Here is a 57,157-nt window from a genome sequence, read left to right as displayed (position 1 = left end):
CTCAAGCTGCGCAACCTGCGCCGCGATCCGCGCTGCACACTGTCGTTCCCGGCGCCGGGCTCCGATCACGGCTATCTGGAACGCAACGCGGTGCTCAAGGCCACCGCCACCGTCACCGAAGGCGGCGCCCCCGAGCTGCTCACCAAGCTTGGAAACGTTACGTCGGGCCAGATTTCGAGTTCCCGGCGCCCAACCCAGCACCCGACCCGAACTTCCCAGACGGACTACTGGTGCACTACCGGATCGAGCGGATCGGCGGCGTCGGTCCCTGGTCGCCGCGTCATGGGTGATCGGCATGGGTGATCGGCATGGGTGACCGGGAGAACTCGACGCCGGACGGGGAATCCGAGAAGAGGCCGGAGACCGCAGCATCGGCGCCGCGGCCGTCGGACCCGGCGCGGCGGGCGTTGCAGGCGGCAATGGAACGGGCGGCCGCGCGCGGGCCGCGGGCCAGGTCGCCACGCGGCGACGGCACCTCGGCCGGGCTGCAGGCCCGGCTGCGGCGCAAACGCTGGGCTGCGGCCGGCCCCGATCGCCGCGATCCGCAACCGCTCGGGCTTGCGCTGCGCGGATTCGTCAAGAACTCAGGCGCCGCAACGGATCTCACCAAAGCCAACCTGCTGGGCCGCTGGGCCGACATTGTCGGGCCGGGCATTGCCGAGCACGCCACCCCGGTCAACCTGGTCGACGGTGAACTCACCGTCAGCTGCGAATCCACGGCATGGGCCGCCCAGCTGCGCATGCTGTCGCCACAGCTGCTGGGCACCATCAACGACGCTGTCGGCCGCGGCGCCGTCAAGCGCATCAAGGCCACCGGCCCGGCCGCCCCGTCGTGGCGTTTCGGGCCGCGGCACATTCCCGGGCGAGGCCCACGCGACACCTACGGCTGAGCCGCGGCTGCCGTCTTGCCGCCGCGGCTACTTTGTCGCCGCTGCCGCCGAGAAGCGTTACCTCCCAGCGGGTGCGCGCGCGGCCCGGTACTCGGCAGCGATGGCGTCCGAAGCCTTCTCGCTGATCAGGTACACCGCCGAGGCGATGAAGAAACCGGGAATGTCGGGGAACACCGAGGCGTCAACCACCCGCAGGTTCTGCACCCCACGGACGCGGAAGTCACCGTCCAGCACGGCCATCGGGTCGTCGTCCCGGCCGATCTTCGCGGTGCCGCAGGCGTGGTGCCCCCACGCCTGTTGCCGTACAAAGGTTTTCAGCTTGTCCCTGGTGTCGACCTGCGCGCCCGGGATGAGTTCCGTCGTGCTCATCTCGGTGAGATGCCCGATCACGTCGCGGGCGATCTCGATTCCGTCGACCACGCCCTCAAGGTCGTCCTGCCAGCCGTCTGAGCCCTCCGAGAAGTAGCGGAATCGGATCACCGGGACGTCGCGCGGGTCGGCGGACGCCAGCGTCACCGTCCCTGCGCGATTGTTGGTGTGTCCCTTGAGGACCAGCACCGACAGCCGGTTGTGTTCGCGCACCGCGTCGTGGGAGTAGCCGGGGTAGTAGCCGTGAAAGTCGATCGGCAGCGAGAAGATGATCAGGTCGGAGGCGGTGGGCCCAGAGTTGTCCGCCGCACCTGCTTTGTCGGCTCCGGCCACCGACGACCGGGCGATGATCGCGGCGAGCGAGCCGTTGTGCTGTACGGGCCGCCGGCGTCGTCCTGCCATTCGGCGAACAGCGGATCCGAGCTGTTCGGGTCGGACGGCACATCAAGCGCCGAGCCGGCGAAAATCGGGTAGTCCCGGTCGGTTTCGGCCACGACGGCCATTTCGTAGCGGTCGTGCAGGTTGGTGCCGACCCCGGGAGCGTCGACCAGGGTGTCGATGCCGAGGCGGTCAAGTTCGTCGCGCGGGCCGATGCCGGACAACATCAGCAGCTGCGGCGTGTTGTAGGCGCCGCCTGCCAGAATCACCTCCTTGTCGGCATAGGCCTGCCGTGCAGCGGGATGCCCGGAAGACGTTGCGGCGTCGCCGGAATGGGGCGCGTCCGCCGCGGTGGCGCGGTACAGCCCGGCGCCGGTGAGGTACTCGACACCGATCGCTCTGGCGCCGTCGAACAACACCCTGGTGACCAGGGCGTCCAGCTGAACCTGCAGCCGATCCGGGTGCTGCGCCGCCACCTGCTGCAGCCGTTCCCGGCTGCCGTTGCGGTGCCCGTCGCGCACCGCCACCGGGATGAACGCCATGCCCTGGTAGTCCTGCGGAGTGTCGGCCGCGTTCGGGTCGCGCGGCAGCGACACCTGTTCCGGGATGCCGAAGCGGTCCCTGCTGGTCCGCTCCATCGCACCGATGATGTCCAGAAACATCGGTTCCCGCCCACCGACTTTCGGGTTGGCGCGGGTGGTGCCGAGCCAGCCGTCGCGCCCGTGGGCGGCCTTGCGGTCACGAGTCGCGGCATCGTCACCGGGCAGCGGTTCGGCGTCCACCCCGCGCCAGGCCTCGAGCCGGTGGAACAGCGTGCGCATGTGCTCGGCGTTCCACGACGGGTCGCCGGTCAGCTCGGCCAGATCGTCCCAATCCCTGGCATGCGGGTAGATGATGACCATCGCGCTGATCGCGGTGCTGCCACCGAGAGTGCTGCCGCGCGGGTACCAAACCCCGTCGTGATCGGGCTGGAACTTGCTGTCGGCCCGCTGGGTGGGCTCGTCGTCGCTGTGCCGGACGAAGAAGTCCCACCGCATGTCGGCGTCCTCGCTGGCATACGCCTGCATGATCGGGATCTCGTAGTACGGGCAGCTGTGGTCGCCGCCGGCCTCGAGCACCAGCACGCTGAACCCCGCCAGCGCCAGGTTCGCGGCCAGCGGGCCACCACCGGCGCCCGACCCGACCACCACAAAGTCGTAGCGAGCCGGATCGTTCTGGCTCACAGTGCTGGATTGTTCGCCTCCGCGCTCGCTGCGGGCCTCGATCCTGCGCTCGTTCCTCGCTCCGGACCTCGTTTTGCCTCCGCTCGCTGTCGGCTCACAGGGCTGGATTGTTCGCCTCCGCGCTCGCTGCGGGCCTCGATCCTGCGCTCGTTCCTCGCTCCGGACCTCGTTGCCTCCGCTCGCTGTCGGCTCACAGGGCTGGATTGTTCGCCTCCGCGCTCGCTGCGGGCCTCGATCCTGCGCTCGTTCCTCGCTCCGGACCTCGTTGCCTCCGCTCGCTGTCGGCTCACAGGTAGTCGCGCCAGTTGGGCGGCACTCGGTCGGCGGGGCCGGGAACCGACTGGTCCTCCGGGTGGCTCTCCGGCGGGGCGAGTGGCACGCCCTCGGTGAGTTCCTCGGTGCGGTAGTCGTAGAACCAGTCTTCGCCGGGCTCGTAGCTGGCGATCACCGGGTGCCCGGTTTCGCGGTAGTGGGCGGTGGCGTGCTTGTTCGGTGAACTGTCGCAGCAGCCGACGTGTCCGCACGCCGCGCACCGACGCAGGTGCACCCACCAGCTGCCGGACTCGTCGCACTCGACACAGCCGGGGCCGCTGGGCGGCACGCTCGGGTTGATCGCCTGAGTGTCGGCGTCTGAACTCGTTGAGGTATCCCGCTGATCGGCCATGACCTGGACGCTACTGCCGACCCGAAGGCCCGGCAACAAGTCGGTGGCCGGCCACCACCAGCGGTGTGCGCACCGAGCCGGGTACGTCGGCGTTGGTGCCAGGGGCCGGGCAGTACCAGTGACGCGCCGTGCCAGTGACCCGCCGTGCCAGTGACCCGCAGTGCCGGTGGGGTGCTGTGCCAGGGAGGTGAAGCGCCAGCGAGGTGGAGCTCAGCGGAAAAATCGGCGCCTCGAATGATGTTGCCGCAGGTCAGTTTTCGCAACATCGCGTCGAGCTGCACATTTTTCCGTTGTTGGTTCGGTGCCGGTCCTCGGTGCGTCGGTCTTGCGGTGCGTGAGGGTGCCGATCGGTGCCCGCCGTCAGTGGAAAAATCGGCGCCTCGATGTCTCGCCCCGGAATCCCACCAGCGCAAACGCATTTCCAGCCGCCGATTTTTCCCCTGCCCTCTTTCCTCCCTCCTCCCGGTGACCGCAGCGCGAGGCTCAGGCAATGCTCCGCCACACGGAGCATTGCCGGAGCCACCTCGGGTTCCGCCAGCTCTTCATGAGTTCAGCAACTCACTCGGCGCCGGCGGGAGGCCCCGGATCGGGTCGGGAACCTCGTTGGCCCGCTGCTGGGATGCCGCATGATGGCCGGTGTGACTCGCTTTTGCATCGTGATCGCGCTGGAGCGCACCGCACCACGGGCGGCGGTCGAGTTGGCGACGGCCGCTGCACGCAACGGCTTCGATGGTGTGGTGCTGTCTGACCGGTTTGCGCCGTGGACGGCTGCGCAGGGCCAGGCCCCCTTCGTCTGGGCCGTCGCGGCGGCAGCCGCCCAAGCCACAGCGCCAGCAGCCGCGCAAGCCACAGCGCCAGCCGGCCAAGCCACCCAACTCCCAGCGGCCGGGCAAGCCGCGCAAGCGACAGCGGCGCCGGCGGAACCGTTGGCGGTGCACCCCGGCGTCATTGGGGTGTCCCACCGGATGCATCCCGCGGTGGTGGCGCAGGCGTCGGCGACGCTGGCCGACCTGTACCCGGGCGGGCACCGGCTGGTGCTCGGCGCCGGTGAGTTGATCAACGAGCATCTGGCCGGCAGCTACTGGCCGGAGCCGCCGCAGCGCATCGCCAGGATGTTCGAGGCGTTGGAGATCATCCGGAAACTGTTCTCCGGCAAGGAGATCCGGCACAGCGGCGAGCATTTCACGCTGGAGCAGAGTCGGCTATGGACGCTGTCGGGGCAGCGGCCCGCGGTGCTGGTGGCGACGTCGGGGCCGGTCACCGCCCGGCGCGCGGGGGCGGTCGCCGACGGCATTCTCACCGAGTCGTCCGATCCCGCGCAGGTGCGGTTGCTGGGCGAGCGGATGCGCGCCGGTGCGGAGGCGGCCGGCCGGGATCCGGCGTCGCTGCAACTGGTGGTCCGCTCGCACCACGCGCTGGTGCGCCCGACGGACGAAGCGGGCGCTGCCGCGGCGCTGGCCGACGCACCGAATCTTGCGGTGCGGTATCCCAGCGCCGAGGTGCGCACCACCCGCGATTTCGAGCAGCTGCTGCGCGCCACCGATCCGGCCGAGTTGGCGCCCAAGGTGGTGGTCGGGGACACGCCGGAACCGCATGTGGCCCGCATCCGGCAGCTGTTGGACGCCGGCGCCGACGAGCTGGAGCTGCGGTTCCTCGGCCCGGATCAGCTTGGCTACCAACAGTTTTTCTCGGGTCGGCTGCTTCCTGCGCTGGCCGACCCTGCTCATTGACGGCCAGCAAGCACACCAAGCACACCGAGCTCACCTGCTGAGCGGCACCTCGTCGGCGAGTGCGGTGAGCTTCTCCGGGTTGCGCACGGCATACAGCCCGGTCACGGCGCCGTCGACGATCTCGGCGGTGACGATGGAGTCCACCGCGCCGTCGATATCGATCCGCAGTGCCGGCTCACCGTTCACCGTCAGCGTGCTTGCCCTGATCGCCGGCCCGGTCGGCGTCACGGCGAGCAGGAACCGCAGCACCTTGTCGACGCCGACAATCGGGCGGAGCGCGGACTTCTTCAGCCCGCCACCGTCGGTGGTCAGCACCACGTCGGGGGCCAGCGCGTCGACCAGGCCGGCCAGGTCGCCGCTGTTGACCGCCTGCACGAAGCTCTGCATGACGGCTCGTTGTTGCGCCGCGCTGACCCGCTGCCGCGGTCGCCGCGCCGCCACGTGCTCGCGGGCCCGGTGCGCGAGTTGCCGGACGGCGGCCGGCTGCTTGTCGATGGCAGCGGCGATGTCGTCGTAGGACTCGCCGAACACCTCGTGCAGGACGAACACCGCCCGCTCCGTGGGGGTGAGCGTCTCCAGCACCGTCAACATTGCCAGCGAAACGCTTTCGGCGAGTTCGACGTCGTCGGCGAGGTCGGGGCTGGTGAGCAGCGGTTCCGGCAGCCAGTCGCCCACGTAGTCCTCGCGGCGGCGGGCCAGGGTGCGGAGCCGGTTGAGCGCCTGCCTGGTGACGATCCGCACCAGGTAGGCACGCGGCTCGCGGACCTCGTCCCGCGCGGCGGCGGACCAGCGTAACCAGGTCTCCTGCACCACGTCCTCGGCGTCGGCGGCGGAACCCAGCAGCTCATACGCAACGGTGAACAGCAGGCTGCGGTGGGTGACGAACACGTCGGTGCCGGTGCCGGCACCCGGTGGGTCGCCGGCACGCTCGTCCGGAGAACTCCCGAAACTGTTGCGGCGATTCATGATCACGACGGCACGCCGGCAGCCTGCGGCGCGGCGGCGAGCGGACGCAGTTGGCAGGCGTCGGCGTAACCCTCCGATTCGATGCCGAACGCGACGTTGGATCGTGCATAGAAGTTGGCCAGCGCGATCAACGCGGTGAGTTCCACCAGGGCGGGCGCACCGAGCGCACCGAGGAGCCGGGCCGACAACGCCTCGTCCACCTGCGGCGGCGACAGCGTCATCGCTTCGGCATAGCTGAGCACGTCCCGCTCCAGTTCGGTGAACACCGTGGATTCGCGCCAACGCGGCACTTCCCGCGCCTTGTCCAGGTTCAGATTCTTATTGAAGGCCTCGAAGTAGCCGAAGTCCAGACACCAGCTGCAACCCAGTTGGGCGGCCACCGCCATGTGCGCGTACGACTTCAAGCCGGCGTCGCAGGCGTTCCAGCGCTGGGACTTCTGGCTGATAGACAGGTAGCTGCCGAGCACCTTGCGGTTGTGGAAGTAGATGCCCAACGGCTCGGGAACGCGGCCGAGCAGCCGCCGGGAAACGATGCTGACCACCCTTCCGTACAGTCCGGTGACTTTCGCGGCGGGAATGCGAGGATTGCTCATGGTTGCTCCTGGACGGCTCGGGGTGATCGGTCTGATCGGGATACGGCATCAGGACACCGGCCGGCGCCCTGGTGTGACATCGACAGGTCGCAGCGTGAGCCGGCTCATACTGATCGGATGATCCGCTTTACCACGACGCTGGAACTGCACGGCAAGACGGCCACCGGGTTTCAGGTTCCGCCCGAGGTGGTCGCCGAGCTGGGCTCGGGAAAGAAGCCGAAGGTGACGGTGCACATCGGCCGGCACCGCTACCGCAGTACGGTTGCCGTGTACGGCGGGGTGTTCATGCTGCCGCTGAGCGCCGAGAACCGCACCGCCGCAGGTGTTTCCGCCGGCGACACCATCACCGTCGGGTTGGCGCTGGACACCGCCGAACGCACCGTCAACGTTCCGGACGATCTGGCCGATGCGCTGAACACCGCGGGGTTGCAAGCCGCCTTCGACGCGCTGTCCTTCAGCAAGCAGCGCGGGCATGTCGAGCTGGTGACCGGCGCGAAGGCGGCGGAGACCCGGCGACGCCGGGTGGACAGGGTGCTCGCCGCCCTGCGCTGAACTCTGCACCGGTCAGCGCGTCTTGCCGACGCCGGGTCAGCCGCGGCGGCGTGGTCGCGGCGGCTCTTCGCGGACGGTGAGCCGCATGCTGACGGTGTCGCCCTGGTCGATCGACTCGGCCCGGCGCACCGCATCCTTGATCGGGACGATGTAACCGCCGTTCTTCGGCCACAGCGCGGTGGAGTAGTCGGTGCCGCCGATCCGCACCTCGGCGGGGATCATCCCCCAGCCGTAACTGACCAGTGGCGACAGCGATTCCAGTTGTGCGGCAACGTCGTCCGGCACGGTGACGAAGTGGAACGGCGATGGCCCGCGCCAGTACCAGATCTCGCCGGAGAAGCTGCGCTGCACCTCGCCAGCCTAGGTGACCCGGCCGCTTGCCACCATCGGCCCCGCAGCGCCGAAGGGTCTGGGGACGGCCGGGCACAGCATCGTCGAGGTGCGCAACATCTGGCTCGCCCGGGCCGAGCGGCCGCCGAGGGAACCACAGGCTCAGCTCCGGCAACGCACAGCCGTCCGACAGCAACGGCGAACACCATCGGGGACAACGTTTTTCCCCACGGATGCTTCTCCGACCCAAGGATTCGACGATGACCGAACCGACGCCAGGACCAGGCCAAGACCAGTTCCCAGCAGGGCCTTCGTATCAGGGCCGGCCACTGCCCCGCCCGGACGAGGAGGTGGTGGACCAGGGACTGCAATTCGACATCGGCACGGTGCTGAACCGGCGGCGCGTGCTGCGCGCTCGGCCTCGGCGCCGGGGCTGCCGCCCTGGCGGCCTGTGGCGCCGTCCAGGCCGGCAGCACCGGTAGGTCGGGCAGCACTGTTACGTCGGGCAGCACTGGTACGTCGAGCAGTACCGGCACGGGCAGCAGCGCATCGGCCGGCAGCGGATCCAGCAGCGCGGCAAGCGGTTCGGCCGGTCTCACCGAGATCCCGGACGAGACGGCCGGCCCGTACCCGGGAGACGGCTCGAACGGGCCGGACGTGCTGACCGAGTCCGGCATCGTCCGCAGCGACATCCGCTCCAGCTTCGGCACCGGGTCGGCGACGGCACCGGGCGTCCCGTTCGTCTTTGCGTTCACCATTCTTGACCTGGCCAACGGCGGTGCACCGTTCGCCGACGCGGCGGTGTATGCCTGGCACTGCAACCGGGACGGGGCATACTCGCTGTACGGCACCGGGATCGAGAACGAGAACTACCTGCGCGGGGTGCAGCTCACCGACCAGACCGGAACGGTGAGCTTCACCAGCATCTTCCCGGCCTGCTACTCAGGGCGGTGGCCGCACGTGCATTTCGAGGTCTATCCAAACCGCGCCTCGATCAGCGATGCCGGTAACGCGATCGCGACGTCGCAAATGGCGCTGCCGCAGCACATCTGCGAGCAGGTGTACGCCACCGACGGCTACCAGCAGTCGGTCGGTAACCTCGCCGGGCTCAGCCTCGGCAGCGACAACGTCTTCGGTGACGACGGCGGCGCGCACCAGCTCGCCACCGTCACCGGAAATCTCACCGCCGGCTTCCGGGCCAGCCTGGTCGCCGGGGTGGACACCGGCACCACACCGACCGGCGGCGGTGCGCCGGCCGGCGCACCCGGGCAGGGCGCCCCAGGAGGGTGAGACAGCACAGCATGGTGGGGCAGCGCAGCAGAGTGAGGCAGGGCAGCAGGGTGAGGCGGCGCAGCAGGGTGAGGCGGCGCAGCAGGGTGAGGCGGCCGACCTACTCCCTGGCGTGGTCGGCGTACCCGGTGAGGTCGTCCGCGTACTCCGGAACCGGTTGTCCCGCAGCGGGTTCCGGCAGCCTGCGCTCCGGGTCCAGCACGGTCACAGCGATGTTGTCGGCCTGCACCCGGCGGACGGCTTCGGCCAGCATGCGCTGGGCGACGTCGTTGAGCGAAGCCACCCTGCGCAGGTCGAGCACCAGCCGGTCGACACCGTCCAGCCCGTCCTGCAGGGTGTGCAGGGCCAGCTCGGCGCCGCTGAACTGGATCGCGCCCTGCAGGCTGAGTACCCGCACCCGGCGACCGGTCGGGCCGCGCAACACCCGGTCGCGCCGCACCACCGCCCTGGCCGGCTCCGGCGGCTCCATGATGTGCATGCCCATGTCGCTGGACATCCGCGAACACAGCTGCACCCCGCGCACGCTGTTGCCGTGGTCATCCAGCCGCGGCGACAGCGTCGCGATGCCCACCTGGCCGGGAAGAACGCCGAGAATCCCGCCGGAGACACCACTTTTCGCCGGGAAACCGATGGTGGACATCCAGTCGCCGGCGGCGTCGTACATGCCGCAGGTCATCATCACGCTCAACACCTGCCGCACCACCGACCGTTCGACCACCTGCTCGCCGGTGCTCGGCTGCACCCCTCCGTTGGCCAGCGTCGCGGCCATCGCGGCAAGGTCACGGCTGGTGACCAGCACCGAGCACTGCCGGGTGTAGCCCGCCACCACATCCATCGGCTCATGGTCGATGACGCCGTAGCTGCGCAGCATGTTGGCGATGGCGATGTTCCGGTAGGCGGTGTCCAGCTCCGAGGAGTAGACGGCCTCGTCCACCTCCAGCTCTCGGCCGGCGAAGGCCGAAAGCCCTTGCCGCACCAGCTCAAAGCGCTGTTCGGCGTCGGCGTCCGGTGGCCCGATCAACGCGTGGGTGGTGAGCGCGCCGGCGTTGATCATCGGATTCAGCGGCCGGCCGGAGTCCCGTTCCAGCGACAGTTCGTTGAACGCCTCGCCGCTGGGTTCAACACCGACCCGCTGCAATACGTGATCCAGTCCGTGCTCGGCGATCGCCAGCGCATAGGCGAACGGCTTCGAGATCGACTGGATCGACACCGCGACCTCGGCATCGCCGGCCTCGTACCTGGTGCCGTCGATGGTGGACAGGCACACCCCGAGCAGGTCGGGATCGGCCGCGGCCAGCTCGGGAATGTAGTCGGCGGTGGCACCCGAGGTGTCGCCGCCGCACTCGTCGAGGATCTGCTGCAGGTAATCGGGCACCGGGCTGCGCATACTGCCCATCCTGCCAAGCGTTGTCCAGGACCGCGCCGCGCCCACCCGCTGTGCTCTCCCGTACCCAGGACGCAGGGCCCAGGACGCCGGGCCGGTCCCGCCGGGCCGGGTCAGCCGGCCAGGTCAGGTGGCCAGGGCGCGGCCGGTGGGGGTGTCGGCGCCGCGATAGCCGGCGACCGGGCCGGAGTACAGCACGGTTCCACCGTGCCGGCCCGGACCGGGCCCGAGGTCGATGAGGTGATCGGCCTGTCGGATCACGTCGAGGTTGTGCTCGATCACCACAACGGTGTGACCGCCGTCCACCAGCGCCGACAGCAGCCCGACCAGCGTGTCGATGTCGCTCAGATGCAGCCCGGTGGTCGGCTCGTCCAGCAGATACAGGTTGCCGGGCCGGGCTTCTCGCAGCTCCTTGGCGATCTTCACCCGCTGCGCCTCGCCACCGGACAGTGTCGACAGTGACTGTCCCAACCGCAGGTAGCCGAGCCCAACGTCGTGCAGTTGCCGCAATCCGTGCTGAATCTGCTTGTCCGGCAACGCTTTCAGCGCCTGGGTGACGGTCAGCTCGTCGACGTCGGCGATCGAGAGCCCGTCCACCGTGTAGCCCAGCACCTCGGGGGTGAAGCGCCGGCCATTGCAGGTCTCGCAGACCACCTCCTGGCCGTCCATGAAGGCCAGGTCGGTGTAGATCACGCCGAGGCCCTTGCAGTCCGGGCAGGCGCCGGCGGAGTTGGCGCTGAACAACCCGGCGCCAACCCCGTTGCGGGCGGCGAACAATCGCCGGATCGCCGGGCCGATCCCGGTGTAGCTGATCGGCGTCGAGCGGCGGTTGGCGCTGACCGGGCGCTGGGAGATCACCGTGGCCGCGTGCTGCGCCGCCAACTCGGCAGCCAGCGACGACTTCCCCGATCCGGCGACCCCGGTGAACACCGTGAGCACGCCGGTGGGTATGTCGACGGTGACGTCCCGCAGGTTGTTCCGCTTCGCCCCGGCGATGGTGAGCGTTCCGGTCGATGTCCGCGGGGTGCTGGTGACGGCCGGCTGCGCACGCAGCGCCGTTCCGGTCGGGCCGGACGAGCGCTGCAGCTGCCGGAAACTGCCCTGGAACACCAGCCGCCCGCCGTCGGCGCCGGCACCTGGACCGATCTCGACGATCTGATCGGCCTGTGCCATCACGGCCGGGTCGTGCTCCACCACCAAGACGCTGTTGCCGTTGTCCCGCAACTGTTTCAGCAGCGTCACCATCCGGTCGACGTCGGCCGGGTGCAGCCCAACCGTCGGCTCGTCGATCACGTACAGCATCTCGGTGAGGCTGGATCCCAGGTGCCGCACCGTTTTGATGCGCTGCGACTCACCTCCGGAGAGGCTGGTGGTGGGGCGGGACAGCGTCACGTAGCCGAGGCCGATCGTCACCAGCGCCCGCAGCAACTCCAGCAGCGCCTCGATCGCCGGTCGCACCCCGGCGACCCGCTGGGTCTTGGTGTTCTCCAGCTTTTCGACGAACCGAATCAGCTCGGCCAACTCCAGCCTGGCCAGCTCACCGATGGTGCGCCCGTCGACGGTGGCGGTGCGTGCCGGCTCGGCCAGCCGGTCGCCGTGGCAGTCACCGCAGACACCGGTGCGGGTGAACTCGTTGATGGTGCGCTGTTTGCGCTCGGAGAGCTGATCGGAGGTGTGCAGGTAGATGCGGTCGAAGCGCTCAACGACGCCTTCGAAATTCTTGGGCAGCTTGACCTTCGGCGTGGCCGGTGACCCTTGCGGTGCGCTGTGGCCGTACAGCAGCGCCTGCACCAGCTGGGCCGGCCATTCCCGCAGCGGCACCTCGAGCGGGAACGCCCCGGTGTCGGCGTAGTAGCGCATCCAGTACTGGCCGTTGCCGAAGCCGGGCAGCAGCACCGCGCGGTCGGCCAGCGACTTGTCGCAGTCCAGCATCCTGTCGACAGCGCTCACCAGCACCTCGCCCAATCCGGAGCAGGCGGGGCACATCCCGGCCGGATCGTTGAACGAGAAGTGGTTCGACTCGCCGACGTGCGGGCTGCTGAGGCGGGAGAAGATCAGCCGCAGGTAGCTCCAGGTGTCGGTGATGGTGCCGACCGTCGAGCGGGCATTGCCGCCGAGCCGGCGCTGGTCGACGACGATCACCGGCGACAGCCCACCGATCCGGTCCACCTGCGGCCGTGTCCATTTCGGGAGCCGGTTCCGAGCGAACGGCGGGAACGTCTCGTTCAGCTGGAAGCCCGCCTCGGCGGCGATGGTGTCGAAGACCAGCGACGACTTGCCCGACCCGGAGACACCGACCACCACCACCAAAGCGTTGCGGGGCAGGTCGACGTCCAGGCCGGCCAGGTTGTTGGTGCTGGCGCCACGGATCACGATCGAACGGTGCGGACGGCTCGGAGTTGGCATGCCGGCACCGTATGAGCAGTTGCGGCCGGATTCTGGCCGCAATGTGCGGCACCATCGGGCCATGGCCGATGTCACCGAGCGCATGCTGGCCCTGCTGTCCGCGCTGCAGACCGGTCGCGCATTCGCCGGCGACGAGCTCGCCGACCGGCTCGGGGTGAGCGGGCGGACCCTGCGCCGGGACGTGCAGCGGTTGCGCGGCTACGGGTATCTGGTCGACACCCAGCCGGGTCCGGGCGGGCACTACCGGTTGGTGGCGGGCCGCAGCATGCCGCCGCTGGTGCTGGACGACGACGAGGCGGTGGCAACGCTGCTGGGACTGGCGTCACTGGCGAGCACTGCGCCGCTGGCCGACGGCGCTGAGGGGTTGCGCGGCAACGGTTCCGAGCCGGCCCCCGGCCGGGTGGACGCCGCGGCTACCAGGGCGTACGGCAAGCTCGATCAGCTGCTGCCGACCCGGCTGCGGCAGCAGGTGGCGGCGATCAGGGCCAGTCTGGAGACCAGCCGGGCCGCCGCCCCTGCGGTGTCGGCGGCCACCCTCAGCACGCTGGCCCAGGCGATCGCGGCCGGCGAGATCGTCACCTTCGAATACCGCTCGGGGCGGGCCGGGCCCGGCGCGGCGAGCAGCCACCGCCGGGTGGAACCGCACCGGCAGGTACACCACCTGCTGCGCTGGTACCTGGTCGGCTGGGACGTCGGCCGCGGCGACTGGCGGCTGTTCCGATTGGACCGGATGACGGACCTGCTGCGTACCGGTGCACCGGCCGCGGCCCGGGAGCTGCCGGCCGAGTCGGCGCTGGAGTACCTGCGGTCCGGCATCAACCGCCGCAAACGCCCGGTGTCGGTCGACGTGGCCGCTGCGGCGGACACCGTCGCCGACGTGGTGCGCTACCACGACGCCGAGTTGGTCCCGCTGGGCCGCGACCGCACCAGGGTGGTGCTGCAGGTGGACAGCTGGCCGTGGCTGGCATTGTTGTTGGCCCAGTTGCAGTCTCAAGCGGGAACGGTGACCCTCGACTGGGCGCCGGCAGAGCTGCGCGGCTCACTCATCAGCTTCGGCCGGCAGTTGGCCGCGCTGGCCGAGTTCTGAGAGTCCGGCTTCGCGCGCCTTGCGCGGGACGCTGTCGCCAACCGGTGCGGCGTGCATGACGCTAAGCCCACTTGTGCTCTAAGTGGGCGTATGGCTCTCGACTATGCCCAGTTGTCAGCGGTGCCGAGGCGGCACGTGCGCATGATGAGGCGCCCGCTGCGACTCGCACCCGGCCGCTGGTGGCTGCGTACTGTGACCGGCGTGGCCGACACCCAGTTCCTGCACGAGTCCGAACGTGCCGCACTCACCGGCTTTTTGGGCTGGCAGCGGGAAGGGTTGATTCGCACAGTGGTCGGTCTCACCGACGCCGAGGCCGCGACGGCGCCAACGGCGAGCACATTGTCGCTGCTCGGTCTGCTCAAACATGCCGCCACGTGGGAACACCGCTGGTTCGCGGTGGTGATGGCCGGGTTGCCGGCCGCGGACGGCTGGCCCGAGGTCCGCCCGGAACCACCCGATGTTGACCTCATCGTCGACCAGACTGACACCGTCCAGTTCTGGGTCGGTAGATACCGCGAGGCGATCACCGAATCCGATGCCATCGTCGCCGAGCGCGAACTCGGCAGCCGCTGCGCCCGCGCCGACATCATCGAGTGCAACGTGCGCTACGTGATGTTCCACATGATCGAAGAGACCGCAAGGCACGCCGGCCATGCCGACATCATCCGCGAGTCGATCGACGGCGCGACCGGGTTGTGACTCCGGGTCGGTGCGGAATGCTCCGCGGCAACGCAGTCCGGTCAGGAAACGACAGCGTCAGCTGGCTGGATCGGGCTGATCGCGTCACTACAGTGCGGAGTATGCCGGACGAGCGGGACGCTGAGCTGCCCGCGGACCTGCGGGCAGCTGTCGACAACGCCTATGCCGCGTTTGCCGCGCGGCGGATCGCCGCGGTCGGCCGGGCCGGTGAGGACTATTGCGCGCACTGCATCGACCCGGAGGACGACGCGGCGCTGCGCTCCACACCGGTCCGGGAGCTGCCGATGGATCTGGTCGGGCGGTTGCTGATGAACGCCGGCACCTGGGGCGGCGTCGCGGAACTGCGGCATGTGCTGCCGCGGGTATTGGAGGGTACGGCCGCCGACATCCTCTGGACCGACCCCGAGCTGACCGTCCGCTCGATCGGTCGCGCCGAACCCGCCGGTTTCACCGACGACGAGCGCGCCGCGCTGGCCGGCTGGGTCGCCGCGTGGTGGCCGCGGTTCAGCGGCGATCCCGACGCGCTGCCGGAGGAGGTCGACGAGGTGCGCACCGAGCTGCGGGCGTTCGGGCTGATCGACACGGCTGATCCGCTCGGCTGAACCCACCGCGGGACGACACGGCCGGTCGGCATCTCCGAGCGGCGCGAAACCGATTGATGCGCCGCGAGTTCAGGGGGCCGGCGGCGCGAAGACCGGCCGGCCCGCAGCGGTGTGCAGCACCTCGGGCCGCACGCCGTACACCTGCTCGACCAGGCCGGCAGACAGTATCTCGGCCGGTGGTCCGGCCGCCGCGACGGTGCCGTGCTCCAGCACGACGAGGTGGTCGCAGAACGCCGCTGCCAGGTTCAGATCGTGCAGCGCGGCTATCACGGTGCGGCCGGAATCCCTTGCCAGCGCAAGGATTTCCCATTGGGCGCGGAGGTCGAGGTGGTTGGTCGGTTCGTCCAGCAGCAGCACCTCGGGTTGCTGCGCCAGCGCTCTGGCCAGTTGTACGCGCTGCCGTTCGCCGCCGGACAGCGACGCCCAGCGGCGCTCGGCGAAGCTCTCCATCCCGACGGCGCGCAGCGCCTGCGCCGCGACCGTGGTGTCGCGGTCGCCGACCGGTTGCCACCGGCCCCGGTGCGGAATCCGGCCGAGCAGCACCACGTCGAGCACCGCCAGTGGCAGCTCCGTCTCGGCCTGTTGCTGCAACAGTGCCAGCAGCCGGGCCCGCTGCCGGCGGGGCACCCGGTGCAAGGGCCGCGCGCCCAGCAGCACCTCGCCGCTGCTGATCGGTTGCAGCCCGGCCAGACTGCGCAGCAGGGTGGTCTTGCCGGCCCCGTTCGGGCCGATCAACCCGGTGACGCCGGCCGGCCGCGCCGTCATGCTGACCCCGCGCAGCAGGGCCGGCCCGCGGTCGCCGGAGCGGGCCGGGTACACCACCAGCTCGGCTGCCCGCAGCTCAGCGGCGGTCCCGGCGCGGGAAGTCACCTCGTCCACAGAGAGCGTCATCGCTGCCACCTGCGCAGCAGAATCAACGCGAACACCGGCGCGCCCACCAGGCCGGTCACCACGCCCACGGGAATCTCCTGCGCCCCGAAAGCGGTGCGAGCAGCGGTATCTGCCCAGATCATGAACACCGCACCGATCGGTACCAGCAGCACCAGCAGCCGAGCGTGCGTCACCCCGACGATCATCCGCACCAGGTGTGGCAGCACCAGACCCACAAAGCCGATCGCGCCGCTGACGGCCACCGCGGTACCGGTCAGCACGGCCACCGTGAGCATCAGCACCAGCCGGGTCCGCCCGGCCGCCACCCCCAGCGATTCGGCGGCGGTGTCACCGAAGGCGAAGGCGTCCAGGTCGCGGCTGTGCGCCACCAGCACGGCGACCCCGGCGAGCACGATGGGCACCGCCGGCAGCAGCAGCGACCAGCGCGAGCCGCCCAGCGAGCCCATCAGCCACGACAGCACCTCGCGGTAGGCATCATTGCTGGCAGTCACAAAGATGACAACGCTGGTGACGGCCGAAAAGATCTGTGCCACAGCAACTCCGGCCAGCACCACCTTGCCGACACCACCGGCCGCCGAGCCCCTGGACAGCGCGAGGGTGGCTGCCAGCGCCAGCACCGCCCCGGCGAACGCCGCCATCGGCAGCGCGACGCTCAACCCGAGCAGCAGCACCGACACCGCGCCGAGGGCGGCTCCCGAAGACAGGCCAAGCAGGTAGGGGTCGGCCAGGTCGTTGCGGGTGAGCGTCTGCATCACCGCACCGCACACCGCCAACGCCGCCCCGACCAGTGCCGCGGTCAACACCCTCGGCAGCCTGATGTTCCAGACGATGCTGTGTTGTTGCGGTGTCGGGGCCGCGTCGCCGAGGCCGAGCTGGTGCGCGATCACCGTCCACACCTGGCCGGGGCCGATGCTCACCGAACCGATGCCGGTGGCCAGCGCGACGGATGCCAGCAGGGCCAGCAGCGCCAGCGCTCCGACCAGCCAGCCCCGGCGCCGCCGTCCGGAAAGCGTTGTGCCGCCCGGTTTGTGGGCCGGTGCCCTCGGCCCGCGGACGTCGGTGCTTGCGCTGGTCACGGCAGCTGCTGCCACTGCTCCGCCAGCGTGCTGACGGCTTCGACGTTGGCGACGCCCGCCTCGGTCGCCGGGAAGCGGACGGTGAGGTAACGCTGGTTGCGGACGGCGTCGACATCCTTGGCCGGTCCGGCCGCCAACTGCGCCTTCTTCTTCGCTGCGGTGTTCCAGGTGGCGTCGACCAGCACGATCAGCTGCGGATCGGCCGCCACCACCTGCTCCCAGGAGACGCTGGCCCAGGTGTCGGACACATCGGCGAAGATGTTCTGCCAGCCCAGTTCTCGCATGATCATCGCCGGGGCGCCGATCCCGGCGCCGACGTAAGGCTGGTCACTGCCGGAGGAGTACCACAGCACTCTGGGTGCCGGGCCGGAACGCGCCGCCACCTTCTTCTTGACGGCGGCCAGCGTCGCGGTGTTCTTCGCGATCAGCGCCTCGGCGCGCTCTGGCACCCCGAAAATGGCGGCCAGCTCCCTGATCTCGTTGTTCACGGTGTCGAAGGTGAGCGGGTCCGGCTGGTACTTCTTGTTCTTGCAGGCGGCCGGCGAGACGTAGCTGCGCACCCCGTCGGCCAGCAGTCCTTCCCGGTTGCCCGCACCTTGGTCGGTGAGGTTCGATTCCCATCCGGCGTACACCAGGTCGGGCGTGGCGCCCAGCAGCGCTTCCCGGCCCGGAACCTGTTGTGCCAGCTGCGGAATGCGCTCGGCGGCGGCCCGTTGCTCCGGCGGTACCGGCCCGTCCAAGAACGCCGTCCCGACGATCCGGTCGCCCAGTCCCAGCGCGAGCAGCATCTCCAGGCTGGTCGACTTGATCACCACGACGCGTTGTGGTGGCGCGGTGAACGTTTCGGAGAAGCCGCAGTTGTTCACCGTCACCGGCCGGTAGTTGCCGGCGGCGCCGCTGGCACCGGCACCGCTGGGGGCGCCGCTGGCACCGGCACTGCTGGGGGCGCCGCTGCTAGCCGCACCGCTGCTAGCCGCACCACTGCCCGCCGCACCGCCGGCTGGTTCGGTGGCCGGACCCGCGCCGTCGGGACCGCTGCCGCTGGCACCGCTGCCGCTGGTACTGCTGCCGCTGGTACTGATGCCGCTGGAACCGCTGCTGCCGGCAGCGGGCGTTGGCGCCGATCCGCAGCCGGCGAGCACGACCGCCAACGCGACCAGCGCGACCAGCGCGACTGGGCCTCGACGGAATCGGACGGACGGGGAAAGGTGGGATCGAGCGAACATGAGCGGCTTTCCGGACGTGGGACGCACTGCTGCCCGGGTCGGGGCAGCGGCGAGCGGACAGCGGCGCACACGGCGCCGGTGATGGCCTGATCCAGGCCGCCCAGCCGTCCCACGTCAGGAGCGGTCTCGTCGCGCCACAACCGGCGCGCGGGGCAGCTCCAGCCTAGCCGCTGACCGCATCGACCTCGCAGGACGAGACCGCCGGCGTCGCTGTCGGCGCCGGCCCGGCCCCGGCGCGCGACCCCGGCCAGGCCCCGGGAGCGTGGCCCGGGCCTGCGCGGCCAGCAGGGAAAAATTTTCTGACCTAAGTGTCGCAACGGGAACAACCCCGGAGCGGGTACGGCGTCATACCGAGGTCACCAAGCGCGCAAGGTCGGCACCGCAGTTCGCAGCACGCGTTATCCCAAACACCAAATCCCGCAAGGGATCAGGTCCGCCAAGGCTCACTTAGCAGTCCGGGACCGCATATCTCCAGCCACCAACAGGGAACACCATATACCTAGCAAAGGAATCGATATGAGCACCGCAGTCCGCATCACCACCACGCTCCGCAGCAAGATCAGCAGGACCGTCGCGCTGGCCGCCTTGACCGGCACCGTCGGCCTCGGCGTTGCCGGGTTGGCCACCAGTCCGGCGCTGGCCGGCAACCCGGCACCGACCCGTGTCGCGGCGGTGGCCGCCGCGCAGAGCACCCCCGTCAACGACAGGACGATGAAGCCGTTCGAGGGGCGAATCCAAGACGGCAGCACGTCATGGACCATCTCGATCCTTGGGGTGATCACCCGCACCTCGGGCACCGGACAGCAGGTCGTCTTCCAGGCCAAGGCGATCAACGGCACCGTGCTGCGGGCCAAGGTCACCTATTCCCAGGTCGGCTCGCTGCCGGTGGGGTCGTACAAGAACATCGACACCAACCACCCGGGCTTCCGGCCCGGTCCGCTGGCCACCCACTTCGCCGGCCTGGTGGGCAACTGGGACGGTCACGGCCGGCACCTCAGCATCGCCGGCAACGGCCAGGTGAAGTTCAGCTTCCGCAACTACAGCGTGCCGGTGGGTGACCCGGCGGAGCAGCAGACCGCCGAGGGCTTCCTGCGCAGCAACCGCGACGGCAGCCAGAGCGTCACCGTCTACCTGACGCACACCAACCGCCTGGCGATCGCCCACACCTACCCGGTGACCCTCAAGAACGGTGTGCTGACCGTCGCCGGCAACACCTTCTGCGGGGCCGGTGCGGGAGCGGGAACCTGCGGCGCCTGAGCAGTTGTCGGCAGTCTGTTCGACGATGCCCGTGCCAGGCAGCCTGCCGGCGCGGGCATCGTCGTGCCCGAGCGACGCTCCCATCCGCGCTCATGACGTTCTCCATCACAAGTAAGGTTATCCTAAGTTGGGAGCGGGTACCGTTGCTGGCGCCCGGAGCTCACCGATCACGTTGCACAGGAGATCCGCATGACCGCACCGACCCGCCGCAAGCGCCGCACGATGGTGATGGAGGTGATCGCCACCGAGCGGCTCACCGAGCACCTGGTCCGGGTGCACATCGGCGGCCCGGCGCTGGCCGAGTTTGCCGACAACGGGCAGACCGATCACTACGTGAAGATTCATTTCGCCAAGCCGGAGCTGGGGCTGATCCCGCCGTACGACCTGGACGTGCTGCGCGAGCAGCTGCCGCCGGAGGACCTGCCGGTCACCAGGACGTACACCATCCGCTCGGTCGGTGCGGATAGTCTTGCTATCGATTTTGTGGTGCACGGGGACGACGGCATCGCCGGTCCGTGGGCGGCCGCGGCCAAGCCGGGCGACCTGGTGGCGTTCTCCGGCCCCGGTGGCGCCTACCGTCCTGACCCCGCCGCCGACGCTCATCTCCTTGCCGGCGACGAGTCGGCGCTGCCCGCGGTGGCGGCCGCCCTTGAGGAGCTGGCGGACCAGCTGCCGGACGCCGTCGGTACCGCCTACCTCGAGGTGTACGGGCCGGACGACGAGCTGCCGCTGCGGGCGCCACGCGGGTTCGACATCCGTTGGCTGCACCGGGGTTCGACGGTCGCCGGCACCTCGACGGTGTTGTCCGACGCGGTGGCTGCGCATCCGTGGCCGTCCGGTCGGGTGCAGGTGTTCGCTCATGGTGAGCGGGAGTGCATGAAGGCCATCCGTGACGTGATGAAGGCGCGCCAGGTTCCGCGCAGCGACCTTTCGCTGTCGGGCTACTGGGCCTACGGCCGCACCGAAGATCGCTTCCAGGCCGAGAAGCGCGAGCCGATCGGCGTTGTGCTGTAACAGAGTTGTGCACAGCTTCGGCGCCGCAACTTGGAGCCCCGGCGCCCGGCGGCCGGTCCGGCACGGGCTACCGATGCGGCAGGTATCGGCGGAACTGCTCTGATATCAACGGTTCAGGGTCGGCGGGAATCAGCTCACTCGCTGGTGCCGGCCACGGTGGCGGGGCTCCGAGCAGCGTCCATGCGGCCTGGAAGGCGGCGCCTCTGGCGACGTACTCGCCCGGCTCCGGCACCACGATGTCGACGCCGAACACCTGCGCCGCCACCCGCCCGGTCAGCGCGCTGCGGGCGCCGCCGCCGATCAGGATGATGCGGTCGGTGGCGGCGCCGACCGCTCGTACCGCCTGCACGCCGATGTTGATGTTGGCCAGCATCCCCTCGAAGGCGGCCCTTGCCAGGTTGGCGGGGGTGCTGTTGGCCATGCTCAGGCCGTGCCAGCTGGCCCTGGCGGCCGGCAGGTTCGGGGTCCGCTCGCCCTCGAAGTGCGGGATCAGCACCACCCCCTGCGCGCCTGGCGGCGCCTCGGAGGCCAAGTGCGCCAACGTGTCTCGGTCGACGCCGAGCACGGCGGCGACGGTGTCGATGACCCGCGCGGCGTTCAGCGCGGCGGTCAGCGGCAGGAACCCGCCGCGGGCGTCGGCGAAACCGGCCACCGTCCCGGTCGGGTCGTGCACCGGCACCTCGGTGGGAGCGAACACGGTTCCGCTGGTGCCGATCGATACCGCCGTGTCGGTGGTCGCCAGCTGCAAACCCAATGCGGCGGCCGCATTGTCGCCGGCACCAGGTGCCATCGCGGCACCGCCGGGCAGCTCCCCGGCCGGCTCGGCCGGCCCGAGAACCCTTGGCAGCACGGCGTCATGGCCGAGCGCAAGGGCGAACAGCTCAGCGTCGTACCTGTTGCGAGCCGGGTCGAAGTAGCCGGTGCCGGACGCATCCGACCGATCGGTGGCCAGCTGCGAAAGCGCCGGGCCCAGCGGCTGCTCCGGGCCGAAACCGCGGAGCCGCCAACTCAGCCAGTCGTGCGGAAGCGCCACCGCCGCCACCTGCGCCGCGTTCTCCGGTTCGGCGTCGCGCAACCAGCGCAGCTTGCTGCAGGTGAACGACGCCACCGGAACCACCCCGATGCGCTGCGCGTACTGCGCGGCACCGACCTCGGCGATCAGTTGCTCGGCGGCCTGCGCGCTCCGGGTGTCGTTCCACAGCAGCGCCGGGCGGATCACCTGCCCGTCGCCGTCGAGCGCCACCATGCCGTGCTGCTGCCCGCCCACCGACACCGCGGCGACGTCGTCGAGGCCGCCGGCGTCGGAAACGGCCTGCCGCAGCGCATCCCACCACGCCTGCGGGTGGACCTCGGTGCCAGCGGGATGCGGAGCGGCACCGCTGCGCAGCTGCGCCCCGGACTCGGCGTCGCGGATGCTGACCTTGCACGATTGGGTGGACGAGTCGATCCCGGCGACCAGCGGCATGGCTCTACTGTGCGGCATCGCCGGCGGTGCGCGCCAGCGCGCGGGGGTGTCGGGCTCCGTTCGACGGCACGCCATGCCGCTGGTGTGCCAGCTGCCGTTCGGTGCAACGGTGTTCGGCGTCAGGTCGGCGCGGCTGCGCGCTTGCTCCGGCGGTGTTAACCTCCGGCGGACGTCCAGATCCGGGAGGATGTATGCCGCAGCTGGAAGGTCCGATCCGCGACAAGTACGTGTCCGCGGGCGGCGAAGCTGTTTTCGGTGCCGTCACCTCCGACCGGAGGTCGGTGGTCGGCGGGGTGTACCAGACGTGCGAGCGTGCCGTGTTCTACCTCAAGGACTCCTCGGCCGAGGCGTTCTTCACGCGCGGCTTGATCTTCGACAAGTGGGGGACGGTCCGCAACGCGCAAGGGCGGGGCTGGGAGCAGGGTCCGCTCGGCTGGCCGGTGTCCGACGAGTATCGGGTGGCCCGAGAGTTGGGCGCTGGTCAGCGATTCGAGCGTGGCACTTTCTTCTACCGGGACGGCCAACCCGAAGCGTTCTGGTCAACCGGGTTGATTCTGGACAAGTACGGCAGCGTCGGCTGGGAGCAGGGCGATCTCGGATTCCCGGTCACCGACCACGCCATGACCCCGGACGGCCGTGGCGCGTTCCAGCATTTCGCCGGGACCGACCTGCCCGCCTCCATCTACTACAACCCGAACCAGGGCAGGGCGTGGATCGTCAGGGGCGTGATCCGCGCCTTCTACGCCGCGTCCGGCTGGGAGCGTGGGGTGCCGTTCGGGCCCGGATCGCCGTGGCTGACCGGCTTTCCGCTGGGCGATGAGTACCTGACCGCCGCGTCCTACGCGAAACCGGGGCAGCCGGCGGACGCCTTCGAGCAGGACTTCGAGGGCGCCAACATCTATTGGCCGCGGATCGGCTCTGCAGAGTTCGTCGACCCGGCCTACAAGGGATGATCATGAGGGATGAACGCGGGGCCGCGGCCGGGCCGACATCTGGCCTCACCCGGTCCGCCTTTCTGCGCGGGGCAGCGCTGACCATGGGAGCCTCGGTCGGCGGGCTGGTGCTGGGCGCCGGCCCGGCGGCCGCGGCGGCAGGGCGGGTGCCGGGGCAGAGCGCGCCGACCACGGATGGTTTGACGGCGACCTTCATCGGCGACCTCACCGGCACGGCCAACACCGGCCGATTCCGGGTCGGCGGCACCGATCTCGGGATGCCGATCCGGACGCCCGATGGCCGAATGCTCTTCATCTTCGGCGACACCTTCGCCGAGGACACCTCGGACGGCACCTTCCATCGAGCGCCGGTCGGCCTGTATTCCAGCACCACCGACCTGAACTCGAAGGTGGTGTTCGACGGTGCCGTCGGAGCCGATCGGGATCCGAACGGGGCGGCCCGATCGCTGATCGAGTACGACCAGATCGCGCCGCGCTTCACCACCATCCTGCCGTCGGACATCATCGCCGTCGGCAGTCGCCTCGTTGTTCACGTGATGGTGGTCGACGGCGACTTCCCGAACGTGCGGCGGACCGAGAACTGGTACTCGGACGACAACGGCCGGAGCTGGCACCTTGGTTGCCGCATCCCGTCCCAAGGTGCCGACGCCGATGGATTCGGCAAGTGGGGCAGGATGTTCCAGCAGTTGACCTGGGCGGTCAATCCGGCCGACGGCATGGTCTATATCCTGAGCAGCACCTTCGCCAGGGACAGCGGGATCATCCTGTCCCGGGTGCCGCAACAGCACATTCTCGACCCGAGGCGATATCAGCCGTGGGGCTTCACCTCCGGCACCGGCTGGCAATGGGGTAACCCGCCGACGCCGGTGCTGGGCGGCCGGTTCGGCGAGATGACGCTGCGACCCGTCGACGGCAAGTGGCTGTTCACCTTCCACGCCTCCCGCGACGACGTCGGCGACTACCGGATCGACGCCATGGTGTTCGACCAGCCGACCTCCGATCTGACCAAGGCGGTGCGCACCACGCTGTTGCAGATTGCTCCGTGGGACAACGAATCGGTCACCGGGGTCGCGCAGCTCTACGGCGGGTTCGTGATTCCCGGCTCGTCCCTCAACGACTTCCACCTGGCCGTCTCTCAGTGGAACACCGGGACTCTCTGGCCGTATCACGTGCAGCAGTTCAGGTTTCAGGGCCTGCGCGACAGGTTCAACGTCTGACCCTGGAAGGCTGGGCTGCCCGGTCAGCGGCCGGCGTCGACCAGCGCCTGGAAGAGCCGGGCGTCGCGCCCAGTTTCCGGATGCCACTGCACCGCAATGCAGAAGCGGCCGCCCGGCCGCTCGATGGCCTCAAGCACCCCGTCCGCGCTGCGGGCGACCGCGGTGAATCCCGGGTGGGTGGCAACCGCCTGGTGGTGATGGCAAGCGGCCCGCACGCCGTCGCCGACCGCGGCTGCCACCGCTGAGCCGGCCTGCACAGCGATCTCGACGCTGCCGTACCGGTCGCCACCCGGCGAGTGAACAGTGCTGCCCCGCAACAACTCCGGGACGTGCTGGTGCAGCGTCCCGCCGCCGGCAACGGCCATCAACTGCATACCGCGGCAGACGCCGAGCAGCGGTAGCCCGGCGGCGTCGGCGGCGGCGATCAGCGCCAGCTCCCAGGCGTCCCGGTCGGTGCGCGGCGGATCGGTCAGCGGGCCGGCGGCAGCTCCGTACCTGGTCGGGTCGACGTCCGCGCCGCCGGTGATCACCAACGCGTCCAGCCGGTTCACCGCAGCGGCCGCCGCGGTCGCCAGGGCGCCGGCCAGGCGGTCAGCGGCCGGCAGCAGCACCGGCAGACCGCCACCCCGCACCACCATGTCCGCATAGTCGGTCGGCAGCAGATCCGCTGCGGTGTCCCACACTCCCCAGCGCGCCGGTTCCCGATAACACGACAGGCCCACCAACGGCTGGCCGCCGGCAGCGGCGGCCGTCACGAGATCGGGGTGACGTATGCGCCGGTGATGCCCCCGTCCACCAGGAACGCATTGGCGGTGATGAACGACGACTCGTCGGAGGCGAGAAACAGCACAGCGTTGGCAATCTCGGCCGGTTCGGCGAACCGGCCCATCGGCACGTGCACCAACCTCCGCTCGGCCCGCTCCGGATCGGCGGCGAAAAGTTCCTGCAGCAGCGGCGTATTCACCGGTCCTGGGCACAACGCGTTAACCCGAACGCCCTGCCGGGCGAACTGCACACCGAGTTCCCTTGACATCGACAGCACCCCACCCTTCGAGGCGGAGTAGGAGATCTGCGAGGTGGCGGCGCCCATCACCGCGACGAACGAAGCCGTGTTGATGATCGAGCCGCGGCCCTGCTCCAGCATGTACGGCAGCACCGCCTTGCAGCACAGGTACACCGAGGTCAGGTTGACGTCCTGCACCTTGCGCCAGGCCGCCAGGTCGGTGTCCAGGATCGAATCGTCCTCCGGCGGACTGATACCCGCGTTGTTGAAAGCGATGTCGACCGAACCGAACTCGTCACTAGCCACCCGGAACAGCTCGGCCACCTGCTCCGGCTCGGTGACGTCAACATGCACGTACCGGGCCACCTCCGGGCCGCCGAGCTGCTCGGCCAGCTGGCCGCCGGCATCGTCGGCGAGGTCGCCGATCACCACCCTGGCGCCCTCATCGACGAACCGCCTGACGCTGGCGAGGCCAATCCCCGAGGCACCACCGGTGACGACGGCGACCTTCCCGTCGAGTCGGCCGGGTCGAGCGGTGGAAGGTGCTGACATTGCAAGATCCTTTCGAGACTGCTTGACGTTCAACGGATGTGCCGAGCAGGTCAGTGCGCGATGAAGACGTTCTTCTCTTCGGTGAAGGCATACGGTGCGTCCGGACCGAGCTCCCGGCCGATACCGCTGTGCTTGTAACCGCCGAACGGCGTCCAGTAACGCACCGACGAGTGGCTGTTCACCGACAGGTTGCCGCTGCGGATGCCGCGGCTCACCCGCAGCGCCCGGCCGACATCGCTGGTGAAGATCGACCCGGACAGGCCGTACTCCGAATCATTGGCCAGCGCAACGGCTTCCTGCTCGTCGTCGAACGGCAGCACCGCGACGACCGGGCCGAAGACTTCCTCCCGCCAGATCGGCTCTGTGGTGGACCGGGACTCGACGACGGTCGGCGGCAGCCACCACCCCGGCCCGTCGGGAGCGCGGCCGGTGAACGCCACCGATGCTGCGCCGAGGTAGCGCTGCACCGACTCGCGCTGCTGGGCCGAAACCAACGGGCCCATCTCGCTGCGTTCGTCAGCGGGATCGAGCACCTTGACATCGGCGACGGCCTGCTGGAACCGGTCGAGGAACTGCGAATACACGGTGCGCTGCACCAGGATCCGCGATCGTGCGCAGCAATCCTGCCCGGCATTGTCGAACACCGCGGACGGTGCGCTGGCGGCTGCGGCGGCCAGGTCGGCGTCGTCGAAGATGACGTTCGCGCTCTTCCCGCCGAGTTCGAGAGTCACCGGTTTCAGCTGGGCCGCGCAGCCCGCCATGATCTGCTTGCCGACGCTGGTCGAACCGGTGAACACCACCTTGGCAATGTCGGGATGGGTGACGAACCGCTCGCCGACAACGGCGCCGCGGCCGGGGATCACCGTGAACACCCCGTCAGGGATTCCGGCCATGGTGGCGAGCTCGGCGAGCCGCAGTGCGGTGAGCGGGGTCAGCTCGGCCGGCTTGAGCACCACCGTGTTCCCGGCGGCAAGGGCAGGCGCGAAACCCCAGGCGGCGATCGGCATCGGGAAGTTCCACGGAACAATCACCCCGACAACGCCGAGCGGTTCGTGGAAGGTGACATCGGTGCCACCGGGAACCGGGATCTGCTTGCCCACCAGGCGTTCCGGGGCGCCGGCGTAGTAGTTCAGGCAATCGCGAACGTTGCCGGCCTCCCACCTGGCGTTGCCGATGGTGTGCCCGGCGTTGGCCACCTCCAGCTGTGCCAGCTCGTCGATGTGCGCGTCGACGACGGCGGCGAAGCCGCGCAGCAACCGGGCCCGCTCACCCGGCGCCAGAGCCGCCCAGGCCGGCCAGGCCTCGGCGGCCCTGGCGATCGCGGCGTCGGTCTCGGCCAGGTTGCTGGCCGGAACCTGTTGCGGCAGTGGTTGTTCGGTCGCCGGGTTGATCAGCGTGGTCACGCGGTGCCTCTCGAAATCGTGGGGGTGGATGGTGGGCCATGGAGTTCGGGGGAGGTGCCGTCACGCTGGTGGCTGCCGGTGGGTCAGCACCGTCTCAGCGCTGTTCAGCACTGTTCAGCACGGTTTAGCGCCGGTCAGCAGTTCACAATCGTTCAAAGCCGCGGCGCAACTCCCAGTCGGTGACGGCCGCGTCGAAGGCCTCCAGCTCCACCTCGGCCATTCTGGCGTAGTGCTCGACCACATCGTCGCCGAAGGCCGTCCTTGCCGGTTCGGAGGCGACGAACCGTTCCCGCGCAGCGCTCAGCGTGCGCGGTACCCGAGGCAGATCGCTGGCATAAGCGTTGCCCGCCACCGGTTCAGGCAGTTCCAGCTGCGCCTGGATGCCGTGCAGACCACCGGCGATCATCGCCGCCAGTGCCAGGTAGGGGTTGACGTCCGCCCCCGGTACCCGGTTCTCCAGCCTGGCGGAGGCGCCGCGGCCGACCAATCGCACCGCGCAAGTGCGGTTGTCCTCACCCCAGGCGATGGTGGTGGGGGCGAACGAACCGTCGGCGAACCGCTTGTAGGAGTTGATGTTCGGGGCGTACAGCAGGGTGAAGTCGGCCATCGTCGCGAGCAGCCCGGCAACGAATTGGTTGTACAGCGTCGATCTCGCACCGCCGCCCCAGAAACTGAGCTCGCCGGACGCCCCGCGCAGCGACAGGTGGATATGGCACGAGTTGCCCTCCCGCTCGTCGTACTTGGCCATGAACGTCACCGATTTGCCGTGCTGGGCGGCGATCTCCTTGATAGCGGTCTTGTACACGGCGTGGTTGTCGGCGGTGGTGAGCGCATCGGCGAACAGGAAGCCCACCTCGTGCTGACCGAAGTTGCACTCGCCCTTGGCGGATTCGGTGTCCAGGCCGGCCGCGTACATGTGATTGCGGACGTCCCGCAGGAACGGTTCGATCCGGCTGGTGCCCAGCAGCGAGTAGTCGACGTTGTACTGGTTGGCCGGCGTCAGGTGCCGCCAGTCGAGTTCTTGGGCCTGCTCGTAGCTGTTGTTGAAGGTGATGAACTCGAGTTCGGTTCCGGCCTGCGCCACCAGGTCCCGATCGGCCAGCCGGTCGAGCTGGGCGCGCAGCACGGTGCGCGGCGATGGCCGCACCGGGGTGTGGTCGAGCCAGACCAGGTCACACTGGATCAAGACGGTTCCCGGCAGGTATGCAAGCCGCCGGATGGTGGAGTAGTCGGGAACAAACTCCATGTCGCCGTAGCCGCGCGCCCACGACGAGATCGCGTACCCGTCAACGGTATTCATGTCGACGTCAACCGCGAGCAGGTAGTTGCAGCCCTCGGTGCCGTGCTCCCGCGCCACGTCGCGGAAGTAGGCGGCGTGCAGCCGTTTGCCCTGCAGCCGGCCCTGCATGTCGGTGAAGGCCAGCACGACGGTGTCGATCTGGCCGGCGTCGATCTCGGCGACCAGCTCGTCCAGCGTCAGGAAGCGCTCGTTCGGGCGCGACCGGGTCGTGGTCTGCTGGTGTGGCTCGGAAGTCATGGTGTCCTCAGCCGATCAGGCCGCGCAGCAGCGCGGCGGTGTCGTCGCAGTGTTCTTCCATCACCCGGCGGGCGCGGGTCGCCTTGCCGGCCAGCACCGCCTCGGTCACCTGCCGGTGCTGCTCGTTGGAGTGATCGATGTTCGGTGCCAGCACCGGGATCGCGATCAGCATCTCGTGCAGATCGCGCTGGGTCCGTGCCACCGCGTCCATCAACAGCGGCGAGCCGGACGCCTGCGCAAGGGCCAGATGGAAGCGGGAGTCGGCCTGCCGGTGCAGCGCCGGTTCACCGGCGGACGAGACCTCGGCCTGCCTGCGCTCCAAGGTCTCGACGACGTCCGGTTCGAGTTCCCCGGCGGCCACCCGCGCCGCCGCCTGCGCGGCCGCGCCCGGTTCGACGACGCGGCGGAAGGTGAGCGCGTCCAGCATCTGTTCCCGTGGCAGCGCACGGGCTTTCGCGGCGCTGCCGCTGCCCGGCGTCTCCGGGCGGTGCCGCACCACGGTGCCGCCGCCGCGACCGCGTCTGGTCTCCAGCAGCCCGGCCTGCCGCAGCGCCGCGATGGCCTCCCGCACCGTCGCGCGGGACACTCCCATCAGCGCGGCCAGCTCGCGCTCGGGTGGCAGCGCCGCCCCGTGCGGGTACGCGCCGAGCCGAATCGCGGTGCCCAATTGCTCGACGCACGACTCGAACGCGTGCAGGGCGCGCACCGGCCGGAGCACCGCGGCACCCAGCGGCTGGGCCCCCGGATCGGCCCCGAGTTCGGGCTCGGGTTTGGACAACGGTTTGGACAGCGGCGTGGACAACGGTTTGGACAGCGCTGACATGCCTACAGCTTCTCAAGATCGGCGCGGCCGCCGCTGGTCCGTCGTGCCATGAAGTGCTTGCGCCCGCCGAGCACCCAGCTGACCGCCGCGAACACGGCGACCACCAGCACCGCGACCGGCGCGTAGTTGAAGCTGTCGACGGTGATCGGGCTGCTGGGCGGCAGCACGAACAACACGCAGATGATGACCACCCACACCACTGCCACCCAACCGATCAGCCCGCTGAACCGGCCAAGGTGCCACGGCCCTGGGACAAAGTCGGATCGCCTGCGCCGCAGGAACACCGGAACGACGTACGCGATGTACAGGCCGATCACGGCGATGGAGGTGACCGCAAGGTAGGCGGTGGTGTTGAACAGCGCCGGCAGCGCCAGGATCACCGACAGCGTGACGCACAGCCAGATCGAGTTGGTGGGAGTCCCGGTGCGCGGGTTGACCTTTGCCCAGATCCGCGAGCCGGGCAGCGCGCCGTCCCGGGAGAAGGCGAACGTCATCCTGGAGTTGGCGGTGACCGACGCCATGCCGCAGAAGAACTGCGCGATGCACACGATGAACAGCAAGAACTTCGCCATGAACGGGTTGTTCAGCGCGTCAAGGAAGATCTGCGCCGGCGGCAGGCCGGTGTCGGTGGCGGCCAGCCTGGTCAGCCCCTGCTGAGAGTTGTCGGTGATGGCAGCGGTGATCGAGAACAGCAGCAGGAACCCGCCGATCACCGAGACCAGCACGCTCATCACGATGCCGCGCGGGGCGCTGCGCGCGGCGCCCTTGGTCTCTTCGGCGACGTGCGCGGAGGCGTCGTAGCCGGTGTAGGTGTACTGGGCCATCAGCAGACCCATCAAAAAGACATACGGTCCGAAGGTCCAGCCGGTCTCGTTGTGCCAGCCGGTCAACGTCCAACCCACCGACTGGTGACTGTCCGGCAGGATCCACAGCACCGCGATGATGATGAGCGCGCCGAACACGTGCCACCAGGCAGACACGTTGGACAGCAACGACACCAGGCTCACCCCGAAGGTGTTCAGCAGGGCGTGCACCAGCACGATGATCACGAAAAGACCGAAGGTGCGCCCGGCCGTCACCTCGGTGCCCCACACCAGGTTCATGAACGCCATCCAGGTGGTGGCGCAGCCGAAATCGATGGCCGCGGTGACGGCGATCTCCCCCATGAAGTTGAACCAGCCGACGAACCACGCCCAGGCCCGCTTGTTCTTCTTCGCCAGCTCACCGGCCCAGAAGTACAGCCCACCGGCGGTGGGGTAGCGCGAGCACACCTCGGCCATCGCCATCGCAACGCACAACACGAACACCCCGACGATCAGCCACCCGAGCACCAGCGTCGACGGCCCACCGGATTTCAACGCGATGCCGTACGAGGTGATGCAGCCAGCCAGGATCGAGATGATCGAGAACGAGACGGCGAAGTTGGAGAAGCCGCTCATCCCTCTGTGCAGTTCTTGGGTGTAGCCCATCTCGGCCAGCCGGGCGGCGTCCGGGTCGACGTCGTGATCGACCTCGGTTGCAGCGGCGCCGGCCGCGGCGGTCAGGCTGACCTCGCCGGCATCGGCTGAGATGGAGCGATCGGCTGGTTCCGGCATGACGGCCTCCGACGGACGGGCGGGCAGGGTGTCGTGCGAGAAAGGCGACGCCGTCGACGCGGGCCGGCAGCGCTGGAGTGCTGGCAAGTGCGGTGAAGCTGGCACGACGACCTAAGCAGTGTGGAGCCGCAGGCCGGAGATGTCAATGGTCTGGCTTCAAACCTTTAAGCGCGCGAATCTGACGGCGGGTTCATTGCCCGGGTGGAGTCGGCACGGGGACAGGGCCGATTCATACCAGTGGCCGCGAGTCGGCCGAAACTGCCCGGATCAGGGGTATTTCGACGCTCTCGCGGCCACCGGTATGAATCCTGGCGCGCCACGGCGGCGCGGCCGGACTCAGGACTGGTACTCGGTCTCCAGGGTGATGTCGACACCGGTGAGCGCCTTGCTCACCGGGCAGCCGGCCTTGGCCTCGTCGGCGGCCTTCTCGAAACCGGCCTGGTCGAGGCCAGGCACCTCGCCGACCACCTTCAGGGCGATGCCGGTCAGCTTGAAGCCGCCGGCCGGGTCCGGCCCGAGCGAGACGTCGGCGGTCACCTCGAGCGACTCAGGGTTGCCGCCTGCCTCGCCGATCAGCGCCGACAGCTGCATGGCGTAGCAGGCCGAGTGCGCGGCGGCCAGCAGTTCCTCAGGGCTGGTGTTGCCATTGGCCGCGTCGGCGGAGCGGGTCGGGAACGACACCTGGTAGGTGCCCAGCTGGGAGCTGGACAGCTCCACCTGGCCGGAGCCGTCCTGCAGGGTTCCGTTCCAAGCGGTACGTGCGGTGCGAGTGGGCATCAAAAGCTCCTGGCTGTTGGTGGGTGACGATCAGTTGCGGGGTGACGGCCGGGCGGGTGCTGCCGCGACTCGCCCATTCCCATTCTGCTGTGCGGTGGGACGCGCCGCAGCGCGGGTGCGCCGGCCGGACGACGCCGGCTCGCCGGCGCGGCTCGGGAGACGATTGGCCGACCGGCCACCGCGCGCGGAGGCCAGCAGCGCGGCGCCGATCAGCACGGGGACTGCGTACTGCAGCGGCGACGTCCAGCCGTAGCCGTAGATCATCGCCACGCCGTACGTGGTCAGCAGCCCGGCAGCGAGTTTGCCGGTCCAGCGCCACCAGGCGCCGGCCAGCAGCAGCGCGCCCAACGCAAGTTCGGCGGCGGTGGCCGCGATGGCCGCCACCGCTGCCGGTGCCCAGGCCGGCAGCATGCCGTCGGTGTAGCGCAGGAAGTGATCCCAGTCGCCCCACGACACTCCGGGCGCACCGGGAGCGCCGAGCAACCCGAATCGGTCGGCGACCGCGGCGAGGAAGTCCGCGCCCAGCAGCCCGGCGACGATTCGCCCTGCCCACCAACGGATCTGCGGCCGGCGGCGCTGTGCCATCAGGAGCGCGGCGATGGCGGTCACGGTCACCAGCGCGGCGGTGACCGCGCCGGCTGGGCCGCCGGTGAGCCAGTAGACCGCCTGCAGCGCAAGCCCGATCGCGACCCAGCCAAGGCCGCCGATCAGCCGTGGTCGATCCATCCACTCCACGCCAGCTCCTATTGGTAAGGTGATTGACTAACAGGATCGACGGTAGGCGACGGAAGAAGGATGGTCAAGCAGTTGACTAAAACGTCCAGGCGAACGAACCCGCTCAGGGACCGCCCGCTGCCGCTCGGCAGCCTGTTTTCCGCTGCCGCGCAACGACTTGCGACCCGGATGGACGACGGCCTTGCCGCTGCCGGGTTCGCCGAGCTGCGCACCGCGCACGCCCCGGTCTTCATGGCGATCGACCCGGACGGCACCAGGGCGTCGACCCTGGCGCAGCGGGCGCACACCACCAAACAGGCGATGGGAGAACAGATCCGGTATCTCACCGACCGCGGCTACCTGCGGGTGGTGCCCGATCCCGACGACGGCAGGGCCAGGCTGGTGCAGCTGACCGCCGCCGGCTGGCGCGCGCTGGCCGCCGCCACCAGGGTGATCGACGAGTTCGACACGTGGCTGGCCGACGTCGTCGGAGCGGAGCAGGTGGCCGTCACCCGGGCGACCGTCGCTCAGGTGTTGAGCGACGCGGACCATGGCAGGGCCTGACCGTCAGCCCCGTTCCGGCGGATCAGCCCGACCCGCCGGATCAGCTCGACCCGGCGGATCAGCTCGGTCCGGCAGTCAGCGGCCGGTATCGGCGCCGCGTTGACCGGCCGCGTCGGGCCGCAGCTCGTCCGGCAGCTGTTGCTGCGGGGCCACCGCGTAGCCGCGCCGGTTGGCCTCGGACGGCAGCGTCCCGAAGTATTCGCGGTAGTACCTGGCAAACCGCGACGGTGACGAAAAACCCCACCGGTAAGCAACTTCGCGATGGAGACCTCGTCGTCGGAGGTCAGGTCCAGATGCGCCGACTGCAGTCTGGCCTCGCGCAGGTACTCGTGCAGCGTCAGCCCGTACAGCCTGCGGAAGGCCTGCTGCAGGCCGCGCAGCGACACCCCGAGTTCGTTGGCGAGATCGCCCATCCGAACCGGCTCGTCGCACCGCACGTGCAGCCATTCGGCAGCCGCCCTGGCGGCGGCGTCGCTGGCCGGCGCCGGGGTGGCGTGCGCGTGGTCGTTCAGCAGAGAGTTCGGGTGGGTGGTCAGCATGTGCAGCACGGTGAAGCGCTCCAACTCGTCGCGCCACAGCGACATGTCCTCCGGCTCCGGCTGAAACTGCAGCGCCTGCTCGATGAACCGGGCCGCGGCGTTCCACCGCGCGGTGTGCCGAGGGGTCGGCGGACCGCTCAACTCGAAACTGGCAGCCGGCACCACATCGCCCAGCAGATCGACCAGATGCCTTCGTACCGCGGTGGTTTCGATGCGCACCAGGATCGCCTTGGCGTCCCAGGTCCAGTCCATCTGGAACAGCCGTCGGTTGTCCAGCACCACCGATCCGCTGCCGCGCAGGTCGATGCCGTCGCCGGCGCTGGTGACGCGGATACCGCCCTCGTACGAGGCCATCACCGCGAAGTGGGCGCCCAGCGGACCGTTGGGTACCTGATAGATCGGACTGTGGTGCATGATCCGGTCGATCTGCACGGAGCCGCAGGACAGCGAGTACTGCACCACATGGAAATTGCGGCCGTCGTCGCGCATCTGCATGTCGTAGCTGACGTACTGGCTGCCCAGAATCTCCCTGGCCAGATCGACCTGGCTGGTATCGAGCACCTTGGTGGGGCGCCGGCGCTGGTCAGCGTGCCCGGCACCGCCGGGGCGTGCCTGCTTGGTGTGGATCTGTGACGTACTCACGGCTGAATCACCTCCGAGGGCCCGACCGCCGCTCGTTGTCCGCCGGGACTGTCCGGGGACGGCGTCCGCACAACTGCCGTGGAGTCGGCGCATCGCCACCGGCCAGTTTATCGCCGTCGGGCCGTCTTGCGTAGTCCGGTACGCCGGTTTCTTCCGGTTCCGGAGGTAGCTCCCGAAGGTGTGCCAGGACGGACGCCGCAGGGCCGGCGGCACCCGCGCTCGGCGCTGCCGGCCGTGCGCCCGGACCGTGCTGCAGGGCGCCGAATGAGCGTCGCGGGAGCCCGGTTGCGGGGCCCTGGTTGCATATCGTCGATTTCGGCGCGCCACGGCGACACCAGAGGGGTGTAAGACGCCAATGCGGGCCTGGATAACGGTATGATGGAATGTGCCACCGTCGTAATGGTGTCCAGCGTCGCCGCTGGCCGATTTCCACCGTCAGCAATCTGCTTCAGCAGCTGGCGCCGGACCCGGCCTCGACGTCGCTGCCGGACGCCGGAGCGGCCTCGGTCTGCGCCAGCGAAATCCACCGGCCCGCCGGACGGGATTCGCGCTGGTCAGCACCATCTCACCACAATCGCAAGGAGCAGCGTGGCGGCCAACAAGAGCAAGGGCAGCAAGAACGGCGAGTACGGCGCCGGATCGATCAAGGTCCTCGAGGGCCTCGAGGCGGTCCGCAAGCGGCCCGGCATGTATATCGGTTCCACCGGCGAGCGCGGCCTGCACCAACTGGTGTGGGAGATCGTCGACAACGCCGTCGACGAGGCGATGGCCGGGTTCAACGACACCGTCATCGTCACCCTGCGGGAAGACGGCGGCGTCTCCGTCGAAGACCACGGCCGCGGCTTCCCTGTCGACATGCACCCCACCGAGAAGAAGCCGGCCGTCGAGGTCGCGCTGACGGTGCTGCACGCCGGCGGCAAGTTCGACTCCGACTCCTACAAGGTGTCCGGTGGCCTGCACGGCGTCGGCGTGTCGGTGGTGAACGCGCTGTCCACCCGGATCGAGGTGGAGATCAAGCGCGACGGCAAGCTGTACCGCCAGGAGTACACCGACGGCAAAGCCGGTCCGCTGCAAACGGTTGGGCCGGCCAAGGGCACCGGCACCACCCTCACCTTCTGGGCCGATCCGAACGTCTTCGAGACCACCGAGTACAACCTCGAGACGATCTCCCGCCGGCTGCAGGAGATGGCCTTCCTCAACAAGGGCCTGACGATCGTGCTGCGCGACGAGCGCTCCAAGGCCCGCGATCTGGACGAGGCCGACGCCGAAAACACTTCGGGCGCAGCGACTTCCGCCGAAGACGACGACACCGGCGCCGAGGCTGACGCCAAAGACAGGGCCAGCAAATCCAAGGGCAAGAACCTGCCGATCGAGCGCACCTTCCACTACAAGGAGGGGTTGGTCGACTACGTCAAGCACCTGAACGCGTCCAAGGAGCCGATCCAGGCGTCCGTCATCGCGTTCGAGTCGATCGGCGAGGCGGCCGGCCGGCCGATGGAGGTGGAGATCGCCATGCAGTGGAACTCCACCTACACCGAGAGCGTGCACTCCTTCGCCAACACCATCAACACACACGAGGGCGGCACCCACGAGGAGGGCTTCCGCACCAGCCTCACCTCGGTGGTGAACAAGTACGCCAAAGACAAAAAGCTGTTGAAGGACAAGGACCCTGCGCTGTCCGGCGAGGACGTCCGTGAGGGTCTTGCCGCGATCATCTCGGTGCGCCTGCAGGAGCCCCAGTTCGAGGGTCAGACCAAGACCAAACTCGGCAACACCGAGGCCAAGAGCTTCGTCCAGCGAGCCTGCAACGAGTGGCTCACCGACTGGTTCGAGCGCAACCCGTCCGAGGCGAAACAGATTGTCAACAAGGCGGTTTCGTCGGCGCAGGCGCGGGCCGCCGCCCGCAAGGCGCGAGATCTGGTGCGCCGCAAGGGTGCGCTGGAGATCGGCGGCCTGCCGGGCAAACTGGCCGACTGCCGCTCCACCGATCCGAGCAAGTCCGAGCTGTACATCGTCGAGGGTGACTCCGCCGGCGGTAGCGCAAAGTCCGGCAGGGACTCCATGTTCCAGGCGATCCTGCCGATCCGCGGCAAGATCATCAACGTCGAAAAGGCGCGCATCGACAGGGTTCTCAAGAACACCGAGGTGCAGAGCCTGATCACCGCGCTGGGCGCCGGCATCCACGACGATTTCGACCTGTCGAAGGTGCGCTACCACAAGATCGTGTTGATGGCCGACGCCGACGTTGACGGCCAGCACATCCGCACCCTGCTGCTCACCCTGCTGTTCCGCTTCATGCGGCCGCTGGTGGAAGCCGGGTACGTGTACCTGGCGCAGCCGCCGCTGTACAAGCTGAAGTGGACCCGCGGCGAGGAGGAGTTCGCCTACTCCGACAAGGAGCGCGACGGGCTCATCAAGATCGGTTACGAGGCCGGCCGGCGGCTCCCCAAGGACGACGGCGTGCAGCGCTACAAGGGTCTCGGCGAGATGAACCCGAAGGAGCTGTGGGAGACCACCATGGATCCCGCGCACCGGCTGATGCTGCAGGTGACGCTGGAAGATGCCGCCACCGCCGACCAGCTGTTCAGCGTGCTGATGGGCGAAGACGTCGAGGCCAGGCGCTCGTTCATCACCCGCAACGCTCGTGACGTCCGCTTCCTGGACATCTGAGCGGCAGTCAACAGACCGGTGCGGCGTCCGCAAGATCGTTCCGTCCACACACTTGTCCCCACATGTGGATCGTTTCCACCGGTCACCGCTGGTCCGCTGACATGTTCGGACAGGTGTCGCGGCGCGACGGCGTCACCCGATCAGCCGGTCGAACCGGCGGGCGATTGAGCAGTCCCTTCATTCCTGAATCCATTTCAAACGAGCACCACCGAGCCCGCCGAGCGGCGCGTCACCCGAAAGCAGCAACCGGGTGCGGCGTCCGGAGCGGGCAGAACGAAAGGCGATAGGCCGTGACTGGACCGAACGACGGCAGCGGCAACGGACCGCAGGATCCTGACGATCCGCAGGACACCGGCTCCCATGGCGCAGACGGCACTGGCGGCACTGGCGGCACTGGCGGCGCTGGCGGCACAGATAACGCCGACAACGCTGGAAACCCCGCCGACTCCCCGGACGCCGACGGCGCTGACGGCAGCATCAGCCACGATCAGATCGTCGACGGCGGCGACGACGCGCAGCTGTCGCAGCTCTCGCAGGTGGCGACGGCCGGCGACCGTACCGAGCCGATCGAGATCCAGCAGGAGATGCAGCGCTCGTTCATCGACTACGCGATGAGCGTGATCGTGGCGCGCGCCCTGCCGGACGTGCGCGACGGCCTCAAGCCGGTGCACCGCCGGGTGCTCTACTCCATGTACGAGTCCGGCTTCCGCCCTGACCGCGGGCGGGTGAAGAGCTCCCGCGTCGTCGGCGACGTGCTCGGCAACTACCACCCGCACTCCGACACCGCCGCCTACGACACCCTGGTGCGGCTGGCGCAGCCGTGGAGCCTGCGCTACCCGCTGGTCGACGGGCAGGGCAACTTCGGTTCGCCAGGCAACGACCCGGCCGCGGCGATGCGCTACACCGAGTGCCGCATGATGCCGCTGGCCATGCAGATGCTGGCCGGCATCGACGAGAACACCGTCGACATGCAGCCCAACTACGACAACCGCACCACCGAGCCGGTGGTGTTGCCGTCCCGCATCCCGAACCTGCTGGTCAACGGCAGCGAGGGGATCGCGGTGGGCATGGCCACCCGCATCCCGCCGCACAACCTGCGCGAGGTGTCGGCCGCCGTCATCTGGGCGCTGCAGAACCCGGACGCCACTCCCGAGGAGCTGCTGGAGGCGTGCGTCGAGCGGGTCAAGGGACCCGACTTCCCGACCGGCGCGCTGATCGTCGGGGGCGACGGCATCTCCGACGCCTACCGCACCGGCCGCGGCAGCATCAGGATGCGCGCCGTCGTCGAGATCGAGGAGGACGCCAAGGGCCGCACCATCCTGGTGGTCACCCAGCTGCCCTACCAGGTGAACCCGGACAACCTCATCGAGAACATTGCGCAGCTGCACCGCGACGGCAAGATGGCCGGCATCGCCGACATCGCCGACGAGTCCAGCGAGCGCATCGGCATGCGCATCGTCATCACCCTCAAGCGCGACGCCGTCGCCAAGGTGGTGCTGAACAACCTGTTCAAGCACACCCAGCTGCAGACCAACTTCGGCGCCAACATGCTGGCCATCGTCGACGGCGTGCCGCGCACCCTGCGGCTGGACCAGATGGTCGGCTACTACGTCGCGCACCAGATCGACGTCATCACCCGGCGCACCCAGTACCGCCTCGACGAGGCCGAGAAACGCGCCCACATCCTGCGTGGCCTGGTCAAGGCCCTCGACGCGCTGGACGAGGTGATCGCGCTGATCCGCGCCTCGGCCAACACCGAGGACGCGCGCGAGGGCCTGAAGCAGCTGCTGGAGATCGACGACGACCAGGCCAACGCCATCCTTGAGATGCAGCTGCGCCGGCTCACCGCCCTGCAGCGGCAGCAGATCGTCGACGAGCTGGCCGAGATCGAACTGACCATCGCCGACCTGAAAGACATCCTCGCCAAGGACGAACGGAAGCGGCAGATCGTCGCCGACGAGCTCACCGAGGTGGTCGACAAGTACGGCGACGACCGGCGCACCAAGCTGGTGCCCTACGACGGCGACGTGTCGATGGAAGACCTGATCGCCGTCGAGGACGTGGTCGTCACCATCACCCGCACCGGCTACGCCAAGCGCACCAAGACCGACCTGTACCGGGCGCAGAAGCGCGGCGGCAAGGGCGTGCAGGGCGCGGGGCTGAAGCAGGACGACATCGTCGCGCACTTCTTCGTCAGCTCCACCCACGACTGGATCCTGTTCTTCACCAACAAGGGCAGGGTGTACCGGGCGAAGGCGTACGAGCTGCCGGAGGCCAACCGCAACGCCCGCGGCCAGCACGTGGCCAACCTGCTGGCGTTCCAACCGGACGAGAAGATCGCCCAGGTAATCCAGATCCGCAACTACGAGGTGGCGCCGTACCTGGTGCTGGCCACCAAGTCCGGCCTGGTGAAGAAGAGCGAGCTGACCGCTTTCGACTCCAACCGGGCCGGCGGCATCGTCGCGGTGAACCTGCGTGAGGGCGACGAGCTGGTCGGCGCGGTGCTCTGCTCCGCCGACGACGACCTGCTGCTGATCAGCGCTGAGGGCCAGTCGATCCGCTTCCACGCCACCGACGACGCGCTGCGGCCGATGGGCCGCGCCACCTCGGGGGTGCTCGGCATGCGCTTCCGGGAGGGCGACGAGCTGCTGTCCCTTGACGTCGCGCGGGAAGACGGATTCGTGCTGGTCGCCACCTCCGGCGGCTTCGCCAAGCGCACCGCCATGGAGGAGTACCCGGTGCAGGGCCGCGGCGGCAAGGGCGTGCTGACCATCAAGTACGACGCCAAGCGTGGCAAACTCGTCGGAGCAATGATCGTGGATCTCGACACCGAGATCTATGCGATCACCTCCGGCGGCGGGGTCATCAGGACCAGGGCCAAGGAGGTGCGCAAGGCGCAGCGCCAGACGATGGGAGTGAAGCTGATGAACCTCGGCGACGGGGATTCACTGGTGGCCATCGCGCGCAACGCCGACGCTTCCGAGGCCGTTGACGCCGGGCTCGAGCCCGGGGCCGACGGCGCAGCGGACCCTGCTCCCGAACAGAAGGGTGACGGCGAGTGACAGCCGCCCGCCAGACCGGGTCGCCAGCACCGGCCGCCCCCGCGGGGGCACAGCTCCCGCAGGGTGCGCCGGCTCCGACCACCGCCGGCAGTGCTCCGCGGCGGCGGGCCAGGCCCACCAAGCGACCGCCGCGGCTGGCGTCGCTGCAGCTGAAGCGGATCGATCCGTGGACGGTGCTGAAGATCAGCCTGGTGGTATCGATCGTGATGTTCTTCGTCTGGATGATCGCGGTCGGCATCCTCTACCTGGTGTTGAACGGCATGAACGTCTGGACCCAGGTCAATGAGACCTACCAGACGCTCTCCACCTCGGGCGCGTCAGAGGGCGCCGCGCTGATCACCCCGACCAGGGTGTTCATCGTCGCCGGCGTGGTCGGCGCCATCAACATCGTGCTGTTCACCCTGCTGGCAACGGTGGCGGCGTTCGTCTACAACGCTGCCGCCGGGATGGCCGGCGGTGTCGAGCTGACGCTCTCCGAGCGCGACTGAGGTTTTTCAGCAACGGGACGGCCACGCAGGCGACTGCGTGGCCGTCCCGTTGCTGATTTTCGGCCGGTCGCGGGCCGATGCGAGCGGGTCTCGACGGCTATTTGACCGAAAGTGGCTTCTCGTCGCGACCGGCCCGCGGGGCCACGCTCGCGGTTCGCGACGAGAAGGCAATTCTGGACAAAAGCGCGGGCTACTCGGCAGCCAGCGCTTGCCGAATCCGGGCAATGACCCACTCCGGCTGGTGTTGCAGCTGCGCCCAGGTGAACCGGATGACCCGCCAGCCGACGGCAACCAGGTCGGCCTGCCGGACCCGGTCGCTCTCGAACATCTCCGGCCCGGCGTGCAGCCGGCCGTCGATCTCGATGGCCAGCTTGGCTCCGCGGAACGCCACGTCGAGGAAGTACCGGCGGCCGAAGCAGCTCACCTGGTGGTTGGCCCTCCAGCCGGCGAGACCGGCCGCGCGGAGCAGGCGATGGAACAGCCGTTCCGCGGCCGACCATGGTTCGTCGCGGGAGTCGACCAGCACCTTCGCCCGGTCCGCGTTGCCCCGCCGATTCGGGTAGCGCCGGAGGACCTCCCACAGCGCGGCCAGCGTCGCGGTGCGGGAGCGGAGCAACTGGTCGATGGCATCGCCACCGAGCTCTGTGCACAGGTCAACCGCGGTGAGTGCCGGGCAGGTGAACCGCAGACCGTCTCGGGAGATCACGTCGTCCGGGTCGATGGCCCGCTGTGAGCCCAGGTAAAAGCGCGAGTGTTGGCGCAGCCGCACCGACAACTCGACCTTGTCGACGGCGAGCGCCGGCCAGAAGCTGAGCTTCGCCGCGGCGGCACCGACAACGACGGCGTCGGGATTCCACCGACACGCGGCGTGCGCCAGCATGGCGACATCGCCGGCGGCGGCCGGCGCCAGCAGCACGCCGGGCAGCACCGACGTCCAGGTGCCCGCTTGAGTCTGGCGCCGCAGCGCCCGAGCCAGCCCGGGATGTTCGCGCACCAACACCATCGGCCCGAGCTCCGCGAGTTCTGGATTTGCCGTCCGCACCCGATCGACGATCGGGCCGCCGCAGCGCGGGCGCCAGGCCGCGCCGAAGAATGTGGATGAGATTGCCGGGTGGGGACAAGTTCGTCCCCACCCGGGCGGTGGTGCGGCCAGTTGGTAGCCACTGGCGTGTGGTTCAGCCCTTCTCCGCGGGCGCAGGCAGGAGGCGCCCGCGGCGGCGTGGTCAGCACGATTGCCGGCGGCCCCCGCCCCCGTGTGGTTCAGCCGGCGGCGGCCGTCAGCCGCCGTTCAGCAGCGGCTGGCAGTCCGGAATGGCGCGAGCCGCGCTGACCAGCTCCGGAACGCCGCTGAACTGATGCATGCTCTTGGTCGCGGACGGCACCGACGACCAGCTGTCCATCAGCACCTTGGGGATGTCGTCCTCCGGGGTGGCGCGCAGCTTGCTGCCGACGGCCTTCAACTCGGTCGATGCCTTGGAGAGCGTGTCGACGAAGGCGACAGCGAACTCGCGGCCGCCCTCGAACGCCGGCGGATCCAACGGGGCCAGCTGCGATGCGGCGGTGCCGTAGGCGTCGCCGAGTCTGAGGAAGAACGCTCCGGCAGTGCTGGGAGCGAGGCTGCCGTCGGTGAGGGACCGCTTGACTTGAGTCATCGCCGGAGCGATCGTCCGGCACATCGCGCTGGTCCACGCCATGGTCTGCGCTTGCCGCGCCGACTCGGCATCGGTGGTGTTTGCGCTGCTGCCTGGTCCGGCGTTGCTTGTGCTGGTTCCGGCGGAGTCACCACCCGGCTGCGATGACTGTGCAGTGCCGGCCGGCCGCTCGGCCGGTTGCGCCGAGCCGACCACGCTCGGCCCGGCACAACCGGCGAGCGCCATCGCCCCGGCCACCAGCACGGCACGTACGCCGCGCGTGACGCGTGGTGCGGACACAGCTTCCCCCTGGGGCATAGGCGGTCGGGCGCCCCCTAGCCTAGAGATGTGAGCGTTCACCGACTCGACCATGCCGATGCCGCGACTGCTGTAGCCACCGCTCGCGCTGCGGCCACTCAGTCCGGCGCCAGCGACGCCGGTGCGGGCGATTCCGTTGCCGCCCAGCCGGACCGGCCGTCGGTGCGGGTGGCGCTGGCCGGCGCGGGACAACGCGGCCAGGCCTACGCGGACTGGATCCGGCGGCACCCGGAGTTGGCCACGGTGGTCGCCGTCGCCGATCCGCGGCCGTTCGCCCGCGGACTGCTCAGTGACGCTTTCCCCGCCGTCAAGGAGTTCGACGACTGGCGCGAGCTGGCGGAGTCCGGTCTCGACTACGACGCCGTGGTGATCGCGACGCAGGACGCCGATCACCGCGACCCAACGCTGGCGTTCGCCGCCAGGGGCACCCACATCCTGCTGGAGAAGCCGATCGCGCCGAGTGAGGCCGACACCCTGGCCATCGGCGAGGCGGTGCGCGCCGCCGGGGTGCTCTTCGGGGTGTGCCACGTGCTGCGTTACACGCCGTATACCGACCTGGTGAAAAGCGTGGTGGACTCGGGATTCTTGGGCCGGCTGATGGACATCCAACACCTTGAGCCGGTGGGCTGGTGGCACGATGCTCACTCGTTCGTCCGCGGGAACTGGCGCGACGAGGCGCAGTCGGCGCCGATGCTGCTGGCCAAGTCCTGCCACGACATCGACTGGATCACCTATGTGACCGGCGAGCGCATCGAGCAGGTGTCGAGCATCGGCGAGCTCACCCACTTCCGTCCGGAGAACAAGCCGGCCGGCGCCGGCGACCGCTGCACCGAGTGTGCGATCGAGCCGGAGTGCCCGTACAGCGCGCTGAAAATCTACCCGACGCAGCGGCAGGCCGGCCCGACGTTCGGCGGAAAGCGTTACCCCGACAGCGATTTCGGCTGGCCGGAGTCGGTGGTCGCGGACCATCCTGACGAGGTGCTCGCCGCCATCGAATCGGGTCCGTACGGCGAGTGCGTCTACGACGGGCAGAACGACGTTGTCGACCACCAGTCGGTGCTGATGCGGCTGTCCGGCGGGGTGCAGGGCAGCTTCACGATGAGCGCGTTCACGCCCCACGTCAACCGCCGGACCCGCATCACCGGCAGCCACGGTTACCTGGAGGGCGACGGAGAACAGGTGTGGCTCAAGGACTTCCGCACCGGTGAGGAGTCGGTGCGGCAGGTCGCCGACCTGGTCGCTGCCGCCGGCAACGACGCCGGTTCCGGGCACGGCGGCGGCGACGACGGCATCATCGCCGCGTTTGTCGCCGCGGTTGCGTCCGCTGATCCGAGCCTGATCCGCTCCGGCGTCAGCGAGTCGGTGCAGTCGCACCTTGCCGTCTTCGCCGCCGAGAAAGCCAGGCATACCAACACCGTTCAGCAGGTGCCGGCCTTCCCAGCGGCCGACCGCGCTGGAGGCTGATCCCGTTGACGACGGACCGGGCCGGTACCTGACCCAGCTGGGACCTGGTCGATGGGGACCGATCGAACTCGGACTTGATGGAGCTCGGACCCGATCGGGCTCGGACCCGATCGAGTTCGGACCGGGTGGGGCTTGAAGCCGACCCTGCCAGGGGCGGGGCCACGCGAGACCGCAAGCAGCGTGGCCGTCAGGCCGGTGCGCCCACTGCGGCCTGCAGGTAGGCATGCACCAGCGGCACCACCGAGGCGCCTTCGCCGCTGGCGGAGGCCACCCGCTTCATCGACCCGGCGCGGATGTCCCCGGCCGCGAAGATGCCGGGTACGCAGGTGGCCAGGTTGTCCGGCGGCAGGCCGTCGACCCAGCAGTCGGGCGGGACGTCACGTCCGGTGAGCACGAACCCGCGGGCGTCCCGCCGCACCTGACCGGGCAGCCAGTCGCAGTGCGGTTCGGCGCCGAGCAGCAGGAACAGCCCGCCGGCCGATATTCGTTCTTGCGCACCGGTCACCGAATTGCACAGCGTCAGCCAGCTGAGCTGACCTTCGCCGCCGCCGTCCACCACCTCGCAGGTGCTGCGGACGGAAATCCTTGGGTGCCAGTTGATCTCGTTGATCAGGTATTGGGACATGGTGGCGCTCAACGACTCGCGTCGGATCACCACCGTCACCGACCGGGCGAACCGGCCGAGGTGCACAGCGGCCTGCCCGGCGGAGTTGCCGCCGCCCACCACGAAAACGTCCCGACCCTCCATCTCACGGGAGGCGGCCATCGCGGCGCCGTAGTTCACCCCCAACCCGACCAGATCCTCCAGCGCTGGCACGCCGAGCCGCCGGTAGCTGGCCCCGCTGGCCACCAGCACGGCGCGGGCGCGAACGTCCCCGCCGCCGGTGAGCAGGCGATGCGGCTCACCCGGCGCGCCCAGCTCGAGACCGTCCACCGGCCAGCCAGTGAAAAACCTTGCGCCGAAACGAATCGCCTGCAGTCGCGCCCGTTGCCCCAACCGCATCCCGGAGATGCCGCGCGGGAAGCCGAGGTAGTTGCGGATCATCGAGCTGGTGCCGGCCTGCCCACCGATGGCCTCGGACTCGACAGCCACCGTGCGCAGCCCCTCGGAGGCGGCGTACACCGCGGCGGCCAGCCCGGCCGGGCCGGCGCCGACGATGGCCAGGTCCGCCACCTCGTCCATGCCGATGTCCGACGGGCGGCCATAGATCTTGCGCGCCACCTCGCTCACCGAGGTCGGCATCATCACGTTGTCCGGCTCACCCGGGCGAGCATGCATGTGCAGCAACGGATACCGCACCTCGCCGTCCACCAGGGCAAGGGCCTGCCTGCCCTGCGGACTGTCCGGTGGATAGGTCCCGTAAGGCATACCCATCCGGTCGAGAAACTCGCGGATGCCGAGCGCCAGCGGCGTGGTGGCGGGGGTGATCAGTCGCACGATGTCGACCACCGGGGTGCCGACCGTTGCGCCCCAGTCGCTGAGCAATTCACTGATGGCGTAGTGGAATTCCTCGTCCCGCTTGCCCTGCGGAAGCATCAGATAGGTATCGAACTTTCCGGCCTGCAGGGGACCGCGCAACGCCACCGTGTCCTGCGCGAAACGATCCAGCGGGATCACGATCACCCGTCTGGCGGTCGGCACCACCGAACGCCAGGCATGCATGGCCTCCAGAATCGTCATGGTCGGCTGCACCGAATCGGCGACGATCAGGGCGATCTGGTGGCCCTGTTGCCGGAGCGTGCCGAGCATCGTGATGGCCTCGACCGGGTTGTCCGCGGTCCGCACGTCGTACTCGTGCTGGTAGCGGCGGAACTGCTCACGCAGCGTGGGGAGGTGCTGGTCGGAGACCAGCAGGATCACCGGGTCGGGGGTAGTGGGCCGGCTGGTCGCTGCGCCGGCGGCAACCGCGGGGTCCACAGCTGCGGGTTCTCCGGCGGTGGTCTCGGTGGCGGGTTCGGGCGCGGCTCCGTCGGCGCTGGCGGCAGCGGAGCCACCCGCGGCAGCGGCACCGCCCGCGGCAGCCGGGCCACCCGCGGCAGCAGCACCGCCCGCGGCAGCAGCCACGGTGGGCGTCCTGTCAGCGGGCGCAGGGTTGGCGGGCACAGCGTCAGTGGCCACAGTGTCAGCGGGCACATCGTCGGCGGGAGCAGCGTTGGCAGGCACGGCGGCAGCGGGCACGGCGTTGGCGGGTGCAGCGTCAGCCGGCCCAGCCGGGTCTGCGGGGGTGGGAGCGGAGGTCACCGAATCAGTGTGCCGCGCCCGCGGGTTCACGGCGAGCGGCGCCGGAGCGCCGTCCCGGATCCGCGTCGGTGCGTTCTCGGGCGAGTCCGGTGAGAGCTCGGCGGTGATCGATCAGCAGCGTCGGCCGCTGCCCGTCGACGTCACCCGCAACGGGCGCCAGCGGTACTGTGACTTCTGCGTTTAAATGGCGGTGTTCTTCCGACGCTCCGTGGCGGGATCAGGTGACGCCGATGACCAGGGTGCTCTGGGCAGCTTCGATGACGTCGTTGGTGATGGTGTCGAGTTCGTTGATCTTCAGCACGCGCTGAATCTGTGGGAAGAGGCGTTCGAGCAGCCGGAAGTTGCCGCGCGTGACCCGCGCGATGGCGGCGATGGCTTGGGCGTCGGTGAAGTCCTCGGGGTCAAGGGTCTTGCCGAGGGAGCGCCAGTGTCGTTGCAGGACGAACAACAGTTCGTCTTGGCCCAGGGGTCGGTATTGATGGGCAAACCCGACCCGGCTGTAGAACTGGGGGTAGTGGCTGAACTGCTTCTCCAGCCCGGGCATGCCGATCAGGATCAGTGCGATGTCGTCGCGGTCGTAGCGATCGCGCAGCAACTCCAGCGCGGCGGGGCGGAGCCGTTCGGACTCGTCAACGATGATCAGCTCGACGTAGTTCCTGCTGCGGCGCCATCCCCAGGTCTCGCGTGTCACATCACCGTGCGGAGCGAGGTGCTGCTCGATGCAGATGTTGGTGCGGGTGATGGCCTGGGTCAGCTCGTCCTTCAGTGTCCGCGGGGTAGTCAGCACGCTGGGGGTGTAGAGCACGGTGCGACTTCTGGCCAGGGCGGCGTAGACCTTGACGTCATCGTCGGAGCGCGGCCCCCAGTAGGTCAGCAGGTCGTAGGCCTTCTCGTAGTGTGCGTAGCGGCGCGCGGAGAGCGTCTTGCCCACCCCGGCCGGTCCGAAGCACAGGCCGATGGTGTGGCCGCGGCGCACGGCGTCGGCGAACTCGGTGAAGCGGCGGTGTTCTTTGGTGACGATGAATCGCTGGCTCACCTCAGGTCCTCCTTGTAGACCTTCAACGCCGGCTTCGGCGCTGGGGCTGGTGCTTCGGTGGTCGGTGGCGTCTCGGTGTGTGCGGTCACGACGGCGATGCGTTCGTTGATGCCGGCCCGTAGTGCCCGGCGGCGGGCGTTGCGAGCGGACTGGATCTCTTTGAGGCTGACCTTCTGGTCGTGGAGGTCCTGGTTGACGGCCTTGCAGAGGAACTCGTCGTGGTCGAAGACGCGGATCTCGGTAATGTCGCGGGGGTCGTAGCGGATCACGATCGACTGTCCGACGTAGCCGGCCAGGGTCGGGGATACATAGCGCAGTCCCTGGAAGCGGATGCCATCGCGGTGCACGACGCGGGTCTTGGCGACGGTCAGCAGCAGTCCGTCGAGAGCTTCCAGGCTCTCGGGCATGCGGGGCAGCCAGCCCTCGGCGATCCACGCGCTGCGCGGGGAAGTGCCGATCTCGCTGTGGGTGCGGTCGTTGTAGGTGGCCACGAACCCCTCGATGGCGGTATCGAGTTCGGCCAGGGAGAGTTTCGGCGTTGGCCAGGGCTGGCCTTCGGCGATGTGTCCCGGCAGGTCGGCCAACAGCTCGGTGTTTACGGTGCCGAAAAACCGCTCGATCTTGCCCCGGCCCTGGGGGCGGGCGACGGTGGAGTGGATCAGCCGGATATGCAGGTCGACCGCGGTGTGGGCGAGCTGGTGGCTGATGAAGTCGCTGCCGTGATCGACGTAGAGGACGTCCGGCAGTCCGCACATCGGCCAGGAAGGATCGGCCTTGTGCCAGATCGCCTGCCGCAAGGCCAGTGCGGTGTTCATCCCCGAGGGCGCACCCAGGACGACGGTATAGCCGCAGATCGCCCGGGAGCAGTCATCGAGGATGGTCGTCAGCCACGGCCGGGCGGGCTTGCCGTCGGTGCCGACTACCAGGATGTCGAGCATGGTGTGATCGGACTGCCACATCGTGTTGGGCAGCTCGGCCTGACGTCGTAGCACCAGCTCGTGCTTATCGCGGTAGGACGCCGCACCTTCCAGGGCGAGGGTGGCCATGCCCGGGTCTAAGGAGCGCACGATCTCCCATACCACCGAGTAGGAGGGTACTGGCCACCCGTGGGTGGTGCAGATGCGGGTGACCTTGCGATGGATCGTGGCGATCGCCGGTCGAGGCTTGCTCAGCGCGAGGCCCTCGATCACGCGGACGAGATCGGCCGGCAGACGGTGGGTGCCGACGTCCGCACGCGGGGCCGTCTCCAGTCCCGCATAGCCGTCGGTCCGGTAGCGGGCGTGCCAGCGCTCCAGGGTGCGCAGCCCGACGCCGGACTCACGGGCCAGCCGCGTGAGCGGAACCTGGTCCTCCACGTGGAGCCGGAGAATGCGCCACCGCGCCGCAGCGTCCATCGCGAACCTACTGCACGACGCTCTCGCGGCCACGCTGCGCGCGCTCCAGGGCACGGTAGACCGTGGAGCGGCCGACGCTGAACAGCTCGACCAGCTCACCCACGGTGTGCTCATCAGCGGCATGCAGTTGGACGAGATGTGCCTCCTGCCGGGCGGTGAGCTTCGGAGACTTCCCGCGCAGTCGCCCCTTGGCCTTGGCGACCTTCATCCCTTCGCGGGTGCGGGCGCGGATGAGGTCGGCTTCGAACTCGGCGACCATCGCCAGCACGTTGAACAGCAGCTTGCCCATCGGGTCCGTCGGGTCATACACCGATCCGGCGATGCTGAGCTTCACTTCCCGCGCCGCGAGGTCATCGGCGATCTCGTGGGCATCGCGCACCGAACGCGCCAGTCGGTCGAGCTTGGTGACTACGAACGTGTCACCGGCCCGGCACGCCGCCAGCGCCTGCCGCAGCCCGGCGCGATCCGCGTTGCGGCCGGTCAGTCCGTGATCGACATAGATCCGCTTCGCATCGACACCGAGAGCGCTGAGGCCATCGCGCTGGGCGGTGAGGTCCTGTTCATCGGTGGAGACTCGGGCGTACCCGACCTTCAAAGCGGACATGCTGCCAAGTGTGTCACATAAGGCCCCATCACCGGACAGTTCACCGGACGGGTCTTACGGGACGCCCCGCCAGGCGCGCTATCGGGCTCCCATGTGGCTTTCGCCGTTATATGGCGGGGTTCTGTCGACGCTCTGTGGCGGCATCTGCTCATGGCGATACACGCGAGCACCGGTCTGGTCACAGATAGCGGCAGACGGTCGTGGTGTCGCATTTGGTGGGGTCGCTGGTGGTGGCACTGTGGTGAAGGTGCGCGACGGTGTGTCGCAGTGCTTGCAGGTCGGCGATTTGGCGGTCCAGGTCGCCCAGGTGGGCTTCGAGCAGGGCGTGCACGTGCTGGCAGGGTGCGACTCCGGCGTCGCGGATGTCGAGGATCTCGCGAATCTGGGCCAGGGTGAGCCCAGCGGTGCGGCCGCGGCGAACGAAGTCCAGGCGCGCCAGGGCCGCAGGGGTGTAGTCGCGGTATCCGTTGGCGGTGCGCTCAGGCGCAGGTAGTAGGCCGGCTTCTTCGTAGAAGCGCAGCGTCTTGGTTGTGGTGCCGCTGGCCACGGCCAACTCACCGATGCGCACAGTGGCCCCTTTCTCGGCTCTCGTCCATGTTCGCCTTGACCTTCCCCTGCGCTGGAACGTCCACTATGGACGCTGAAGAGGGGTCACGCGAAGGAAGGTGGGCAAATGGGTGTGGACTACGACGTCGATCTGGCCGTGATCGGCTCAGGAGGCGCGGCGATGTCCGCCGCCATCGCGGCCAGCCAGGCCGGTAAGAGCGTCGTGCTGGTTGAGCGCGGTGTTCTGGGCGGGACGTGCGTGAACATCGGCTGCGTGCCGTCCAAGACGCTCCTGGCGGCCGCCGGGGCCCGGCACGCCGCGCTCACCAATCCCTTCAAAGGTGCCCCAACGTCAGCCGCACCGGTGAACCTCGGCGATCTGGTGGCCCAGAAGGACGCACTCATCGAGCGCCTGCGTGATGCGAAGTACGCCGATGTGGCCGCTGCCTACGGCTTCCAGGTCCGCCCAGGCCAGGCCAGCTTCCTGGACGGGGACACCCTGGCCGTCGACGGCCAGGCGCTGCGGGCCCGGGCCTATCTGGTCGCCACCGGTGCCACCCCCGCCATCCCGGAGGTGGTCGGTCTCGACTCTGTGGACCGGCTGACGTCCACCACCGCGATGCAGCTGACCGAGCTGCCTGAGTCCCTGGTCGTTATCGGTGGCGGGTACGTCGGGATGGAGCAGGCCCAGCTGTTCGCTCACCTCGGCACCCGGGTCTCTGTGGTCGGGCGTCTGGCGCCGCACGCCGAGCCGGAGCTGGCCCAGAGACTTCGGGAAGTCTTCACCGACGACGGCATCACCGTGGTCGAAGAGCGCGCGACCACTGTGGCCCGCGAACCAGGCCCCGCAGGAGAGGTGGTGGTGACCACGGACTCGGGCGAACAGGTGCGCGGCGCGCAGGTCCTGGTGGCCACCGGACGCCTGCCCCGCACCGACGGCCTGAACCTGGCCGCTGCCGGTGTGGACGTGGACGAGCGCGGCTTCGTCGTGGTCGACCAGACCCAGCGCACCTCCAACCCGCGCGTCTGGGCCGCCGGTGACGTCTCGGGGGCTCCCCAGTACGTCTACGCCGCCGCCGCCGGCGGTCGGGCCGCCGCGCTCAACGCCCTGACCGAGGACAGGTACCCGCCGGCAGCTCGGGTCGACTACGCCGGCTTTCCTGCGGTCGTGTTCACCCGGCCCCAGCTGGCCTCGGCGGGGTTGACCGAGGACGAGGCCCTCACCCGAGGGCACGCGTGCGACTGCCGCGTCCTGGACCTGTCCGATGTCCCCCGGGCGCTCGTCCAGCACGACACCCGCGGGGCGGTGAAGCTCGTCGCCGACGCCGTGAGCGGCAAGGTTCTGGGCGTGCACGCTCTGGCGGACGGGGCCGGGGAGATCATGCTGGCGGCCACCTACGCCATCAAAAGCGGCATGACCGTCGACGATCTGGCCGACACCTGGGCGCCGTACCTGACCATGAGCGAAAGCCTGCGCATCGTGGCCGGCCTCTTCCGAAACCAGATGCCGACGTCATGCTGCGCCTGAAACCCGCGGCCCCAGCGGGGTGGACGAGGGCTCCCGCGGCGGCCCGCCTGGCGCCGTGAATGTGCCTTAAAAACCTACAGTCTTATGAGACACCAGGCGGGGACCGGACGCCGAGACCGCTTCATGGGCCGATGGGCACCTTCTGCCTCTCGCGAAGTCGTCTCACCGTGAACTGTCGCAGGGTGGTGCTCGGTAGGGGTTTGTGAGTCATAATCATGTCATGAGGCTCTTGGGGTACACCCGCGTGAGCACTGCGAGTCAGGACGCGCAGTTGCAGTTGGATGCACTCGTGGATTCCGGGGTGCAGAAGCGGGATGTGTTCGCGGATGTGACCTCGGGTAGCCGGACCGCGATCGAACGCCCGGGGATGAAGCGCCTGTTGGACTATGCCGAGTCCGGCGACACGGTCGTGGTGTGGCGCATCGACCGGCTCGGCCGATCCTTGATCGATGTCCTCAACACCGTGAACCTGATGCGCGACAAGGGCGTAAAGATCAAGTCGCTTTCGGACGGCATCGACCCGGAGACCACTTCCGGCCGGTTAATGCTGGGCATGCTGGCCACGCTGGCCGAGTACGAGCGCGAGCTGATCACCGAGCGAGTCAATGCCGGCATCGCTGCGGCGAAGCAGAGCGGTACCCGGTTCGGTCGGCCGCCTGTTGACCCGGCGGTGATTGCGGAGAAACTCGACATCGCTCGGGACGCCCGCGCCAAGGGTCGCACCGCCGAGGAAGCCGCCCGATTGGTCGGATGGTCTCGCGCCACGCTGTACCGGCACCAACAGGCTGCCCGCGACCGCGACATGGTCTCCCAGCAGGTGTGACATGGACGGGCCGCAGCGGTGGCGAATCCTCCGGCTTCACGTCGAGGACGGCATCTCGCTGACGACCCTGGCCCGTGACACCGGCACCGGGCTGCGGACACTGCAACGCTGGCACCAGCTTTACAAGACCGGCGGCATCGCGGCGTTGGAGCCGCGGCCACGACGCGACACGGGATCTCGACGCACTCCGGCGGAACTGGTCACGTTTCTCGAGCACCTCGCGCTGACCCGCCCACGCCCGAGCACCGCTGCATTGCACCGGCTCACCACGGCCGAAGCGGGTCGCTTGGGTTTGGCGGCCCCGAGCTATGCCACGGTCCGCGCCATCGTCCACGCTTTGGACCCGGCCCTGGTGACGCTTGCTCTGGAGGGGCCGGCAGCATATCGGGACCGCTATGAACTGGTGTTCCGCCATCGCGCCGAACGGCCGAATGTGACGTGGCAAGCCGATCACACCGAACTCGACATCCTCATCACCGGCGCCAGCGGCACCCCCGACCGGCCCTGGCTGACGGTGGTGATGGACGACTACTCCCGCGCGGTCTGCGGGTACATGGTCTTCACCGGGGCGCCATCGGCGATGAACACCGCGCTGGTGCTACGACAGGCGATCTGGCGCAAGACCGAACCGGCCTGGGCGATGTGCGGACTACCCGACGTCCTCTATATCGATCACGGCAGCGACTTCACCAGCCGCCACCTCGAGTACACCGCGGTCTCACTGAAAATCCGCCTCATCTTCTCCACCGTCGGTCGCCCGCAAGGCCGAGGCAAGATCGAGCGGTTCTTCGGCACAGTCAACACCGAGCTCCTGGCCACCCTGCCCGGACATCTGGCACCAGGGGCCAAGACACCTCCATCACTGGATCTACCTGCGCTCGATCAGGCGATCGCCGGTTTCATCGCCACCTACAACGAGCGGACCCACCGGGAGATCGGGACGAGCCCGAAGAAGGCGTGGATCGGTGACGGGTGGTTGCCACGCATGCCCGAATCCCTCGATGAACTCGACGGACTGCTGCTGACGGTGCCCAAGCACCGCACCGTGCAGCGTGACGGCATCCACTTCCAAGGCCGGCGCTACCTCGCGCCAACTCTGGCACCGTTCGTTGGCCGCCCGGTGACGATCCGCTACGACCCGCGTGACATCTCCGAGGTTCGCGTATACGACCGCGACACCTTCCTCTGCGTGGCCATCGATGAGGCGCACCCGAACCAACGGGTAAGCCTGCAAGAAGTCGAGACCGCACGCCGAGCCCGCCGGCGCCAACTGCGCAAAGACATCAACGACCGCATCCCGCGTATCGCCGATCGGGCCGAACCGCGCACCGCCGCCCCCGGAGCGCGGCCAACCAAGCTGCGCACCTACGAAGAGGACTAAGGATGGCCAAGGACTTCATCATCACCAAGGAACATCGCCGGTTCACCGAATTCGCCACCGCGGTACGCAAGGAACGCACCATCGGCATCTGTCACGGCGACGCCGGCATCGGCAAGACCCAATCGGCACGCCGATACGCCCACTGGGACACCGTGGAACCGTTCATCACCGAATGGGGGCCGCGCACCGAAGACGACGCCAAGCTTTATGCAACTGCGAACCGGTGCCGGACCGTGTTCTACACCCCCGAGGTGCTCCCCAGGCCCAAAATCCTCATGCACGAGATCGCGCACCTGCAGACAAAGCTCGGCATCTGCATCGACGAACACCAGCGCAACATCGGCAAAGTCACCGGCGCCCGCTCAGGTCACACCAACAAGTGGGTCGAGCTGCTCATCATCGATGAAGCCGAACGACTGGCCCCGACCGCACTCGAACTCCTCCGTGATGAACACGACCGCTACGACCTGGCGATCATCCTCATCGGCATGCCTGGCATTGACCAGCGGTTTCGCCACTACCCTCAGCTCTACAGCCGCCTCGGATTTTCACACCGATACCGGGCACTAGGACGCGAGGAACTGCTCTTCGTCCTCGATCGCCATTGGAAACGCCTCGGCCGCACTCTTGACCCAGACGACTTCACCGACGCGCAAGCGATCGCCGCGATCGAACGCATCACCCGGGGCAACTTCCGCCTCCTCGAACGCCTCTTCCCTCAGATCGCCCGAGTGCTCAAGATCAACCAACTCGAGACCATCACCGACGACGTCATAGAATCCGCCGCCAGCATCCTCGTGATCGGAAACTAACGCCCCCAAGCGATCACAGAAAACCGCCGCAAAGCACTCAAACCCACAGGCTCCCAGGTCGGGAGTGGGTGTGTCCGGTGGAGGTTCATCTTACGGGACGGTCGCGTGCGCGGGATGCCGGGTCGCCGGATGGCCCTCACGAGCCGAGGATGCCGGCGATGATTTCGTCGATGGCGCGTTCGGCGAGCCCGTGCACTCTCTGGCGCGGTTGGTCGCGCAGCGGCCCGTGGATGGCCAGTTCGGCGAACCCGTGCACGGTCGACCAGCACGACCACTCGGCCCCTTTCCGCCGTTCCCGCGCGAGCACACTCGCCTCCACCAGGGCATCGAGAGCTTCGTGCAGCAGGCTCAGCGGCGGCGGCATCAGCCCATCGGGGCGGTCGACGCCTTCGGGGGCGAAGAACGCGAGCCGGAACCATCCGGGTTCGTCGACCGCGAAGCCCACGTAGCCCAGCCCCACCCCGCGCAGCCGCGCCACGGCCCGAGCGCCAAGCTCCTGCGCGTCCGTGGTGACCGTGTGCTCGCGCATGCTCTGCGCCATCCGGTCCTGGACCTCAGCGGCGACGGCGGCGAGCAGCGCCTGATGGTTGGCGAAGTGCCGATACGCGGCGTTCGGTGAGACCCCGATCAGCCGCGTGACCTCACGTAAGCGCAGCGCATCAGGGCCTCCGGTGCGGGTGAGGTCCAGGCCGGTCGCGATCAACGCGGCCCGCAGATCTCCATGGTGATACCTGTCCCGCGGCTCCGGCATACATTCTCCTTGCTCGTGCCCTTGACCTCGGCCTAAACCCAGTCTAACTTAGATGTGGACGGCGTGAACATCGTGACTGCGAGGCGACGCCACCGAGACGAACGGAGACGACATGACGACCGGACGCAAACTGATCGTGACCCAGAACGTCACGCTCGACGGGTCGATCGAGATGCTCGGGCCCTGGTTCTCGCCCGAGGCCGAGAACGACCAGGACGACCTGCTCGAGGAGATGGCCCGGCAGGACGCCACCAACGACGCCGTCCTTTTCGGGCGGCAAACCTTCGAGGACATGCGCGGCTACTGGCCGCAGCAGACCGACGACCGCACCGGCGTCACCGAGACGCTGAACAGGGTGACGAAGTACGTGGTGAGCTCGACCCTGGACGACCCGGGCTGGGAGCGCTCGGTGGTGTTGACAGGCGACCCGGTCGAGGAAGTGCGCTCCCTGAAGGAGACCGACGGGCAGGACATCGTCTGCACCGGCAGCATCAGCCTCATCCACGCCCTCATCCCGTCCGGTCTGGTCGATGAGTACCGCCTCTTCGTTTACCCCGCCGTACAGGGGCGTGGTCGGCGGCTCTTCCCCGACGGGTATGTCATCCCCCGGCTGGATCTGCTGGAGACCAAGTCGTTCCGCGCCGGCGTGGTCCTCACCCGCTACCGGCCGTTGTGATCGATCAGGAAGGGCAGCACATGACTGGCACCACCACCGCCCGCCCCGTTATCGGCATGATCTCGATGATGTCTCCGGGTCCGCGCCGCCTCGCCGCGTTCTGGTCCGAGCTCATGGAGCTCCCGATCGCCGACGGCGCATCCGATGACCTGGTGATGCTCGACTTCGACCACGAGGCCGGCCCGATCACCTGGATCATTGAGCGATCCGATGACGTCGCCGCGGGCATCGCGCCCGTTGCGCTCGACGTCGGCAGCCAGGACGAGACCAGCTGGCGCGAGGTCGCCGACCGTGCCGAAGGGCTCGGCGCTCAGAGAATCGCCGAGCACGAGCAGGAGAGCGTCCGGTGGATCGAGATGCGCGACCCCGACGGCAACCGGTTCCGGGTCTTCGCTCCGCGCCCCACCCCAGCGGAGAGCGACGGAGGATGAGCGACAACACTCATGGGACACCGAAGTTCAGGAATCACCACTTACCCGAAGGACCACATCGAAGGAGCCGGCAATGATCCACCGAATGCTCGCCAACTGCACAGTCACCGACCTCGACCGCGCCGAACAGTGGTACACCAGTCTTTTCGATCGTGAGCCTGACGCTCGCCCGATGCCCGGCCTGATCGAGTGGCACCTCGGCGACGCCTTCGGGGTGCAGGTGTGGTCCGAACCCGACCGCGCCGGGCACTCATCTGTCGTGCTCGAAGAGACCGACCTCGATGCTGCCACCGAGCACGCGACCCAGGTCGGCATCGACCATGAAGGCCCGCAACCCGGAGGCAGAGCCCGCATCCTTCAACTCAAAGACCCCGACGGCAACCGGGTGGTCCTCACGGGGCACTGATAAACGACCATAGATACCCTACGGCACCCACGAAGTGGAAGCCGCCACTGTGGGTCATGCTGCTGTGTTGGCCTTGGCTGGCGGTACTCTGTCCCGGTAAGCAATCCCGTTCTGGTCACCCTCCGGGTGACGATCCCGTTCTGGTCACCCTCCGGGTGACGATCGGGCACCGGGTCGCTGCGCGAGCTCATCGCTCCGCGGCCCATCGCGCACCGGGTCGCTTCTCGAGCTCGTCCTCCGGTAACGCGCTCGGCCAGCCGGACCCTGAGGGCTTTACGTCGTGTTACGGATCGGCTGTTCCGTAAAGAGGCCTAAGGAGGTCTTGCGAGCGGAGCGCCCCGAAGGCTTGCGGAACGTGGGTGAAGCGTCACGGGTTTGGTACCGGTCGTGTTGTGTGGGCCGGCTCTGGTTGGAGCACGGTCAGTAGTCGATCGTAGTGGGCTTGTTCGTACTCGGCGGGTGGCTGGTAGTGCAGCCGGCTGT

At 68.9% G+C, this 57,157-nt stretch carries 52 protein-coding genes and 1 pseudogene (1 of these 53 cut by a window edge); 24 read left to right on the top strand and 29 right to left on the bottom strand.

Annotated features, from left to right (window positions below; genetic code table 11):
- Positions 1 to 303, top strand: partial view of a pyridoxamine 5'-phosphate oxidase family protein gene (locus tag HKD39_RS17330; RefSeq protein WP_212754710.1) — the 3' portion only. The gene continues 168 nt to the left of window position 1, outside the view; the window shows 303 of its 471 coding nt (coding positions 169–471); its start codon lies beyond the left edge, outside the window; it ends in the stop codon at positions 301 to 303.
- A 5-nt stretch (positions 304 to 308) separates the two neighbouring features.
- Positions 309 to 890 carry a DciA family protein gene (locus HKD39_RS17325; protein ID WP_171201126.1) on the top strand — a complete coding sequence of 194 codons (582 nt, stop codon included), beginning with the start codon at positions 309 to 311 and terminating at the stop codon, positions 888 to 890.
- A 57-nt stretch (positions 891 to 947) separates the two neighbouring features.
- On the opposite strand, the gene HKD39_RS19030 is transcribed toward HKD39_RS17325, so the two are convergent.
- The 3 genes from HKD39_RS19030 to HKD39_RS17315 all read right to left on the bottom strand — a co-directional run bounded on the left by HKD39_RS19030 (position 948) and on the right by HKD39_RS17315 (position 3,524).
- Positions 948 to 1,592, bottom strand: coding sequence for a GMC oxidoreductase (locus HKD39_RS19030; protein ID WP_212754709.1), 645 nt, complete (start codon positions 1,590 to 1,592; stop codon positions 948 to 950).
- The gene (locus HKD39_RS17320; RefSeq protein ID WP_212754708.1) at positions 1,532 to 2,860 is read right to left on the bottom strand and encodes a GMC family oxidoreductase; all 1,329 of its coding nucleotides are present in this window, start codon (positions 2,858 to 2,860) and stop codon (positions 1,532 to 1,534) included. Before HKD39_RS17320 ends, HKD39_RS19030 begins: the two co-directional genes overlap by 61 nt.
- A gap of 286 nt (positions 2,861 to 3,146) precedes the next feature.
- Positions 3,147 to 3,524 (bottom strand): UBP-type zinc finger domain-containing protein, encoded by a 378-nt coding sequence (locus tag HKD39_RS17315; RefSeq protein WP_171201125.1) that lies wholly within the window; start codon positions 3,522 to 3,524, stop codon positions 3,147 to 3,149.
- Between the two features lie 638 nt (positions 3,525 to 4,162).
- Between HKD39_RS17315 and HKD39_RS17310 the strand changes: the two genes are divergently transcribed.
- Positions 4,163 to 5,254 carry an LLM class flavin-dependent oxidoreductase gene (locus HKD39_RS17310; protein WP_171201124.1) on the top strand — a complete coding sequence of 364 codons (1,092 nt, stop codon included), beginning with the start codon at positions 4,163 to 4,165 and terminating at the stop codon, positions 5,252 to 5,254.
- Positions 5,255 to 5,284: 30 nt separating this feature from the next.
- On the opposite strand, the gene HKD39_RS17305 is transcribed toward HKD39_RS17310, so the two are convergent.
- Positions 5,285 to 6,220, bottom strand: a complete 936-nt coding sequence (locus HKD39_RS17305) for an RNA polymerase sigma-70 factor (RefSeq protein WP_171201123.1) — start codon at positions 6,218 to 6,220, stop codon at positions 5,285 to 5,287.
- A gap of 2 nt (positions 6,221 to 6,222) precedes the next feature.
- Entirely contained in the window at positions 6,223 to 6,813 is a 591-nt protein-coding gene (locus tag HKD39_RS17300) for a carboxymuconolactone decarboxylase family protein (protein ID WP_171201122.1), read from the bottom strand.
- 117 nt (positions 6,814 to 6,930) lie between these two features.
- On the opposite strand from HKD39_RS17300, the gene HKD39_RS17295 reads away from it, so the two are divergent.
- A complete protein-coding gene (locus HKD39_RS17295; protein WP_212754707.1) occupies positions 6,931 to 7,365 on the top strand; it encodes a YdeI/OmpD-associated family protein in 435 nt (144 codons plus the stop codon).
- A gap of 36 nt (positions 7,366 to 7,401) precedes the next feature.
- Here HKD39_RS17295 and HKD39_RS17290 read toward each other — a convergent pair whose 3' ends face one another.
- Positions 7,402 to 7,716 (bottom strand): DUF1905 domain-containing protein, encoded by a 315-nt coding sequence (locus HKD39_RS17290; protein WP_171201121.1) that lies wholly within the window; start codon positions 7,714 to 7,716, stop codon positions 7,402 to 7,404.
- Between the two features lie 239 nt (positions 7,717 to 7,955).
- Here HKD39_RS17290 and HKD39_RS20695 point away from each other — a divergent pair.
- Positions 7,956 to 8,985: pseudogene (locus HKD39_RS20695) on the top strand (intradiol ring-cleavage dioxygenase).
- Between the two features lie 100 nt (positions 8,986 to 9,085).
- Here the strand turns inward: HKD39_RS20695 and HKD39_RS17280 are convergent.
- Positions 9,086 to 10,372, bottom strand: a complete 1,287-nt coding sequence (locus HKD39_RS17280) for a glutaminase (protein WP_171201155.1) — start codon at positions 10,370 to 10,372, stop codon at positions 9,086 to 9,088.
- 123 nt (positions 10,373 to 10,495) lie between these two features.
- Positions 10,496 to 12,775 (bottom strand): ATP-binding cassette domain-containing protein, encoded by a 2,280-nt coding sequence (locus HKD39_RS17275; RefSeq protein WP_171201120.1) that lies wholly within the window; start codon positions 12,773 to 12,775, stop codon positions 10,496 to 10,498.
- A gap of 61 nt (positions 12,776 to 12,836) precedes the next feature.
- On the opposite strand from HKD39_RS17275, the gene HKD39_RS17270 reads away from it, so the two are divergent.
- The 3 genes from HKD39_RS17270 (at position 12,837) to HKD39_RS17260 (ending at position 15,163) form a co-directional block, all read left to right on the top strand.
- On the top strand, positions 12,837 to 13,862 hold the full coding sequence (locus tag HKD39_RS17270; RefSeq protein ID WP_171201119.1) for a helix-turn-helix transcriptional regulator: 1,026 nt from the start codon (positions 12,837 to 12,839) through the stop codon (positions 13,860 to 13,862).
- 201 nt (positions 13,863 to 14,063) lie between these two features.
- Positions 14,064 to 14,561: a mycothiol transferase gene (locus tag HKD39_RS17265; RefSeq protein ID WP_171201118.1), complete on the top strand. Its 498-nt coding sequence runs from the start codon at positions 14,064 to 14,066 to the stop codon at positions 14,559 to 14,561.
- Between the two features lie 101 nt (positions 14,562 to 14,662).
- Positions 14,663 to 15,163: a hypothetical protein gene (locus HKD39_RS17260; protein WP_171201117.1), complete on the top strand. Its 501-nt coding sequence runs from the start codon at positions 14,663 to 14,665 to the stop codon at positions 15,161 to 15,163.
- Between the two features lie 69 nt (positions 15,164 to 15,232).
- On the opposite strand, the gene HKD39_RS17255 is transcribed toward HKD39_RS17260, so the two are convergent.
- From HKD39_RS17255 to HKD39_RS17245, 3 genes are read right to left on the bottom strand one after another with little or no spacing between them, the layout of a single operon-like run.
- Positions 15,233 to 16,054 (bottom strand): ABC transporter ATP-binding protein, encoded by an 822-nt coding sequence (locus tag HKD39_RS17255; RefSeq protein ID WP_171201116.1) that lies wholly within the window; start codon positions 16,052 to 16,054, stop codon positions 15,233 to 15,235.
- Positions 16,051 to 17,130, bottom strand: a complete 1,080-nt coding sequence (locus HKD39_RS17250) for an iron chelate uptake ABC transporter family permease subunit (RefSeq protein ID WP_171201115.1) — start codon at positions 17,128 to 17,130, stop codon at positions 16,051 to 16,053. Before HKD39_RS17250 ends, HKD39_RS17255 begins: the two co-directional genes overlap by 4 nt.
- Positions 17,127 to 18,356 carry an ABC transporter substrate-binding protein gene (locus tag HKD39_RS17245; RefSeq protein ID WP_171201114.1) on the bottom strand — a complete coding sequence of 410 codons (1,230 nt, stop codon included), beginning with the start codon at positions 18,354 to 18,356 and terminating at the stop codon, positions 17,127 to 17,129. The genes HKD39_RS17250 and HKD39_RS17245 overlap by 4 nt, the downstream gene beginning before the upstream one ends.
- A 516-nt stretch (positions 18,357 to 18,872) precedes the next feature.
- On the opposite strand from HKD39_RS17245, the gene HKD39_RS17240 reads away from it, so the two are divergent.
- Both HKD39_RS17240 and HKD39_RS17235 read left to right on the top strand, forming a co-directional pair.
- Entirely contained in the window at positions 18,873 to 19,613 is a 741-nt protein-coding gene (locus HKD39_RS17240) for a hypothetical protein (protein WP_171201113.1), read from the top strand.
- A gap of 189 nt (positions 19,614 to 19,802) precedes the next feature.
- Positions 19,803 to 20,627 (top strand): siderophore-interacting protein, encoded by an 825-nt coding sequence (locus tag HKD39_RS17235; RefSeq protein WP_171201112.1) that lies wholly within the window; start codon positions 19,803 to 19,805, stop codon positions 20,625 to 20,627.
- A 67-nt stretch (positions 20,628 to 20,694) separates the two neighbouring features.
- Here the strand turns inward: HKD39_RS17235 and xylB are convergent, their stop codons facing one another.
- Positions 20,695 to 22,092, bottom strand: a complete 1,398-nt coding sequence (xylB, locus tag HKD39_RS17230; RefSeq protein WP_171201111.1) for a xylulokinase — start codon at positions 22,090 to 22,092, stop codon at positions 20,695 to 20,697.
- Positions 22,093 to 22,283: 191 nt separating this feature from the next.
- On the opposite strand from xylB, the gene HKD39_RS17225 reads away from it, so the two are divergent.
- Both HKD39_RS17225 and HKD39_RS17220 read left to right on the top strand, forming a co-directional pair.
- Positions 22,284 to 23,045, top strand: coding sequence for an LGFP repeat-containing protein (locus HKD39_RS17225; protein WP_171201110.1), 762 nt, complete (start codon positions 22,284 to 22,286; stop codon positions 23,043 to 23,045).
- A gap of 2 nt (positions 23,046 to 23,047) precedes the next feature.
- Complete coding sequence (locus HKD39_RS17220; protein WP_171201109.1) at positions 23,048 to 24,262, top strand: glycoside hydrolase family 183 protein; 1,215 nt, start codon at positions 23,048 to 23,050, stop codon at positions 24,260 to 24,262.
- A 23-nt stretch (positions 24,263 to 24,285) separates the two neighbouring features.
- On the opposite strand, the gene HKD39_RS17215 is transcribed toward HKD39_RS17220, so the two are convergent.
- The 8 genes from HKD39_RS17215 to HKD39_RS19020 form a co-directional block, all read right to left on the bottom strand.
- Positions 24,286 to 25,017, bottom strand: a complete 732-nt coding sequence (locus tag HKD39_RS17215) for a gamma-glutamyl-gamma-aminobutyrate hydrolase family protein (RefSeq protein ID WP_171201108.1) — start codon at positions 25,015 to 25,017, stop codon at positions 24,286 to 24,288.
- Positions 25,014 to 25,817 carry a 3-oxoacyl-ACP reductase gene (locus tag HKD39_RS17210; RefSeq protein WP_171201107.1) on the bottom strand — a complete coding sequence of 268 codons (804 nt, stop codon included), beginning with the start codon at positions 25,815 to 25,817 and terminating at the stop codon, positions 25,014 to 25,016. The genes HKD39_RS17215 and HKD39_RS17210 overlap by 4 nt, the downstream gene beginning before the upstream one ends.
- Positions 25,818 to 25,867: 50 nt before the next feature.
- Entirely contained in the window at positions 25,868 to 27,220 is a 1,353-nt protein-coding gene (locus tag HKD39_RS17205; RefSeq protein ID WP_171201106.1) for an aldehyde dehydrogenase family protein, read from the bottom strand.
- Positions 27,221 to 27,362: 142 nt separating this feature from the next.
- A complete protein-coding gene (locus HKD39_RS17200; protein ID WP_171201105.1) occupies positions 27,363 to 28,757 on the bottom strand; it encodes a glutamine synthetase family protein in 1,395 nt (464 codons plus the stop codon).
- Positions 28,758 to 28,764: 7 nt separating this feature from the next.
- Positions 28,765 to 29,580 carry a FadR/GntR family transcriptional regulator gene (locus HKD39_RS17195; protein ID WP_171201104.1) on the bottom strand — a complete coding sequence of 272 codons (816 nt, stop codon included), beginning with the start codon at positions 29,578 to 29,580 and terminating at the stop codon, positions 28,765 to 28,767.
- A gap of 2 nt (positions 29,581 to 29,582) precedes the next feature.
- Entirely contained in the window at positions 29,583 to 31,175 is a 1,593-nt protein-coding gene (locus HKD39_RS17190) for an amino acid permease (protein WP_171201103.1), read from the bottom strand.
- Positions 31,176 to 31,511: 336 nt separating this feature from the next.
- Positions 31,512 to 31,952 (bottom strand): OsmC family protein, encoded by a 441-nt coding sequence (locus tag HKD39_RS17185; RefSeq protein ID WP_171201102.1) that lies wholly within the window; start codon positions 31,950 to 31,952, stop codon positions 31,512 to 31,514.
- Between the two features lie 30 nt (positions 31,953 to 31,982).
- A complete protein-coding gene (locus HKD39_RS19020) occupies positions 31,983 to 32,678 on the bottom strand; it encodes a hypothetical protein (RefSeq protein ID WP_212754704.1) in 696 nt (231 codons plus the stop codon).
- A gap of 81 nt (positions 32,679 to 32,759) precedes the next feature.
- On the opposite strand from HKD39_RS19020, the gene HKD39_RS17175 reads away from it, so the two are divergent.
- A complete protein-coding gene (locus HKD39_RS17175) occupies positions 32,760 to 33,230 on the top strand; it encodes a MarR family winged helix-turn-helix transcriptional regulator (protein WP_171201101.1) in 471 nt (156 codons plus the stop codon).
- On the opposite strand, the gene HKD39_RS19015 is transcribed toward HKD39_RS17175, so the two are convergent.
- On the bottom strand, positions 33,194 to 34,411 hold the full coding sequence (locus HKD39_RS19015; RefSeq protein WP_212754703.1) for an AraC family transcriptional regulator: 1,218 nt from the start codon (positions 34,409 to 34,411) through the stop codon (positions 33,194 to 33,196). The genes HKD39_RS17175 and HKD39_RS19015 overlap by 37 nt on opposite strands.
- Positions 34,412 to 34,999: 588 nt before the next feature.
- Between HKD39_RS19015 and gyrB the strand changes: the two genes are divergently transcribed.
- The 3 genes from gyrB to HKD39_RS17155 all read left to right on the top strand — a co-directional run bounded on the left by gyrB (position 35,000) and on the right by HKD39_RS17155 (position 40,631).
- Entirely contained in the window at positions 35,000 to 37,081 is a 2,082-nt protein-coding gene (gene gyrB / locus HKD39_RS17165) for a DNA topoisomerase (ATP-hydrolyzing) subunit B (protein WP_171201100.1), read from the top strand.
- Between the two features lie 518 nt (positions 37,082 to 37,599).
- Positions 37,600 to 40,143, top strand: coding sequence for a DNA gyrase subunit A (gene gyrA / locus HKD39_RS17160; protein WP_281361982.1), 2,544 nt, complete (start codon positions 37,600 to 37,602; stop codon positions 40,141 to 40,143).
- Positions 40,140 to 40,631, top strand: coding sequence for a DUF3566 domain-containing protein (locus HKD39_RS17155; RefSeq protein ID WP_171201099.1), 492 nt, complete (start codon positions 40,140 to 40,142; stop codon positions 40,629 to 40,631). Before gyrA ends, HKD39_RS17155 begins: the two co-directional genes overlap by 4 nt.
- 190 nt (positions 40,632 to 40,821) lie before the next feature.
- Here HKD39_RS17155 and HKD39_RS17150 read toward each other — a convergent pair whose 3' ends face one another.
- Entirely contained in the window at positions 40,822 to 41,673 is an 852-nt protein-coding gene (locus HKD39_RS17150) for a DUF559 domain-containing protein (protein WP_171201098.1), read from the bottom strand.
- Positions 41,674 to 41,908: 235 nt separating this feature from the next.
- Complete coding sequence (locus HKD39_RS17145; protein ID WP_171201097.1) at positions 41,909 to 42,562, bottom strand: hypothetical protein; 654 nt, start codon at positions 42,560 to 42,562, stop codon at positions 41,909 to 41,911.
- Between the two features lie 180 nt (positions 42,563 to 42,742).
- Here HKD39_RS17145 and HKD39_RS17140 point away from each other — a divergent pair, with 180 nt between their 5' ends.
- The gene (locus HKD39_RS17140; protein WP_171201152.1) at positions 42,743 to 44,044 is read left to right on the top strand and encodes a Gfo/Idh/MocA family protein; all 1,302 of its coding nucleotides are present in this window, start codon (positions 42,743 to 42,745) and stop codon (positions 44,042 to 44,044) included.
- A 187-nt stretch (positions 44,045 to 44,231) separates the two neighbouring features.
- On the opposite strand, the gene HKD39_RS20690 is transcribed toward HKD39_RS17140, so the two are convergent.
- From HKD39_RS20690 to HKD39_RS17115, 5 genes are all read right to left on the bottom strand, one after another.
- A complete protein-coding gene (locus HKD39_RS20690; protein ID WP_425488470.1) occupies positions 44,232 to 45,962 on the bottom strand; it encodes an NAD(P)/FAD-dependent oxidoreductase in 1,731 nt (576 codons plus the stop codon).
- A gap of 541 nt (positions 45,963 to 46,503) precedes the next feature.
- The gene (locus HKD39_RS17130) at positions 46,504 to 47,322 is read right to left on the bottom strand and encodes an AAA family ATPase (protein WP_171201096.1); all 819 of its coding nucleotides are present in this window, start codon (positions 47,320 to 47,322) and stop codon (positions 46,504 to 46,506) included.
- Positions 47,319 to 48,716: a Mu transposase C-terminal domain-containing protein gene (locus HKD39_RS17125; protein ID WP_171201095.1), complete on the bottom strand. Its 1,398-nt coding sequence runs from the start codon at positions 48,714 to 48,716 to the stop codon at positions 47,319 to 47,321. Before HKD39_RS17125 ends, HKD39_RS17130 begins: the two co-directional genes overlap by 4 nt.
- 7 nt (positions 48,717 to 48,723) lie before the next feature.
- The gene (locus tag HKD39_RS17120) at positions 48,724 to 49,320 is read right to left on the bottom strand and encodes a recombinase family protein (RefSeq protein ID WP_171201094.1); all 597 of its coding nucleotides are present in this window, start codon (positions 49,318 to 49,320) and stop codon (positions 48,724 to 48,726) included.
- Positions 49,321 to 49,498: 178 nt separating this feature from the next.
- Positions 49,499 to 49,888: a heavy metal-responsive transcriptional regulator gene (locus tag HKD39_RS17115; protein ID WP_007928756.1), complete on the bottom strand. Its 390-nt coding sequence runs from the start codon at positions 49,886 to 49,888 to the stop codon at positions 49,499 to 49,501.
- A gap of 105 nt (positions 49,889 to 49,993) precedes the next feature.
- Between HKD39_RS17115 and merA the strand changes: the two genes are divergently transcribed.
- The 4 genes from merA to HKD39_RS17095 all read left to right on the top strand — a co-directional run bounded on the left by merA (position 49,994) and on the right by HKD39_RS17095 (position 54,410).
- The gene (merA, locus tag HKD39_RS17110) at positions 49,994 to 51,394 is read left to right on the top strand and encodes a mercury(II) reductase (protein WP_017838447.1); all 1,401 of its coding nucleotides are present in this window, start codon (positions 49,994 to 49,996) and stop codon (positions 51,392 to 51,394) included.
- A 220-nt stretch (positions 51,395 to 51,614) separates the two neighbouring features.
- Complete coding sequence (locus HKD39_RS17105; protein ID WP_094364518.1) at positions 51,615 to 52,217, top strand: recombinase family protein; 603 nt, start codon at positions 51,615 to 51,617, stop codon at positions 52,215 to 52,217.
- Position 52,218: 1 nt separating this feature from the next.
- On the top strand, positions 52,219 to 53,598 hold the full coding sequence (locus tag HKD39_RS17100) for a Mu transposase C-terminal domain-containing protein (protein WP_094364517.1): 1,380 nt from the start codon (positions 52,219 to 52,221) through the stop codon (positions 53,596 to 53,598).
- Positions 53,599 to 53,600: 2 nt separating this feature from the next.
- Complete coding sequence (locus tag HKD39_RS17095) at positions 53,601 to 54,410, top strand: AAA family ATPase (RefSeq protein WP_094364516.1); 810 nt, start codon at positions 53,601 to 53,603, stop codon at positions 54,408 to 54,410.
- A 136-nt stretch (positions 54,411 to 54,546) separates the two neighbouring features.
- Here HKD39_RS17095 and HKD39_RS17090 read toward each other — a convergent pair whose 3' ends face one another.
- Positions 54,547 to 55,161: a TetR/AcrR family transcriptional regulator gene (locus HKD39_RS17090; RefSeq protein WP_171201093.1), complete on the bottom strand. Its 615-nt coding sequence runs from the start codon at positions 55,159 to 55,161 to the stop codon at positions 54,547 to 54,549.
- Positions 55,162 to 55,273: 112 nt separating this feature from the next.
- Between HKD39_RS17090 and HKD39_RS17085 the strand changes: the two genes are divergently transcribed.
- From HKD39_RS17085 to HKD39_RS17075, 3 genes are all read left to right on the top strand, one after another.
- Entirely contained in the window at positions 55,274 to 55,837 is a 564-nt protein-coding gene (locus HKD39_RS17085) for a dihydrofolate reductase family protein (RefSeq protein WP_171201092.1), read from the top strand.
- Positions 55,834 to 56,268 carry a VOC family protein gene (locus HKD39_RS17080; RefSeq protein WP_171201091.1) on the top strand — a complete coding sequence of 145 codons (435 nt, stop codon included), beginning with the start codon at positions 55,834 to 55,836 and terminating at the stop codon, positions 56,266 to 56,268. Before HKD39_RS17085 ends, HKD39_RS17080 begins: the two co-directional genes overlap by 4 nt.
- A gap of 73 nt (positions 56,269 to 56,341) precedes the next feature.
- On the top strand, positions 56,342 to 56,674 hold the full coding sequence (locus HKD39_RS17075) for a VOC family protein (RefSeq protein WP_171201090.1): 333 nt from the start codon (positions 56,342 to 56,344) through the stop codon (positions 56,672 to 56,674).
- The last annotated feature ends 483 nt before the right edge of the window (positions 56,675 to 57,157 follow it).

The sequence above is a fragment of the Nakamurella aerolata genome (assembly GCF_013002705.1).
Taxonomy (GTDB): Bacteria; Actinomycetota; Actinomycetes; order Mycobacteriales; family Nakamurellaceae; genus Nakamurella; species Nakamurella aerolata.
Note: the sequence above shows the minus strand (reverse complement) of the source record. Positions and strands in the feature narration are given on the sequence as shown.

Excerpts from the sequence above, each read along its gene's own strand:
- HKD39_RS17325 (WP_171201126.1), top strand. The coding sequence starts at position 309 with ATGGGTGACCGGGAGAACTCGACGCCGGACGGGGAATCCGAGAAGAGG.
- HKD39_RS17315 (WP_171201125.1), bottom strand. The coding sequence starts at position 3,524 with ATGGCCGATCAGCGGGATACCTCAACGAGTTCAGACGCCGACACTCAG.
- HKD39_RS17305 (WP_171201123.1), bottom strand. The coding sequence starts at position 6,220 with ATGAATCGCCGCAACAGTTTCGGGAGTTCTCCGGACGAGCGTGCCGGC.
- HKD39_RS17300 (WP_171201122.1), bottom strand. The coding sequence starts at position 6,813 with ATGAGCAATCCTCGCATTCCCGCCGCGAAAGTCACCGGACTGTACGGA.
- HKD39_RS17295 (WP_212754707.1), top strand. The coding sequence starts at position 6,931 with ATGATCCGCTTTACCACGACGCTGGAACTGCACGGCAAGACGGCCACC.
- HKD39_RS17280 (WP_171201155.1), bottom strand. The coding sequence starts at position 10,372 with ATGCGCAGCCCGGTGCCCGATTACCTGCAGCAGATCCTCGACGAGTGC.
- HKD39_RS17275 (WP_171201120.1), bottom strand. The coding sequence starts at position 12,775 with ATGCCAACTCCGAGCCGTCCGCACCGTTCGATCGTGATCCGTGGCGCC.
- HKD39_RS17270 (WP_171201119.1), top strand. The coding sequence starts at position 12,837 with ATGGCCGATGTCACCGAGCGCATGCTGGCCCTGCTGTCCGCGCTGCAG.
- HKD39_RS17260 (WP_171201117.1), top strand. The coding sequence starts at position 14,663 with ATGCCGGACGAGCGGGACGCTGAGCTGCCCGCGGACCTGCGGGCAGCT.
- HKD39_RS17255 (WP_171201116.1), bottom strand. The coding sequence starts at position 16,054 with ATGACGCTCTCTGTGGACGAGGTGACTTCCCGCGCCGGGACCGCCGCT.
- HKD39_RS17245 (WP_171201114.1), bottom strand. The coding sequence starts at position 18,356 with ATGTTCGCTCGATCCCACCTTTCCCCGTCCGTCCGATTCCGTCGAGGC.
- HKD39_RS17240 (WP_171201113.1), top strand. The coding sequence starts at position 18,873 with ATGAGCACCGCAGTCCGCATCACCACCACGCTCCGCAGCAAGATCAGC.
- HKD39_RS17235 (WP_171201112.1), top strand. The coding sequence starts at position 19,803 with ATGACCGCACCGACCCGCCGCAAGCGCCGCACGATGGTGATGGAGGTG.
- xylB (WP_171201111.1), bottom strand. The coding sequence starts at position 22,092 with ATGCCGCTGGTCGCCGGGATCGACTCGTCCACCCAATCGTGCAAGGTC.
- HKD39_RS17225 (WP_171201110.1), top strand. The coding sequence starts at position 22,284 with ATGCCGCAGCTGGAAGGTCCGATCCGCGACAAGTACGTGTCCGCGGGC.
- HKD39_RS17220 (WP_171201109.1), top strand. The coding sequence starts at position 23,048 with ATGAGGGATGAACGCGGGGCCGCGGCCGGGCCGACATCTGGCCTCACC.
- HKD39_RS17210 (WP_171201107.1), bottom strand. The coding sequence starts at position 25,817 with ATGTCAGCACCTTCCACCGCTCGACCCGGCCGACTCGACGGGAAGGTC.
- HKD39_RS17200 (WP_171201105.1), bottom strand. The coding sequence starts at position 28,757 with ATGACTTCCGAGCCACACCAGCAGACCACGACCCGGTCGCGCCCGAAC.
- HKD39_RS17195 (WP_171201104.1), bottom strand. The coding sequence starts at position 29,580 with ATGTCAGCGCTGTCCAAACCGTTGTCCACGCCGCTGTCCAAACCGTTG.
- HKD39_RS17190 (WP_171201103.1), bottom strand. The coding sequence starts at position 31,175 with ATGCCGGAACCAGCCGATCGCTCCATCTCAGCCGATGCCGGCGAGGTC.
- HKD39_RS17185 (WP_171201102.1), bottom strand. The coding sequence starts at position 31,952 with ATGCCCACTCGCACCGCACGTACCGCTTGGAACGGAACCCTGCAGGAC.
- HKD39_RS19020 (WP_212754704.1), bottom strand. The coding sequence starts at position 32,678 with ATGGATCGACCACGGCTGATCGGCGGCCTTGGCTGGGTCGCGATCGGG.
- HKD39_RS17125 (WP_171201095.1), bottom strand. The coding sequence starts at position 48,716 with ATGGACGCTGCGGCGCGGTGGCGCATTCTCCGGCTCCACGTGGAGGAC.
- HKD39_RS17120 (WP_171201094.1), bottom strand. The coding sequence starts at position 49,320 with ATGTCCGCTTTGAAGGTCGGGTACGCCCGAGTCTCCACCGATGAACAG.
- merA (WP_017838447.1), top strand. The coding sequence starts at position 49,994 with ATGGGTGTGGACTACGACGTCGATCTGGCCGTGATCGGCTCAGGAGGC.
- HKD39_RS17105 (WP_094364518.1), top strand. The coding sequence starts at position 51,615 with ATGAGGCTCTTGGGGTACACCCGCGTGAGCACTGCGAGTCAGGACGCG.
- HKD39_RS17100 (WP_094364517.1), top strand. The coding sequence starts at position 52,219 with ATGGACGGGCCGCAGCGGTGGCGAATCCTCCGGCTTCACGTCGAGGAC.
- HKD39_RS17095 (WP_094364516.1), top strand. The coding sequence starts at position 53,601 with ATGGCCAAGGACTTCATCATCACCAAGGAACATCGCCGGTTCACCGAA.
- HKD39_RS17090 (WP_171201093.1), bottom strand. The coding sequence starts at position 55,161 with ATGCCGGAGCCGCGGGACAGGTATCACCATGGAGATCTGCGGGCCGCG.
- HKD39_RS17085 (WP_171201092.1), top strand. The coding sequence starts at position 55,274 with ATGACGACCGGACGCAAACTGATCGTGACCCAGAACGTCACGCTCGAC.
- HKD39_RS17075 (WP_171201090.1), top strand. The coding sequence starts at position 56,342 with ATGATCCACCGAATGCTCGCCAACTGCACAGTCACCGACCTCGACCGC.